General features: G+C 65.5%; 52 protein-coding genes (1 of these 52 cut by a window edge). 31 read left to right on the top strand and 21 right to left on the bottom strand.

The genetic code is table 11. The features are described 5' to 3' along the window. The 5 genes from Y706_RS0105785 to Y706_RS23850 all read right to left on the bottom strand — a co-directional run. Window positions 1-829, bottom strand: partial view of a glycosyltransferase gene (locus tag Y706_RS0105785; protein ID WP_028275842.1) — the 5' portion only. It extends 392 nt beyond the left edge of the window; the window shows 829 of its 1,221 coding nt (coding positions 1-829); its start codon is at window positions 827-829; its stop codon lies off the left edge, out of view. Further along, the gene (locus Y706_RS23855) at window positions 816-2,048 is read right to left on the bottom strand and encodes a glycosyltransferase family protein (protein WP_243180701.1); all 1,233 of its coding nucleotides are present in this window, start codon (window positions 2,046-2,048) and stop codon (window positions 816-818) included. The genes Y706_RS0105785 and Y706_RS23855 overlap by 14 nt, the downstream gene beginning before the upstream one ends. Window positions 2,049-2,352: 304 nt before the next feature. Continuing rightward, on the bottom strand, window positions 2,353-3,894 hold the full coding sequence (locus Y706_RS0105775) for a sensor histidine kinase (RefSeq protein WP_052355016.1): 1,542 nt from the start codon (window positions 3,892-3,894) through the stop codon (window positions 2,353-2,355). 35 nt (window positions 3,895-3,929) lie between these two features. Then, on the bottom strand, window positions 3,930-4,595 hold the full coding sequence (locus Y706_RS0105770; protein ID WP_028275840.1) for a response regulator transcription factor: 666 nt from the start codon (window positions 4,593-4,595) through the stop codon (window positions 3,930-3,932). A gap of 463 nt (window positions 4,596-5,058) precedes the next feature. Further along, window positions 5,059-5,994 carry a serine hydrolase gene (locus Y706_RS23850; RefSeq protein WP_043435005.1) on the bottom strand — a complete coding sequence of 312 codons (936 nt, stop codon included), beginning with the start codon at window positions 5,992-5,994 and terminating at the stop codon, window positions 5,059-5,061. 136 nt (window positions 5,995-6,130) lie between these two features. Between Y706_RS23850 and Y706_RS0105760 the strand changes: the two genes are divergently transcribed. Further along, window positions 6,131-7,051 carry a 2-hydroxyacid dehydrogenase gene (locus tag Y706_RS0105760; protein WP_028275839.1) on the top strand — a complete coding sequence of 307 codons (921 nt, stop codon included), beginning with the start codon at window positions 6,131-6,133 and terminating at the stop codon, window positions 7,049-7,051. A gap of 35 nt (window positions 7,052-7,086) precedes the next feature. Here the strand turns inward: Y706_RS0105760 and Y706_RS0105755 are convergent, their stop codons facing one another. Further along, window positions 7,087-7,710, bottom strand: a complete 624-nt coding sequence (locus Y706_RS0105755; protein ID WP_028275838.1) for a dihydrofolate reductase family protein — start codon at window positions 7,708-7,710, stop codon at window positions 7,087-7,089. Between the two features lie 88 nt (window positions 7,711-7,798). Further along, window positions 7,799-8,161, bottom strand: a complete 363-nt coding sequence (locus Y706_RS0105750; protein WP_028275837.1) for a VOC family protein — start codon at window positions 8,159-8,161, stop codon at window positions 7,799-7,801. 199 nt (window positions 8,162-8,360) lie between these two features. Between Y706_RS0105750 and Y706_RS0105745 the strand changes: the two genes are divergently transcribed. Both Y706_RS0105745 and Y706_RS0105740 read left to right on the top strand, forming a co-directional pair. After that, on the top strand, window positions 8,361-10,103 hold the full coding sequence (locus Y706_RS0105745; protein ID WP_028275836.1) for an ABC transporter ATP-binding protein: 1,743 nt from the start codon (window positions 8,361-8,363) through the stop codon (window positions 10,101-10,103). Beyond that, a complete protein-coding gene (locus Y706_RS0105740) occupies window positions 10,100-12,124 on the top strand; it encodes an ABC transporter ATP-binding protein (protein WP_028275835.1) in 2,025 nt (674 codons plus the stop codon). Before Y706_RS0105745 ends, Y706_RS0105740 begins: the two co-directional genes overlap by 4 nt. A 185-nt stretch (window positions 12,125-12,309) precedes the next feature. Here the strand turns inward: Y706_RS0105740 and Y706_RS23845 are convergent, their stop codons facing one another. The 3 genes from Y706_RS23845 to Y706_RS0105725 are packed head-to-tail and all read right to left on the bottom strand — an operon-like array spanning window position 12,310 to window position 14,198. Next, the gene (locus Y706_RS23845) at window positions 12,310-12,843 is read right to left on the bottom strand and encodes a gluconokinase (RefSeq protein ID WP_043435001.1); all 534 of its coding nucleotides are present in this window, start codon (window positions 12,841-12,843) and stop codon (window positions 12,310-12,312) included. Further along, window positions 12,843-13,154 carry a putative quinol monooxygenase gene (locus Y706_RS0105730; protein ID WP_028275834.1) on the bottom strand — a complete coding sequence of 104 codons (312 nt, stop codon included), beginning with the start codon at window positions 13,152-13,154 and terminating at the stop codon, window positions 12,843-12,845. Before Y706_RS0105730 ends, Y706_RS23845 begins: the two co-directional genes overlap by 1 nt. Window positions 13,155-13,163: 9 nt before the next feature. Beyond that, a complete protein-coding gene (locus Y706_RS0105725) occupies window positions 13,164-14,198 on the bottom strand; it encodes a LacI family DNA-binding transcriptional regulator (protein ID WP_043434998.1) in 1,035 nt (344 codons plus the stop codon). Window positions 14,199-14,444: 246 nt separating this feature from the next. Here Y706_RS0105725 and Y706_RS0105720 point away from each other — a divergent pair, with 246 nt between their 5' ends. The 9 genes from Y706_RS0105720 (at window position 14,445) to Y706_RS0105680 (ending at window position 26,251) form a co-directional block, all read left to right on the top strand. After that, complete coding sequence (locus tag Y706_RS0105720) at window positions 14,445-15,797, top strand: NAD(P)H-dependent oxidoreductase (RefSeq protein WP_028275832.1); 1,353 nt, start codon at window positions 14,445-14,447, stop codon at window positions 15,795-15,797. Between the two features lie 82 nt (window positions 15,798-15,879). Next, entirely contained in the window at window positions 15,880-16,911 is a 1,032-nt protein-coding gene (locus Y706_RS0105715; protein ID WP_028275831.1) for a DctP family TRAP transporter solute-binding subunit, read from the top strand. A gap of 80 nt (window positions 16,912-16,991) precedes the next feature. Next, window positions 16,992-18,911, top strand: coding sequence for a TRAP transporter large permease (locus Y706_RS0105710; protein ID WP_028275830.1), 1,920 nt, complete (start codon window positions 16,992-16,994; stop codon window positions 18,909-18,911). Window positions 18,912-18,915: 4 nt separating this feature from the next. Continuing rightward, window positions 18,916-19,824 (top strand): NAD(P)-dependent oxidoreductase, encoded by a 909-nt coding sequence (locus tag Y706_RS0105705; protein ID WP_043434995.1) that lies wholly within the window; start codon window positions 18,916-18,918, stop codon window positions 19,822-19,824. 59 nt (window positions 19,825-19,883) lie between these two features. Continuing rightward, a complete protein-coding gene (locus Y706_RS0105700; RefSeq protein ID WP_028275828.1) occupies window positions 19,884-20,192 on the top strand; it encodes a phosphotransferase in 309 nt (102 codons plus the stop codon). A 76-nt stretch (window positions 20,193-20,268) separates the two neighbouring features. Then, on the top strand, window positions 20,269-21,747 hold the full coding sequence (locus Y706_RS0105695) for an HNH endonuclease signature motif containing protein (protein ID WP_043435026.1): 1,479 nt from the start codon (window positions 20,269-20,271) through the stop codon (window positions 21,745-21,747). A gap of 829 nt (window positions 21,748-22,576) precedes the next feature. Continuing rightward, window positions 22,577-23,326, top strand: coding sequence for a hypothetical protein (locus Y706_RS0105690; RefSeq protein WP_253906700.1), 750 nt, complete (start codon window positions 22,577-22,579; stop codon window positions 23,324-23,326). Between the two features lie 123 nt (window positions 23,327-23,449). After that, entirely contained in the window at window positions 23,450-24,742 is a 1,293-nt protein-coding gene (locus Y706_RS0105685; RefSeq protein WP_043435023.1) for a C-glycoside deglycosidase beta subunit domain-containing protein, read from the top strand. Window positions 24,743-24,772: 30 nt separating this feature from the next. Next, window positions 24,773-26,251, top strand: coding sequence for a sugar phosphate isomerase/epimerase family protein (locus Y706_RS0105680; protein WP_028275824.1), 1,479 nt, complete (start codon window positions 24,773-24,775; stop codon window positions 26,249-26,251). A 64-nt stretch (window positions 26,252-26,315) separates the two neighbouring features. Here Y706_RS0105680 and Y706_RS0105675 read toward each other — a convergent pair whose 3' ends face one another. Beyond that, on the bottom strand, window positions 26,316-27,260 hold the full coding sequence (locus Y706_RS0105675) for a LysR family transcriptional regulator (RefSeq protein WP_028275823.1): 945 nt from the start codon (window positions 27,258-27,260) through the stop codon (window positions 26,316-26,318). A 228-nt stretch (window positions 27,261-27,488) separates the two neighbouring features. On the opposite strand from Y706_RS0105675, the gene Y706_RS0105670 reads away from it, so the two are divergent. The 12 genes from Y706_RS0105670 to Y706_RS0105615 all read left to right on the top strand — a co-directional run bounded on the left by Y706_RS0105670 (window position 27,489) and on the right by Y706_RS0105615 (window position 38,660). Continuing rightward, on the top strand, window positions 27,489-28,778 hold the full coding sequence (locus Y706_RS0105670; protein ID WP_028275822.1) for an ABC transporter substrate-binding protein: 1,290 nt from the start codon (window positions 27,489-27,491) through the stop codon (window positions 28,776-28,778). Window positions 28,779-28,934: 156 nt separating this feature from the next. After that, window positions 28,935-29,792 (top strand): carbohydrate ABC transporter permease, encoded by an 858-nt coding sequence (locus Y706_RS0105665; RefSeq protein ID WP_243180780.1) that lies wholly within the window; start codon window positions 28,935-28,937, stop codon window positions 29,790-29,792. 3 nt (window positions 29,793-29,795) lie between these two features. Then, complete coding sequence (locus Y706_RS0105660) at window positions 29,796-30,632, top strand: carbohydrate ABC transporter permease (protein ID WP_028275820.1); 837 nt, start codon at window positions 29,796-29,798, stop codon at window positions 30,630-30,632. A 6-nt stretch (window positions 30,633-30,638) separates the two neighbouring features. After that, window positions 30,639-31,010 carry a nuclear transport factor 2 family protein gene (locus Y706_RS23840; protein WP_043434991.1) on the top strand — a complete coding sequence of 124 codons (372 nt, stop codon included), beginning with the start codon at window positions 30,639-30,641 and terminating at the stop codon, window positions 31,008-31,010. A 30-nt stretch (window positions 31,011-31,040) separates the two neighbouring features. After that, a complete protein-coding gene (locus Y706_RS0105650) occupies window positions 31,041-31,817 on the top strand; it encodes a TIM barrel protein (RefSeq protein ID WP_028275819.1) in 777 nt (258 codons plus the stop codon). Continuing rightward, entirely contained in the window at window positions 31,811-33,373 is a 1,563-nt protein-coding gene (locus Y706_RS0105645; RefSeq protein WP_043434989.1) for a GMC oxidoreductase, read from the top strand. The genes Y706_RS0105650 and Y706_RS0105645 overlap by 7 nt, the downstream gene beginning before the upstream one ends. 73 nt (window positions 33,374-33,446) lie before the next feature. Then, window positions 33,447-33,842: a C-glycoside deglycosidase beta subunit domain-containing protein gene (locus Y706_RS0105640; RefSeq protein ID WP_028275817.1), complete on the top strand. Its 396-nt coding sequence runs from the start codon at window positions 33,447-33,449 to the stop codon at window positions 33,840-33,842. Next, on the top strand, window positions 33,839-34,942 hold the full coding sequence (locus tag Y706_RS0105635) for a sugar phosphate isomerase/epimerase family protein (protein WP_028275816.1): 1,104 nt from the start codon (window positions 33,839-33,841) through the stop codon (window positions 34,940-34,942). Before Y706_RS0105640 ends, Y706_RS0105635 begins: the two co-directional genes overlap by 4 nt. 20 nt (window positions 34,943-34,962) lie before the next feature. Beyond that, entirely contained in the window at window positions 34,963-36,027 is a 1,065-nt protein-coding gene (locus tag Y706_RS0105630; protein ID WP_028275815.1) for a sugar phosphate isomerase/epimerase family protein, read from the top strand. An 8-nt stretch (window positions 36,028-36,035) separates the two neighbouring features. Next, window positions 36,036-36,434: a C-glycoside deglycosidase beta subunit domain-containing protein gene (locus Y706_RS0105625; protein WP_028275814.1), complete on the top strand. Its 399-nt coding sequence runs from the start codon at window positions 36,036-36,038 to the stop codon at window positions 36,432-36,434. Further along, a complete protein-coding gene (locus tag Y706_RS0105620; protein WP_028275813.1) occupies window positions 36,431-37,642 on the top strand; it encodes a Gfo/Idh/MocA family protein in 1,212 nt (403 codons plus the stop codon). Before Y706_RS0105625 ends, Y706_RS0105620 begins: the two co-directional genes overlap by 4 nt. A 13-nt stretch (window positions 37,643-37,655) precedes the next feature. After that, window positions 37,656-38,660, top strand: a complete 1,005-nt coding sequence (locus tag Y706_RS0105615; protein ID WP_028275812.1) for a sugar phosphate isomerase/epimerase family protein — start codon at window positions 37,656-37,658, stop codon at window positions 38,658-38,660. A 73-nt stretch (window positions 38,661-38,733) separates the two neighbouring features. On the opposite strand, the gene Y706_RS0105610 is transcribed toward Y706_RS0105615, so the two are convergent. Then, a complete protein-coding gene (locus tag Y706_RS0105610) occupies window positions 38,734-39,762 on the bottom strand; it encodes a restriction endonuclease subunit R (protein ID WP_028275811.1) in 1,029 nt (342 codons plus the stop codon). A 68-nt stretch (window positions 39,763-39,830) separates the two neighbouring features. Here Y706_RS0105610 and Y706_RS0105605 point away from each other — a divergent pair, with 68 nt between their 5' ends. Further along, window positions 39,831-40,247 carry a C-glycoside deglycosidase beta subunit domain-containing protein gene (locus tag Y706_RS0105605; protein WP_028275810.1) on the top strand — a complete coding sequence of 139 codons (417 nt, stop codon included), beginning with the start codon at window positions 39,831-39,833 and terminating at the stop codon, window positions 40,245-40,247. 29 nt (window positions 40,248-40,276) lie between these two features. Here Y706_RS0105605 and Y706_RS0105600 read toward each other — a convergent pair whose 3' ends face one another. Then, complete coding sequence (locus Y706_RS0105600) at window positions 40,277-41,539, bottom strand: ROK family protein (protein ID WP_028275809.1); 1,263 nt, start codon at window positions 41,537-41,539, stop codon at window positions 40,277-40,279. Between the two features lie 105 nt (window positions 41,540-41,644). Here Y706_RS0105600 and Y706_RS0105595 point away from each other — a divergent pair, with 105 nt between their 5' ends. The 6 genes from Y706_RS0105595 (at window position 41,645) to Y706_RS0105570 (ending at window position 48,634) form a co-directional block, all read left to right on the top strand. Then, a complete protein-coding gene (locus Y706_RS0105595) occupies window positions 41,645-42,685 on the top strand; it encodes a Gfo/Idh/MocA family protein (RefSeq protein ID WP_028275808.1) in 1,041 nt (346 codons plus the stop codon). Beyond that, entirely contained in the window at window positions 42,682-43,479 is a 798-nt protein-coding gene (locus Y706_RS0105590; RefSeq protein WP_028275807.1) for a hypothetical protein, read from the top strand. The genes Y706_RS0105595 and Y706_RS0105590 overlap by 4 nt, the downstream gene beginning before the upstream one ends. Window positions 43,480-43,665: 186 nt before the next feature. Beyond that, complete coding sequence (locus tag Y706_RS0105585; RefSeq protein ID WP_253906699.1) at window positions 43,666-45,147, top strand: MFS transporter; 1,482 nt, start codon at window positions 43,666-43,668, stop codon at window positions 45,145-45,147. A gap of 16 nt (window positions 45,148-45,163) precedes the next feature. Then, entirely contained in the window at window positions 45,164-46,741 is a 1,578-nt protein-coding gene (locus Y706_RS0105580) for a GMC oxidoreductase (protein ID WP_028275805.1), read from the top strand. 75 nt (window positions 46,742-46,816) lie between these two features. Beyond that, window positions 46,817-47,779 (top strand): LysR family transcriptional regulator, encoded by a 963-nt coding sequence (locus Y706_RS0105575; RefSeq protein WP_052355014.1) that lies wholly within the window; start codon window positions 46,817-46,819, stop codon window positions 47,777-47,779. Between the two features lie 72 nt (window positions 47,780-47,851). After that, complete coding sequence (locus tag Y706_RS0105570) at window positions 47,852-48,634, top strand: SDR family NAD(P)-dependent oxidoreductase (RefSeq protein WP_028275803.1); 783 nt, start codon at window positions 47,852-47,854, stop codon at window positions 48,632-48,634. 18 nt (window positions 48,635-48,652) lie between these two features. On the opposite strand, the gene Y706_RS0105565 is transcribed toward Y706_RS0105570, so the two are convergent. From Y706_RS0105565 to Y706_RS0105530, 8 genes are all read right to left on the bottom strand, one after another. Further along, window positions 48,653-49,429, bottom strand: coding sequence for an SDR family NAD(P)-dependent oxidoreductase (locus tag Y706_RS0105565; protein WP_028275802.1), 777 nt, complete (start codon window positions 49,427-49,429; stop codon window positions 48,653-48,655). 1 nt (window position 49,430) lies between these two features. Then, entirely contained in the window at window positions 49,431-50,429 is a 999-nt protein-coding gene (locus Y706_RS0105560; RefSeq protein ID WP_028275801.1) for a fumarylacetoacetate hydrolase family protein, read from the bottom strand. A 12-nt stretch (window positions 50,430-50,441) separates the two neighbouring features. Beyond that, window positions 50,442-51,515, bottom strand: coding sequence for an amidohydrolase family protein (locus tag Y706_RS0105555; protein ID WP_028275800.1), 1,074 nt, complete (start codon window positions 51,513-51,515; stop codon window positions 50,442-50,444). Continuing rightward, a complete protein-coding gene (locus tag Y706_RS0105550) occupies window positions 51,512-52,636 on the bottom strand; it encodes an FAD-dependent monooxygenase (protein WP_028275799.1) in 1,125 nt (374 codons plus the stop codon). The genes Y706_RS0105555 and Y706_RS0105550 overlap by 4 nt, the downstream gene beginning before the upstream one ends. A 61-nt stretch (window positions 52,637-52,697) precedes the next feature. Beyond that, window positions 52,698-53,741 carry a cyclase family protein gene (locus Y706_RS0105545; protein WP_028275798.1) on the bottom strand — a complete coding sequence of 348 codons (1,044 nt, stop codon included), beginning with the start codon at window positions 53,739-53,741 and terminating at the stop codon, window positions 52,698-52,700. After that, a complete protein-coding gene (locus Y706_RS0105540) occupies window positions 53,738-54,700 on the bottom strand; it encodes a fumarylacetoacetate hydrolase family protein (protein WP_028275797.1) in 963 nt (320 codons plus the stop codon). Before Y706_RS0105540 ends, Y706_RS0105545 begins: the two co-directional genes overlap by 4 nt. A gap of 6 nt (window positions 54,701-54,706) precedes the next feature. Further along, on the bottom strand, window positions 54,707-55,726 hold the full coding sequence (locus Y706_RS0105535) for a VOC family protein (protein WP_028275796.1): 1,020 nt from the start codon (window positions 55,724-55,726) through the stop codon (window positions 54,707-54,709). A 326-nt stretch (window positions 55,727-56,052) separates the two neighbouring features. Further along, a complete protein-coding gene (locus tag Y706_RS0105530; RefSeq protein ID WP_156945071.1) occupies window positions 56,053-56,892 on the bottom strand; it encodes a hypothetical protein in 840 nt (279 codons plus the stop codon). Window positions 56,893-57,085: the final 193 nt, after the last annotated feature.

Here is a 57,085-nt window from a genome sequence, read left to right as displayed (position 1 = left end):
ACCCGCCGAGTCGGAGCTGGCCGATGCCGGCCTCCAGTTCCTCGGCCATGAGCCCGGTACCGGCGATCCGGAGGTCCAGTTTGACCCCCTGGTCCAGCAGTTCGGCGGCCGCGGGCAACAGATACTGGAAGCCTTTTTTCTCCACCAGGCGCCCGACGGCGGCGATCCGGAGGGTGGCTTCGAGCGGCCGGGGTTCCCGGTACGGGAAGCGCTCGAGCTCCAGGCCGTTCCGCACCAGATGGAGCCGGGCGGTCGAGGACGGGAAGCGGCGGCGCAGGTAGCGCATGTTGTACCGGCTGATGGTCACGGCGTGATGGGCCTGCTCGAGCTTGAGCCGCAGGTCCTCGTCCTGGACCGATTCATGGAAGATGTCCACCGCGTGCGCGGTGAACGAGAACGGGATGCCGGTGATGAGGGACGTCAGCCGGGCCACGGTGGTTGATCCCGAGGCGAAGTGGACGTGCATGTGCCGGATGTTGCGGTTCTGCAGCGCGGTGGCCAGGTTGATGGCCTGCACGGCGTCGTCTGCCGAGGCGGCGGCGAGTTCGCCCAAATTCCGGCCGACGGCGGCTGTGAGCCCGGCCGCGTCGGCCATCCGGAGGCTCTCCCACAGGGCCACAGTCTTGATGGGGCGGTCAATGTACGTCACCGGTGCCTGGACCCGGGCGAGCTCGGGGTGGAACCGGGGGTCGTCGGTGGGCCGGAGCGAGAAGATTTCGATCCGGTCCCCGGCGGCCTCGCGGGCCAGGATCTCCGAAACGATGAACGTTTCGGAGAACCGCGGGTACATCTTCAGGACGTACGCCGTCCCCGGTTCAAACGGCGACACGGCTGGCACCTTTCACGCTCACGGCGGCATCGCTTTCGTCCGCGTTGAATTGTTCGGCACTGGCCCGTTCGGCGGTGACCTGATCGGCACTGTCCCGCTCGGTATCGGCCAGCCCGGTGGTGGCCAGCGGCCGCAGCAGCTCGGCGGCCAGCTGCGGAACCCGGATCAGGCCGTCCAGCACCGCACGACGGCGGTCCACGGTGGTGCCGAACCGGGCGGCCAGCCAGGCCGCCAGGATCTCCGGCGTCAGCGTGCCAATCTCGTGTTGCTCCAGGTACCCGGCCGCGGCGAGGGAGGCGGCCCGGATCCGCTGCTCGGCGCGCGACTGCGTGCGGGGCACGATCAGGGCCGGGACAGGCGTGCTCATGATTTCGCACACCGTGTTGTAGCCGCCCATGGCCACGACTGCGCCGGCGTGCCGGATGTGGAACACGATGTCATCGACTGCGGCGACCACTTTGACGCCGGGGCGGGCCCGCTGCCGGAGGTCGTTGAGCTGCTCGGCGGGCATCTGCGGCCCGGCGACCACGAGGTGTCCCAGCCCGTCCGGGATCGGCGTGGCGACGGCGACGCGGGCCAGGGCATAGCCGTCCGAACCGCCGCCGACCGTCGTCATGCAGTACCGCCCGGGCATGCAGCTGGTGCCGGAGGCCGAAGGGCGCCCCTCGGCGAGGTAGCCCGTGTACCGGATGAGCTTTCGGAGGGCGAACGGTATTTCGCCGGCTGCTACGGGATCGTGGACCGCGGGATCGCCGTAGACCCAAATGGCGTCGAACAGGTCCTTCACCACGCGGGGACCGCCCACCCTGGCCCATTCGGCGAGGGCCGCGGCGGGCGAGTCAAGGACCTCTCGGAGGCCCAGCACCACGCGCACGGGCCCGGCGGTGCGGGCGTGGCGCAAGGCTGTTTCGAGTTCGCCATGAACGCCCGTGGCGTGCCGGTCCACCACCACGAGGTGGGGGGAGAAACCGGCCAGCGTTGCCTGCAGCAGCCTGGCCCGCAATGGCACGAGCTCCCCCATGGGCAACGTCAGATTCCGCGGCAGGTAGCCCGCGGAACCCTTCGCCACACCGGGAAGGAGTACCCAGTCCCAGCCCTCGGGCAGCCGGAACGCCGGTGCGAGGGCTGTGCCGGTGATGAGGATTCCGGTGACGGGGCGGCCGATCAGGCCGGGAAGCTGATTGTTCAGCGCGTGGGCCAGTGCTAGATTCCGACGCACATGTCCCAGGCCCACTGAATCATGCGAGTACAGCACTATCCGCAATGGCTCCACAACAATCCTCCCCCGCCCCCGGTGCCCCCGGACACGGTCGCGAACGCGACTGTGTACGGGCAGGTGCTGTCTGATGTTATGCACCAGCGTGCGCCCCGAGAGTGAGGATGGGATGAGGGGATGATTAAGGATTCCTCATCCAAGGGCCCGCGTTTGCGGCGCCGCGCTTAGGCACGTACACCGGTAGGTGCGGGCCAGGCCAGACGGCGGGCAAGGTAAGGCGGCGGGCAAGGTAAGACGGCGGGCCAGGTCAGACGCGGACGCCGGAGGACTGCAGGGGGATCCGGATCAGGAAAGTGGCCCCGTGGCCGAATTCGGATTCCACCGTGGCCACGCCCCCATGCGCCTGGGCGATGGCCGCGACAATGGCAAGGCCCAGTCCCGAGCCCTCCACGCCGCGGCCCGTGTGCGCCCGGCCGAACCGTTCGAAGATCCGCCTCTGGTCCTCGGTGGCGATGCCGATCCCGTCATCGCGCACCCACAGCACGAGGGTGTCCTGCGGGGGCAGCGAGGTGCCGTCGTTCGCCGTCGGGCGCTCAATCCGGGAGCCGAGCGCGATGGTGGAGGACGGACCGGTGTACTTGACGGCGTTCGCGGCGAGCTGGACCAGTGCCTGGGTGAGGCGCTGCGGATCCGCCTCCACCACGTAGTCGGCTCTTTCATCGATCTGCCAGTGCCGGTCGGCCAGGACGTGCACTTTCTCCATGACCTGATCCAGGAGTTCCGGGACCCGGACGGGTTCACGCTGGATGAAGCCGATCTCGCCGGAGTTGGCGAGCAGCAGGAGGTCGTCCACCAGGCGCTGCATCCGGTCCACCTCGTCCAGCAGCACGTCCCTGGTGGCAATGACATCGTCCGGATCATCGACCGTCACGAGCTCGAGGTGCCCGCGGAGAATGGTCAGCGGGGTCCGCAGTTCATGGCCGGCGTCGTCCAGGAACTGCTGCTGTTGCTGGGCGCCCTCATCGAGTCTTTCCAGCATGGTGTTGAAGGTCTTGGCAAGCAGGGTGACGTCGTCCTCGCCCTTGCGCACCTGGACCCGCTGCGTGAGGTCCTCCGGACCCACCGCCCGGGAAGTCTCGCGCATGCGGCGGAGCGGATCGAGCAGCCGGCCGGCAACCACGCTGCCAATCACCGCGGCAGCCAGGAGCATGCCGAGGGCCACCAGCGAATACGTCCGGACCGAGCTGGCGTTGTGCTCGCGCTGGTCGCCCGCGTCCCGGCCGACCAGGAAGAATGTCCCGGGGGCGCCTTTCATGGGCACCACCACTGTTCTGAGCGGACGGCCGTCCGAGTTCAGCTCGCCGAAGGACGCGCCGGCCTGGTTACTGAGCTGGGCGGCATCGGCCAACATGCTGTTGTTCAGGAGGTTGCTGTCCCCGTTGCCCTCAACGGTCCATGCCACATGCCCATCCACTATCCCTGCCATGACCTCGTTGCTGCGCGGCTCGATATCCTCCGCGGCCTCGTGAAGTGCGCTGATATACTTCCTGTTGGCGTAGTCTCCGGACGTTTTTTTGTTGGTCTGGACGAGCTTGACCACGGCGTTGGCCTTGTCCAGAACCGCCTGGTCTGTCCTGGCGTCAGCCTCCTGGAACTGCACCACGAACGTGACCATCCCGGCCGTGACCACTCCGGCGAGCATCATGCCCAGCATGGCGGCCACCACCCGGAAACGCACCGAGTGGAACTTTGCGCCCCAGCCGGACGGGTCCTGGGTTTCCGCCTCAGGGAAGGCAACCGCCGGCGCGGCCTGGCCGTCTTCACTGGGATGTTCATCCGAGGTGGCCACTCTGTTCCCTTCCTGCGCGGATCAGCTTGCTGTGCCTAGCTGAGGCGGTACCCGGCGCCGCGGGTGGTGAGGATTCGGTCCGCGCCGAGTTTCATCCGCAACTGACGCACGTAAACATCCACCACGTTGGACGTGCCGTCGAAGTCGTAGCCCCAGACATGGCTGAGCAGTTGCTGCCGGCTCAGAACCTGCCCGGGGTGGAGCAGGAACATTTCCACCAACGCGAATTCGCGGGCGGAGAGTTCCACCATCCTGCCGTCGACGCTGACCGAGTGGGTGAGCAGGTTCAGTTCCAGGGGCCCGTAGCGCATGACGCTTCCCGCCAGCACGTCGCCGGTGTCCGACTTGCGGATCCGGGCCTTGATGCGGGCCACGAGTTCCTCGAAGTGGAAAGGCTTGACGATGTAGTCGTCGGCGCCGCCCTCCAGCGCTGCGACGGTGTCGCTGGATGATCCGCGGGCCGTGAGGAAGATGACCGGGATGCCCACCTGGCCGCGGCGCAGTGCCGCGAGGACGGCGTACCCGTCCAGGCGGGGGAGCCCGATGTCCAAAAGCAGGAGATCGAATTCGCCGCTGGAGGCGTAGTCCACGGCCGTGACGCCGTCGGCGACCACTGTGGGCACGTAGCCAGCCGCGCGCAGGCCCTTTTCGATGAAGCGGGAGATGCGTTCTTCGTCTTCTGCAATAAGGATGCGGGTCAAGGTGACTCCCTGGAAAAGCCCGGATCCGGAAGGCCCCCCTAGCCGCGCATCTGCACGGTCCTCTTCGCGGGATCCTAGGCCTGCTCCAATACTGCGGCGTCTCCTACATGTGACTGGGAGGAATTCCGGGGCCCCAGCAGCCTCGATCAGCCCGGAGTGCGGGCCGGACCCGTGCCCCGCTGTGTGGGGCCGGCGGTTGAGCTGGTGCGGACCCGTCAGGGCGGCGCGGCAGGACGTGCTGGACCGCGCGCTGGACAAGAGGCCCCTGCGTCGGGGCGACTGAACGTTCTTGATTCAGAAGGAATGGACATCTGGTGCTCCTCCAGAGGACGGCCCCACGGCGTGGGGTTCCATCGGGCAGCTGCGGCTGAGACTATTCCCGCTTCTTTCATCCTGCCCCCGTAATGGAGCCTGCGCCACCTTTGATCGGTTGATTTTCAGGCTATTAACAGGGACCTCACCATCACCGCCCAAAAAGCGCACCGGTGAGCTGGCGGGTCAGGTCGTGGATGAGGTCCAGGCGGTCCGCACTGTCGGCGTCGTCCGGGCCCCACGTATAGATGACCACCGCGTAGGAGCGGTCCCCGGCGCTGAGCAGGGCGGCGTCGTGGACGTAGCCCTGCACCACGCCGTACTTGTGGTGGACCGTGATGCCGGGCGCAACGGCGGCCGGGACGAGGTCCTCGTCATTGGTGTGCTGCATGTAGCCGAGCAGCTCCGCGGTGTGATCGGCGTTGAGCAGCTTGCCCGTGGTGAGCTGCGCCAGGAGCCGCGCCATGTCCGTCGGGGCCACCAGGTTTTGCTCGGGATCGTAGGTGATGCCGAGGGTGGCGGCGTAGGCGGTGAGGTTGGGGTAGCCGATGTCCCGCATCAGCAGGAGCCATGAGTCGTCGCTGCTGGTGTTGATCATGGCTTTGAGCTGGAACGCGGCATTGAACGCGCCCAGGGGAGCATCGAGTGACTTATCGCCGGTTTCCACGAGGTGGTAGTAGGCGGCGGCCGTCAGGACCTTCGCGGTGCTCGCCGCGGTGTACGGTGCCACGTCGCCGTAGCTCTGCAGCTGGCCGTCGCGGGTGTCCAGCACGGCGACGCCGATCCGGTGATCGGGGTGCGCGCCGATAATCCGCTGCATCTCGGCGGGAAGGTCGACGGCGGCGGCCGCCGGGGCTGCCGGTGCGGACTCCGCCGGGCCCGGCTCCTGCTGCTGGGCGACGGTCAGGACGTCACCGGTCAGGAAGTCGCGGGTCAGGAAGTCACGGGTGTGGGAATCACTGCCGGGTGCGGTGCGGATCGCGCCGAGGACCACGACGGCGGCCAGCACCAGCACGGCGGCGGCCCAGACAAGCACCACGTTCCTGCGGTGGGTGGGAGCGGCCGGCCGGGGGCCCGGATTCGTCATGTGCGTGGGCCTTTCCGGACTCGACTGGGTGGTGCCTCCGACGTTAGGCCGGGCCGGGGGCGAAGTCCACGGAGCGCGCGGGGCACGGCCCAAGTGGGACAAAAATCCCAGATGCGGGTCCACTACGCTGGCATTCATGACCCGGAAAATTACTGTCAGCCTGCCGGACCCCACCTTGCGTGAGTACCTTCAGCCGCACCCGGACGTCACCGTCCTGGAGTGGGACCTCGCCAGTGAGCCGCCCCTGCCGCGGATCGACATCGTGGTCCCGCCGTACATGGGCGGCCCGGAGGTCCTGCGGAGCCTGGCAGCGGTGGACACGGCCCTGGTGCAGAGTCAATCGATCGGATACGACGGCGTGGCGGAGTTCCTGCCGGCCGGGCGGGTCTTCGCTAACGCGTCCGGCGTGCACGAGACCTCCACCGCGGAGCTGGCCCTCGCCCTGATCCTCGCCAGCCAGCGCGAACTGCCCCGCCTGATCCAGAACCAGCAGGACGGACGGTGGGATGCCCGGCCCACGGCCAGCCTGGCCGACCGCCGCGTCCTGATTGTTGGCTACGGCGGGGTGGGCAAGGCGATCGAGGACCGGCTCCTGCCGTTCGAGACCACTGTGACCCGGGTGGCCAGCACCGAACGGACCGATGACCGCGGCCGGATCCACGGCATCGCCGAGCTGCACACGCTCCTGCCGGAGCACGACATCGTGGTGGTGGGGGTTCCGCTCAGCGACTCCACCCGGCACCTGATAGATGACGCCTTCCTCGCGGCCATGCCGGACGGCGCCCTGGTGGTGAACGTGGCCCGCGGCCCGGTGGCGGACACGGAGGCACTGGTCCGGCACACCGCCTCCGGCCGGATCCGCGCCGCGCTGGACGTCACTGATCCCGAACCCCTGCCGCAGGACCACCCGCTCTGGCGGACCCCGGGCGTCATCATCAGCCCGCACGTGGGCGGCGCGAGCTCGGCGATGCGCCCGCGGATGGGCCGGCTGCTGCAGCGGCAGATCGAGATCATGCTGGCGGGCGAGCCGCCGGTGAATGTGGTGTTGAACGGCTAGTTGGGCGGCACGGGCCCCGGCCCGGGCGTGTCGCTTTAGCCCTCCTGGGTCACGGCCGACATATCGCCGACGCCAGGTGTGCCGTCGGCGAGCGCGTAGCGCTGCTGCACCGCGCCCTTCTGTGAGGCGACGACCGGCTCGATGAGCCTGAGGTTCGTCGGAACTACCCCGTCCGCGAAGACCTTCTTTCCACCGCCGAGGAGGATCGGATATACCCAGAGCGTAAGTCGGTCGAAGAGCCGCTCGGCAAACAGGGTCTGCACGAAGTCGAGGCTGCCGATCACGTGGATGTGCTCGTGCCGGTCGCGCAGTTCGCGTACGGCGGCGACGGTATCAGGACCGAGGAGCGTGGAGTCGGCCCATTCGAGGGCCGGCGACTGGCGCGAGGCCACATATTTCGGGATGCGGTTGAACAGCCGTGCGATGTCACCGTTGGCGTGCGGCCAGTAGGCGGCGAAAATGTCGTAGGTCCGGCGTCCGAGCAGAAGCGCGTCCATCCCTTCCATCCCGGAGACGACCTGCCCGCCGACGACCTCGTCGATGAGGGGTGCCTGCCAGCCGCCAAACGCGAAGCCGTCGGCAGGGTCCTCGTCGGGCCCGCCGGGCGCCTGCGCAACGCCGTCGAGAGTGGTGAACAGGTCGATATGGATGAGTCCCATGCCGTGCTCCTTCTCCGTCGCCCGTCGTCGCCGCGGCGACGGGATCACTTCGAGGCTGGCACACCGTTCCCCTGCGAAGCAACAGGTATCAGCGGCTCCCTGCAGTGTCCACCACGCAGAACCTGTTGCCCTCCGGATCGGCAAGGATCACGTAGTCGGCGTCCGCGGGCTGCTTGCTCCATTCGATCCGGGTGGCGCCCAGGGCCAGGAGGCGCTGCACCTCGGCGTCCTGGGTGTCCGTGTAGAGGTCCAGGTGCAGGCGCGGGGGAATCTGGACGGCCGCGGGGACGCGGTCCAGGGAGACGCAGGTGCCCACGCCGCCCGGCGGCTGCAGGATCACGAAGTCCCCGTCGGGCTCGTACCGGGGCTCGTAACCCAAGGCCGCCTGCCAGAAACCCATCTGGCGTTCGAGGTTGTCCACCCGGATGACGATTGAGCCGATGCGCAGCATCCGCATCAAGCTACACCCGGGCCGCAGGCCCGGCAAGCAGTCCAGCCCGGCAAGCAGTCCAGCCGGGCAAGCAAACCGCGCATTTGAACATCGCCGCAGGCCCGCCCCCGATTCGCCCTGAGAGGAACCCAGCTATCTCCCGGCGGCCGGACGTAGACTGACCCACATCAGTGCCTGTGACGCGTGAAGTGGAGACCGGATGCTCTGGAAACTGCTCGTCGAATACCTGAGGCCGCAGCGGCGGCTGTTGCTCGCCGTCGTCGTCTTCCAGCTGGCGGCGTCCATTGCCTCGCTGTACCTGCCCACCTTGAACGCGGACATCATCGATCAGGGCGTGGCGACGGGGGACACGGACTACATCCTGCGCGTCGGCGGCCTGATGCTGGCGGTCACGCTGCTGCAGGTCATCTGCACCGTCGTGGCCGTGTACTTCGGGGCGAAGGCCGCGATGGCGCTGGGCCGGGACGTCCGGGGTGCTATCTTCAGCCGGGTCGCCGCTTTCTCCGAGCAGGAAGTCACCCGGTTCGGCCCGCCCAGCCTCATCACCCGCTCCACCAACGACGTCCAGCAGATCCAGCAGCTGGTCCTGATGTCCGCCACGCTCATGGTTACGGCGCCCATGCTCTGCATCGGCGGGGTGATCATGGCCATCCGGCAGGACCTGCAGCTGTCCTGGCTGATCGCCGTCAGCGTCCCCGTGCTGCTGGCCGCGGTGGGTTCCATCATCTTGCGGATGGTGCCGCTGTTCCGGGTGATGCAGGCCCGGATCGACACCGTCAACCGGGTGCTGCGCGAACAGCTCACCGGCATCCGCGTGGTGCGGGCCTTCGTCCGGGAGGACGTGGAGACGGCCCGCTTTGCCCGCGCCAACGAGGACGTCACGGACACTGCGCTGCGCGCCGGCAGGCTCATGGCTCTCGCGTTCCCCACCGTGATGTTGGTCCTCAACGTCTCCAGCACAGCCGTGATCTGGTTCGGCGCGTTCCGGATCGAGGACGGCTCCATGCAGGTGGGCACCATGATCGCGTTCCTGAGCTACCTGATGCAGATCCTGATGTCCGTAATGATGGCCACGTTCATGGCGATCATGATCCCGCGCGCCGCCGTCTCGGGGGACCGGATCGGCGAGGTCCTCGGGACCGAATCCAGCGTCCGGCCGCCGCTGCGCCCGGTTTCGCGCGCGGCCGGGCGGGCAGCCCGTGGCGAGCTGGAGATGCGCGACGTCGGGTTCGCCTACCCGGGTGCCGAGCAGCCAGTGCTGTCGGACGTGAACTTCACCGCCCGCGCGGGGCAGACGACGGCGATCATCGGCAGCACCGGCTCCGGCAAGACCACCCTGGTGAACCTGATGCCGCGGCTCTTCGACGCGACCTCCGGCTCGGTCCGGATTGATGGCGTGGACGTCCGCGAGCTCCACCCGGACCTGCTGTGGGGGCACATCGGCCTGGTCCCGCAAAAGCCCTATCTGTTCTCCGGCACGGTGCGCAGCAACCTGCTCTACGGCAAACCCGACGCCACCGAGGACGAGCTCTGGCGGGCCCTGAGGATTGCGCAGGCGCAGGATTTTGTGGAGGAGCTGGAGGGCGGACTGGATGCACCGATCTCGCAGGGCGGCACCAACGTCTCCGGCGGCCAGCGGCAGCGGCTCGCGATCGCCCGGGCGCTGGTGAAACAGCCCGAGCTGTACATCTTTGACGACTCCTTCTCCTCGCTGGACACCGCCACGGACGCCCGGCTGCGGCAGGCACTCAAGCAGCACACCGCCGGGGCCACCATGGTGATCATCGCCCAGCGGGTCTCCAGCATTGTGGACGCGGACCAGATCCTGGTGCTCGAACGCGGCAGGATCGTCGCGCAGGGTACGCACGAGGAGCTGCTGGAGGCGTCGGAGACGTACCAGGAGATTGTGAACTCCCAGCTCGCAGCGGAGGAGGCAGCATGAGCCGCACCGACAAGGCGCCGACGCCGGCCACCGCCGCTCCTGCCGCCGGGGCCCCCGGGGCCCCCGCGGCTCCCGCGGCGAAAACCCCCATGCGGATTCCCCGTCCGGCGGGCGGTCCGTTTGCCGGGATGAACATCCCGGCCGAGAAGGCCATGAACTTCGGACCGTCTGCCCGGCGGCTGCTGGGGGAGCTGCGGCCCGAACGGCTGTGGCTGACGCTGGTCCTGGTGCTCGCCGTCGTCGGGGTGACGTTCTCGGTGATCGGGCCCCGGCTGCTGGGCGAAGGCACCAACCTGATCTTCGCCGGCGTCGTGTCCAAGCAGCTGCCGCCCGGGGAGACCCAGGACCAGGTGATCGCCCAAATGCGCGCCGCCGGGCAGACCCAGCAGGCGGACATGCTCAGCGCCATGACGCTGACCCCCGGCGCCGGGATCGACTTCACCGCGCTGGCCACCGTGCTGCTGTGGGCGCTGGTGCTGTACGTGCTGGCATCGGTGTTCGGCTGGATGCAGGCGTACATCCTCAACGGCGTCGTACAGCGCACGGTCTTCCGGCTACGGGAACGGATAGAGGCGAAGATCAACCTGCTGCCGCTGCGCTACTTCGACTCCGTGCAGCGCGGCGAGCTGCTCAGCCGGGTGACCAACGACGTCGACAACATCTCCCAGAGCCTGCAGCAGTCCATCAGCCAGGCCGTGACCTCGGTGCTGACCGTGGCCGGGGTTCTGGTGATGATGGTCCTGCTCTCGCCCACGCTGGCGCTGATTGCGCTGGTGACCATTCCGCTGACGCTGGTGACGACGGCGGTGATCGCCAAGCGCTCCCAGAAGCTGTTCGTGGCGCAGTGGAGGCATACCGGGGAGCTGAACGGGCAGATTGAGGAGACCTACACCGGGCACGCCCTGGTGAAGGTGTTCGGCCGGCAGCGCGAGGTGGAGGAGCGGTTCCGGCAGAAGAACGCGGAGCTGTACCAGGCGAGCTTCGGCGCGCAGTTCATTTCCGGCCTGATCATGCCGGCCATGACGTTCATCGGGAACCTGGTCTACGTGGGGATCGCCGTGGTGGGCGGCCTGCAGGTGGCCTCCGGGGCGATGCAGCTGGGCGATGTGCAGGCGTTCATCCAGTACTCACGGCAGTTCACCCAGCCGCTGGCCCAGTTGGGGTCCATGGCGAACCTGCTGCAGTCCGGCGTGGCCTCGGCCGAGCGGGTGTTCGAGCTGCTGGACACGGACGAGCAGTCGCCCGATCCTTCGCCGTCCGAGGCGCCTACTGGTGGCCGGGGGCGGCTGGTGTTCGAGGACGTGTCCTTCTCCTATTCGCCGGACAAGCCGCTGATTTCCTCCCTCAGCCTGGTGGCGGAGCCGGGGCAGACGGTGGCCATTGTGGGCCCGACGGGTGCGGGCAAGACCACCCTGGTGAACCTAATGATGCGCTTCTACGAGCTCGACGCCGGCCGGATCACGCTGGACGGCGTGGACGTCACCGCGATGACCCGGGATGAGCTGCGCTCGCGGATGGGCATGGTGCTGCAGGACACCTGGCTGTTCGGCGGGACCATCCTGGACAACATCGCCTACGGCCGGCCCGGCGCTTCGGAGGACGAAATCCTGGAGGCCGCGAAGGCGACGTACGTGGACCGGTTCGTCCGGTCCCTACCTGAGGGCTACGACACCGTGCTCGACGACGAAGGCGGCAATGTGTCCGCCGGCGAGAAGCAGCTGCTCACCATCGCCCGGGCGTTCCTGGCCCGGCCGTCCGTGCTGATCCTGGACGAGGCGACTTCGTCCGTGGATACGCGGACCGAGGTGCTGGTGCAGAAGGCCATGAGTGCGCTGAGGAGCGACCGGACTTCGTTTGTCATTGCCCACCGCCTCTCCACCATCCGCGACGCCGACCTCATCCTGGTGATGGAAGCCGGGCAGATCGTGGAGCAGGGGACGCACGCTCAATTGCTGTCTGCGGGCGGGGCATACGCGGCGCTGTACGCGGCGCAGTTCGCTGCTCCGGTGGCGGAGGTTTAGGGAAAACAACAATTCGCCTGTCGGCCTCGAGACGGAGACGTTAGTATCCTTGCGCGCAATCAACTTTACGTAATATCCGCTATCGGTGGCTGCCCCGTAGGAGCTCAGGAGACAGTAAGGTGGCCCGACCAGGTCATCGTCTTGACAATATGGGGATAGTCGGGCGGGACTCAGCGAGTCTTCATTTAGTCCGCAGGTGAGCCCTCCTTTGCGGAAGCCGCGGCGGTTGTTGGAAGTTGAGCGAGGATCCGGTTGGCCATTGCCTCGATGCCGTCTTGGGTGGGTACGGTGAGTCCGGCTTCGTCTGCTTGTAGGGGTTCCAGTGTTTCCAGCTGGGATTGGAGGAGGGAAGGCGGCATGAAGTGTCCGGGGCGTTGGGCCACTCGGTTCTGCAGGACGGGCAGCTCGACGCTGAGTTGAATGAACACGGTTCCGGGTGCTTTGGCCCTGATGGCGTCTCGGTAGGCTCGTTTTAGTGCCGAACACGCCACGATGATCCCCTCCGGGTGGATGGACGCCAGTTCGGCGCCTACAAGTCCAAGCCAAGGCCATCGGTCCTGGTCATCCAGGGGGTTGCCGGCGGCCATTTTCTGCACATTTTCCTGCGGGTGCAGGGAGTCGGAATCGACGAAAGTGGCGCCCGTGCGTTGGGCCAGCGCTGCCCCGACGGTGGATTTTCCTGCTCCTGACACGCCCATTACGACAAGGACGGGTTTCATTACAGCGTCCCTTGGTGCTCGGTCCCTGCGGGAATCGGTGAGAGCCGGGTAACTTCGACAGGTTCCTGAAGGAGGCCGTCGAGCGAGGCATTGAGGCGTTTGACGGCTTCTCCCTCACCGTGGGTGTCGAGCAGTTCTGCGGTTTCCCACTTTTCTATCATGACGATCTGGCCGTTAGGCGCTTCGTGGATGGAGTACAGCAGGCATCCAGGTTCCTGGTGCACTTCGGCGATTGCGGGGGAAAGGGCGGCAGCTACCGCGCTCAAGGCCCCTTCTTTGGGTGTGAAAACGGCGGTAACAATGACGGTCATGGGATTTCCTTAGCTGATGGGGGAGAGAGTGAGGGGTGAGCAGCTGCTGCGTGGGACGAAGTCGGCCTTGACTTCAATCGTTCGGGGGGCTGGAGGGAGCCGGCCCTGCATCCTTCCCAGGACCAGCTCCAGGGAGTGCACCGCGAGCATGTCGATCGGCTGACGGATTACGCTCAATGGCGGGCTGGTCAGTTCCGTCCAGGGATTGTCGTCAAAGACTATGACCGAGAGCTCTGCGGGTATCCGCACGCCGATCTGGACGAGGCGTCGAACGGAGCTCTGAACCTGGGCGGTGTTGGCCACAATGAGCCCGGTCGGACGGTCTGGCAGTGCGAGAAGAGACCCGGCTGCATCGCCCCCGCCGTCTCCCCGAAACGGTACATCCCGGATCAGCTGGGGGTCGACACTTATCGAAAAGTTGTTGTGCGCGCTCTTGTAGCCCTCGATCCTGGACCGACCCGTCGAGGTGCTGACGGGCCCAGAGATGAGGCCAATACGCGTGTGTCCGAGACCGAGCATGTGTTCGGTGGCGCGTCGGGCCGAATCTACGTTTTCGATGCTCACTAGGTCGACGTCCGCGAGTTCGGGAATGCTGCGGTCGACGAAGACTACATTCACACCCAGAGACTGGAGGCGCGCCCACTTTTCAATATTTGATCCGGTGGGCGTGGCAATGACGCCTCCCACGGAACGGTCGAGGAGTGTATCCAGGCTGTCGGCTTCGAGGTGAGGGTCTTCCTGGGTGGTCATCACCATCACTTGCACTCCGTGGCTACGGGCCTCCCAGACGACGCGGTCGGCTAGCTGCGCAAAAAAGGGGTTTGCCAGGTCTGCTACCACCAGGCCAATAGTGGGGGTATGGCCGATGCTGAGTTCACGGGCGGCGGCGCGGGGCCGGTACCCGAGTTCATCGATGACCCTCAACACGGTTTCGCGCTTGGCCGGCGCGACGGGGCCCGAGTCAGGGTTCAGGACCCGGGACACGACAGAGACTGAAACGCCGGCCGCGGACGCGACATCGCGAATAGTTGATGCCTTCTTCACTTCTCCTCCTCGTTGAGGGTCCTGTCTCGGCAGCTGATCACCGCGAGCTGTTCGTCTGCCCTGGGATGCGTGCCTGAGGAACCTTCGATTGTGTTCCGGTGTGACCGTTGACACAGCCTAACACTAAATGGTACAAAAGTGGAACCGGTTCCACTCCGGTCCCAAAAACTCCCGTTGTGACGAAGAAGTTGCTCGCCTCTAAGGTGGCGGCCTCTCCGACGCGATATGTCAACCAGAGAGATCCCCATGAACCTGCACAAACTTCTTAGCGACCGCGAGCAAGAAGGCCGCCCCATCCGCGTTGGCCTCATCGGCGCGGGCCGCTACGGCACCATGTACCTGGCCCAGGCCAACAACATCCCCGGCATCCACGTCGTCGCCATCGCGGACATCAACGTCAAACGCGCGGAAGGCGCCTTCGCACTCGTCGGCTGGCCCACGGACCAGATCGCTCCGGACATCGCCACCGCCCTCAGGGAACGCTCCACGACGATCGTGGCCAACGCGGACGAGCTCTTTGATGTCGACATCGACGTCATCGTGGAAGCCACCGGCAACCCCATCGTCGGTGTGAAACACGCGCTGCGTGCCATTGAAACTAAGAAGCACATTATTATGGTCACCGTCGAAGCCGACGCCCTGGCGGGCCCGGCCCTGTCCAGGCGTGCGGAAGCCGCCGGCGTTGTCTACTCGATGGCGTATGGCGACCAGCCTGCCCTCATCATGGAACTCGTCGACTGGGCCCGCACCAGCGGCTTCGACGTTGTCTGCGCCGGCAAAGGCGCAAAGTACCTTGAGCACTATCACGAAATGAACCCGGACAACGTCTGGGAGAACTGGGAGTTCTCCAAGGAACTCACCGATTCCGGCCAGCTGAACCCCAACATGCACACCTCCTTCCGCGACGGCACCAAGGCCGCCATCGAGATGGCCGCCGTCGCCAACAGCGCCGGGCTGGTGCCCTCTGACAACGGGCTGAGCTTCACACCCGGCGACGTTGAAGAAATCGCCACGATCTGCCGCCCCGCCGACGTCGGGGGAGCCCTCGCCCACGAAGGCAGCGTCGACGTCATGTCCAGCGTCAACCGCGACGGCACCTGGATCCCCCACAACACCCAGGAAGGCGTCTTCGTCGTCGTCAAAGCCACGAACGAATACGTTTCCGGCTGCTTCAACGAATACCCGTGGCACCCGGACCCCACCGGCCAGTACGCAGCCCTGTACCGCCCGTACCACTACGTGGGCCTGGAGCTGAACATGTCCATCGCCAACGCGGTCCTCCGCGGGATCTCCACAGGTTCGCCCGTCGGGTTCTTTGGAGATGTTGTCGCGACCGCGAAGAAGGACCTCAAAGCAGGTGAATTCCTCGACGGCGAAGGCGGGTACACGGTCTGGGGAAAGCTGGTTTCGGCCAGGCACTCCGTCGCAACCGGCGCCCTGCCGGTAGCGCTCGCCCACCACGTGGAACTGCGCAACGACGTCGCTAAGGGCGACATTGTTGGCTGGGACGATGTCATCATTGACGACTCCCTGTCCCAGGCCCTTGAGCTCCGCCGCGAAACCGAAGCGCTCGTCGCGGAATCCGTCTTCACTGCCTGACGCTCTTCGCACACTCATCCGGGCGCGGCAACGAACTTCACGCCTCCGGAACCAGACTCCTTCCAACGAAGAAAGGCATCACATGAATTCCAAGACCCGCGCCCTCACCGGAGTGCTGGCCTGCACCCTGGCCGCCTCGCTCCTCGCCGGCTGCGCCTCTGGAGCGCCCGGCGCGTCCGGCGGCGCACCGGCGAAAATCCAGCTGTCCATCCCGGATCCGCTCACCTCGTCCGTCGGCGTTTCCGCCCAGCACTTCGCCGACGAGGTCAAGAAGACGTCCAACGGATCGGTCATCGTCACGGTGGTTCCGAACGGCACGAGCTTTAGCGGGGACCAGAACGCCGCTGTCACGCGCCTGCAGGGCGGCTCACTCGACGCCCTCATACTCTCGACCTCGGTGTACGCCTCGGTGGTGCCGGAAATGAACGGCATCAGCATTCCCTACCTCTTCAAGGACACCACCGAGGAAGCGGCGTTCCTGGCTGGGAAGCCGGGCCAAGTGTTGAAGGATAAGCTCGCAGCCAAGGATACCGTGGCATTGTCCTTCCTCACCCGGACCGGCCGCGAGATCACCAACTCGGTGCGTCCCATTGAGAAGCCTGCGGATCTGAAGGGACTGAAGATCCGGGTTCCCGGCAATCCGCTCTGGACCGACTACTTCGGGAAGCTCGGTGCAAGCCCCACCACCATGGCCTTCTCCGAGGTCTTCACGGGCCTGCAGACGGGAACGATCAACGGTCAGGAAAACCCGATCGAGGTGCCTTGGACCAATAAGTTCTCCGAGGTGCAGAAGTACGTGTCGCTGACCAACCACATCAACGACGCCTGGGTCCTCGCCCTGTCGTCGAAGAAGTGGGGCGGTCTGTCGGACGCCCAGAAGAAGGCCCTCGCCGACGCCTCGACCGAGACGGCGACGTTCAAGACCGCCTACGACGAAGAGCAGTCCAAGAAGCAGCTGGACGAACTCGCGGGCAAGGGCATGAAGGTCAACGAGCTCAGCGCCACTGGCCTCGAAGAGTTCAAGGCCACCTCCAAGAGCCTTTACCCGCAGTTCTCCGAGCTGATCGGCAAGGAATTCTTCGACGAGGCCGTTGCTTTCACCGCCTCCAAGTAAACCCACCGGGGCCGGGGTGCCAGCGGCGCCCCGGCCCTCCCACCAACATCCCGCTCTCAACGTCGACAGTCTGGAAGAACATGAAACGCACCCTCGCTCCCGAGGATCTCGAGGAGGTCATTCCGTCCGACGCGGAAGAAATCCTGCACCACGGTCACGTCCCGCAAGGCTGGAGCGGCGCCGCGTGGCTCGACAAGGCCCTCGAATGGACCGTGGGCGCGGCGATCCTCGCCGAGCTCGTCGTCATCCTGCTGAACATCGCGGTCCGGGTCATCACCGGTGATTCAGTGCTCTGGACCCAGGAAGTGTCAGAAATTGCACTCCTGACCATTGCCTTCATCGGCGGAGCCATCGCGTACCCCAAGGGTGCCCACATGTCGGTGCAGGCCCTCATCATGCGCCTGCCCGCAACCTGGAAGCCCTACCTGGCCGCCCTGGTCGACTGGCTCGTCTTCGTCATGAGCGCAGGTGCGTTCGCCCTCTTCGTGCCCACCCTGGCCCAGCAGATCGAAGAAAAGACCCCGATCCTGCAGCTGCCCGTCTTCTGGGTTTCGATGCCCTTCTCTATCGGCATGGTGCTCATCGCGTGGTTCGCCCTCGTCAAGCTCCGGCGGCAGGACCGCCGGCCGGTCCTGGCCGCCGCCGGCATCGCCGCGGCGATGGTCGCCGTCGTCGTGCTGGCCCCGCCCCTGTTCTACTACGCATCGCCGAACGTCCTCCTGGGCGTGGTGCTCGCGGTGCTGTTCCTGCTGCTTTTCCTCGGCCTCCCCATCGCCTTTGTCCTGGCCTTGGCTTCGGGAATCTACCTGTACCTCGGCGGCATTTCCGATGTCAGCGCCATTCCGATCGGGATGGCCTCGGGCGCCAAGGGGTTCGTGCTGCTGGCCATCCCGTTCTTCATCCTGGCCGGCACGGTCATGAACTCCGCCGGACTCACCCTGCCGCTGGCCAAGCTCGTCGATGCCCTCATCGGCCACCTGCGCGGCGGTCTGCTGCAGGTGGTCGTGGTCACCATGTACATCTTCTCCGGCATCTCCGGGTCCAAGGTCGCTGACGTCGCGGCCGTCGGCACCACCATGCGCGGCATGCTCGAGGAGCGCAAATACCCGCGCGGCGAGGTGGTCGCGGTCCTGTCGGCATCGGCCATCATGGGCGAAACCATCCCGCCCAGCATTGTGCTGCTGATCCTTGGCTCCATCACGACGATCTCCACAACCACGCTGTTCCTGGCCGGATTAGTTCCCGCGGCGTTCCTTGCGCTGGTCGTCATGGCGCTCGTCTTCTTCCGGGCCCGCAAGCAGGGCGGCGTCGCCAGCCCTAAGGCGACCTGGCGTGCACGCGGTTCAGCATCATTCTTCGCCCTGCCCACCCTCCTCCTGCCCGTGGGCATGGTGGTAGGCATCATGAGCGGCTTCGCAACGCCGACGGAAGTCTCCTCGGTCGCCGTGGCCTACGCCTTCGTGCTGGCCGCCGCATACCGGCGGGGCAGCAAGAAACTCCTCGGCGACACCCTGCGCGAAACGACGACGACGGCGGGCATGGTGCTCTTCATCATCGCCGCGGCGTCGCCGCTGGCCCAGACCCTCGCCCTCGCCGGCGTCTCGCAGCAGATCCACGACCTCATGTCTGGACTCGGCGATTCTCCGCTCCTGTTCATGTTCTTCACGATCATCCTGCTCATCATCATGGGCCAGCTGCTGGAGGGCCTGCCGGCTGTCCTCATCTTTGCCCCGCTGCTGCTGCCGATCGCCACCGACTTCGGCGTCAATCCCGTGCAGTACGCCATGGTGCTCATCATCGCCATGGGCATCGGCTCCTTCGCGCCACCGGCAGGTGTCGGCTTCTACGTCGCCTGCGCAACCGCCCGCGAAACCGTCGAGAAGAGCCTCAAACACTTCTGGCCGTACCTCATCGCCGTGTTCCTCGGACTCCTCGTGCTGGCGGCGGTCCCCTGGTTCAGCACCTTCCTTCCCGCCCTCGCCGGACTGATCCCTTTCTAAGCACATGACAACACCGACAATAAGTGAGAACAAAACGCCTGGTTTCCACGCCTCCGTGGCCCTCATTGGCACGGGACCAATGGGAGCTCCGATCGCCCGAAATATCCTCTCCGGCCAGGTTCCCCTTACTCTCTGGAACCGCACACCAGAAAAAGCCCGTGGGATTGAGGGGGGCACCGTCGTAGCCGCCCCGGCCGCCGCCGCAAGTGAAGTCGTGCTGACTGTATTGCCCGATCTCCCCCAGGTTGCAGCTCTACTCCCCGGTGAAGACGGCCTATTGAAAGGATGGAAAACCGCAGGCATCGAACACCCCGTCCTCGTGATTCACGGAACAGTGTCACCGGTGGCAGTCGCAGAGTTCGCCGATGACTGCCTGCGCAACTGGGGGGTGACAATCGTGGACGCACCCCTTAGCGGCGGAACCATCGGTGCCGAAGAGGGGCGGCTGAGCATCATGGTTGGCGGGCCGCCCGAAGTCGTGGAGCGACTAACCCCTCTCTTCAGGCTATACAGCTCGACAGTCCTCCATTTTGGCAAAACTGGCGCGGGATCAACGGTGAAGGCGTGCAACCAGATCGTCGTCGCCGCCGCGGTAACCGCCCTGGCCGAAGCGATGGCCCTTGCAAGCATTGCCGGACTCGACCTTGAGAAAGTGCAAACTGTTCTGGCGGGCGGTCTTGCCAACTCAGAAGTCCTTCGCCAGAAGGGACGACGCTGGATCGACCAAGACTTCGAAGGTGGCGGGTCAGCGAAAAACCAGCTCAAAGACCTGAACTTCATAGACGAGATCGCCACGGCATGCGGGCTAAACCTGCCGCTCGCTAACACCCTCCGAGACGCCTTCGAACTCATGATCGAGGAGGGCTACGGCGACTTGGACCACACGGGGATATACCGGACCATCCTCCCTTAGTCTGCTACACGTTCCAGTGAAGATCGCTTACTTGGCCCCTTTTCGGACGCCAGCGCGTCATGGATCACCACCGGCTTCGAGGAAAGAACTCATGGACCGGCGTCATCGATTTCGGCGACGTCGGGGCAGGGGACCCGGCTGTCGATCTTGCGGTGGGGTGGCTGATGTTCGACGCCGGCACCCGCCACCGCTTCATGGGCGCCTTCGGCTCCGCAGTAGAAGGCGACACCTGGATGAGGGCGCGTGGTTGGGCCCTCATCCTGTCCACCGCCATGCTGAGCAACTCCGACGATAATCCGCGGATGTTCGCCGTAGGAAAGTTCGGGGTCAGGCAGATTCTGGATGACGGACTTCACCTGCAACTCTGACGCCGGCGTTATTGTCAGTGGCGCCTCATATGCTGTGAGTGTGGAAGGCAAAGCAGCTGCGGAGACGTTGGAGGCCATGGAGGCCTCCCTTGCCAAGTTGTCTGCATTTGCCGGTCGCGGAGCCGGGAACGCGGCCTCGACTGGCGCCGACCCTCTTCGGGACGAAGCGGACGCGTGCCTGGACGGTATGGCTGAGGTCGCCAGCATGGAAGCCAGGCTGGCCGCCCTGAAAGTGCACTTCGCCGCCGGATATGCCCGCGCTGCCGTTGCCATGGCGGCCCCAGCCATTTCCCCGGAGGAGCGCACCGCCCAGGAAATGGCGGTGACAGCAGAGGTGGCCTGTGTCCTGACCGTGAGTGAAAGATCGGCCGCGGCACTCCTGGCGGAGTCAGCCACCCTGACCACCGGTTTGCCCCTGACGCTGTCTGCGCTGCAAGCAGGGAGCATTTCATGGCAACACGCGCGGGTGATCTGTGATGAAACGTCCGGTCTGGACCTCGCCGCGGCGGCTGGTTTGGAGGCTCATTTCCTGGACCCCGAAGCTCCCTTTGCCTCGCGTGGCTGCCCCGCGGGGGAGCTGGTGCCGGGCAGGTTCCGGGCCAAAGCGCGCAAATGGCGTGAGCTGCACCATCCCGTAAGCATCGAAGCCCGCCACCGCAAGGGTGTGGAGGACCGTCGGCTGGAATATGTGCCGGACCGGGACGGCATGGCCTGGCTCTCGGCCTATCTGACTGCGGATGTGGCAGTGGCTGCATGGTCCCGTGCCACGGAAGCGGCCCGTGCCCTGCAGAAGCCGAATGAATCCCGGACCCTGACCCAGCTCCGTGCGGACGTCGCCGCCGACTGGCTGCTGGCGGGGGTGGCGGAAGGAACTCCGTCACCCAAGGCGCAGGTCCTGGTGACCGTGCCGGTGCTGTCTCTTTTGGGCGCCGAGTCGGAACCGGCCACGCTGGACGGGTATGGTCCCGTTCCGCCGAGCATGGCCCGCCGGCTTGTAGGGGATGGCGCCGGATCGTTCCTGCGTGTGCTGACCGATCCGCGCAATGGAGCGCCGCTGGAGATCGGACGGACCAGCTACCGGGTTCCGAAGGCGATGCGCCAATGGTTGCGGCTTCGGGACGGCCGGTGCCCTTTTCCGGGCTGTAACAACCATTCCCTGGATAACGAAGCGGATCATCTGTTGGCTTGGTCCGAGGGAGGCCGCACCGGCGTCACCAACCTGGGCCAGCCATGCCGGCGGCACCACCGGCTCAGACACACCACAGCGTGGAAGCCGGTTGACGCGACCCGGGACCAGCCACCCGGCTGGATCTCACCCGCGGGACGCTCCTATCCCAGCGAACAACAAGACTGGGAACCACCACACTGGCCGCAGCAACTCGGCCACGCGGGTGAAGGCCGGGAGTCGGAACCGCCCGGCTGGCCGGACGTACTTGCCGGACTCGACGTACTTGCCGGCGGCGTCGGACCCGGAGAGACCGTCGGACCCGGAGAGACCGGGCCGCCATTACCCGTGGATCCCTTTCCTGACTGGGCGCTGTTCATCGCGGCGTAGGATCGGCGCGCCACTTTCCCTCCCCGTCCAATTAAAGGTTCGAAGGATGTGCCGGCTATTGGCCTGCACCCCTGCCTCCGACGTGACCCTCCGCCGCGACCCTCCGCCGTGACCCTGAAAGGCCGGATCGGCCTGGACCAGCGCGATTCAGGCCACTGTCCCCACGCCCATCACGGTCCGGGTCAATCTCGACTCACCGGACGGATTCGTCGGGCCTGCCTGCTGCGGCGATCATGGCAGGTATGACGCCGAGAGGACGGGGAAGAAGGCCTTGATGAAAGTTTCTTCATGACCGTTTCATCCCTCCCTCATTGTTGAAGCTCACGCTGGACACACGAACGGCCTGCGCCGGAAGAGCCTGCGTATGGGGAAGAGGGGGCATGGTGGACGGAGCATGGCTGTCTACTGTTCGGGGGCACGGCACGCCTGGAACGCGTCAATCTGCTGCGTTGCACCACTCGCCGATATCTCCTCCGGTCCATGGAATTGATTCCATGGATTGGCCCTCCGCCGTTCCGGCGTCTGCCGACGACGCTACCGGCACGTCCTGGCTGGTTCAGCGGGCTTGGCCAGAGAAGACACCAGGAGAATTTGTACTGGAGGTCCGGACGCCGGGAGTGCCAGGCGTCCGGGGAGCTTACTTGCGTCACGGGCAGTTCGAACTTATCCCGTTGGACGATCCGGGACTTCCCGCCTTGCGGGGGGAAGCGCAGCAGGGGAATTGATTTCGTATTGGCCGTACCACCAGGCCGTCGTCCGGGCCGAGGGCCGCTATATAAAGATCTTCGGGCCCGGGGGCGCCGTCGTACCGGCCGAGCGCTGCGCACAAATGGACGTCCTGCTGGACGCCGGCAACTTCACAACGCCCAGAATCCTTCGTCAGAGTTCCCAGGCGGACGTCATCGCTTTCAGCGCCATTCCGGGACCGACTCTGAACGAGCTGGGCCGGGTGGAAGCGGCCGTCTGCGATGAAGCGTTCGCCAGGGCATGGGAGAAATGGTCGCGCGCCTGGGTCGCGGAACTGAACGGCTCCCATGGTCCAGCAGCACGAGGCGTTCTCGACAGCCTTCCGCTCCGTTCAGCAGAGTGGGAAGCCGCGAAGGTGTGTCGACGGGTGGACGACTGGTTGCAGCACAATGAAAACGTCCCCGAGTTGTCGTCTCAGCGCGCTGTCTTGCGCGCCGCTGTAGAGCAAGTGGCCATGAACCTGATACGGACGGCACCGGATCCGGTGGTATGGGCCCACGGAGACCTCTACGACAAGCAAATCATCGTTCCTGACGGCGACATCGCGCCCGGACTGCTGGACTTCGACAGTACGGCCCGACACGAGGCCGCCCGGGATCTGGCCGGCCTGGACGTCCATCTGGAGCTTCATCTACGAAATAACCGCATGACGCCTGCACGATATCTGACGGCTCACACGCAGGTGCTGGCCGTGGCCGAGGAACTGCGCGTCAGTCCAGCCCGGTTCGAGGCGTACTCGGACGCCATCTGGCTCCGTCTGGCACTTTCTCCGTTACCTGGCCGGTTCTCTCTGGCCATCGGCGTCCTCGCGGAACGGGCCGAAAGGAACTGAGGCCCTCGAAGCGGCCAGCCCGGCGAGCCCCTGGCAGGTTTTGCCGGTTAGGCGCTCACTTAAGTATAAAAGCGACAGAATGATTGCTACTCTGGACTCTGCACCTAGAGAGAGTGAGCAATGATGCTTCTCGAAAGAGACCTCATCCAGTCCGTCGGCTTCCGCAACGTAACGGACGGCGGACGTGTAACAGGCTTTCAGTTCCGGGTCCGGATGCCTTCCTACCGGGGCATGGCGGCGTCCCTCATCGATGGCATCGCCGTTCGCGTGGGCGGCATCGTCGACGTCGGACCTGACGTTCCGCTGTGGACCTTCGGCGGGCGGACCTACACCCTGCAGCAGCTCTGGGAAAGTGAAGGCGTGCGCTGGCCCCTTGAGGAAGCGGCAGTGGTCACCGTTCCCCTCGACGGCGGCCTGCCGCAGGGCGTTCACGAGCTCTCCATCGAGCTGCGGCTGCGGATGTCCTACATACCAGTCGAGCACCAGCCCACCACTCACCGGACCAGCCGCAAGGTGACGCTCGCGCCGGAAGGCGGCGAAGGTACCTTCCGCTACGGCGTTTCCCTCTACAGCTTTATGGGCGATTACGGCACGGTGATGGACCTTGAGACGGCGCTGGCCGCAGTCGCCGACGTGGGCGCCACCGGCGTCGAGATCCTCGGCGAGGGCCACGTTCCCAACTATCCGGAACCGTCCCCGGCCTGGATCGATAACTGGTTCGGCCTGCTGGAGAAGTATTCGCTGGAGCCGACGAACTACGGTTCCTGGATTGACACCCGTCTTTACCCGGGCCGCACCATGACTGTCGCCGAGGGTGCGGAGGCCCTGCAGCGGGACCTGCGGCTTGCCAGCCAATTGGGTTTCGGCTTCGTGCGCCCCAAGATCGGCGTGGTGTCCAGCGATCTGGTCCCAGACCCCATCTGGACCGAATCCGTGGAACGCTCCCTTGATCTGGCCCACGAGCTGGGGATCATCATCTGCCCGGAGATTCATTCGCCGACGCCCATCAGGCACCCCGTCGTCGAGGACTACATCGGCCTCATCGAACGGACCGGAACCAAGAACTTCGGCCTGCTCATCGACACCGGAATCTTCCAGGACCGGCCCATTCCGCTGCGCGCAGGTGAGACACGCGAGACCCGGCCCGCCTTCCTCGACGGCATCGGCGTCGACCCCGCCGACTTCGCCGATATCGCCCAGTATGTGGTGTTCGTCCAGGCGAAGTTCCACGACATCAACGAGCAGCTGGAAGACCAGCAGATTCCCTGGCTGCCCGTGCTCAAGGCCCTCAAGGACTCCGGCTACACCGGTTATCTCTCCAGTGAATACGAAGGCGAACGCACGCCATGGCGTGCCATTGAGCAAGTGCGGCGCCAACACGCCCTGATCCGCCGCATCACCGGCGAACTTACCTGACCCATCCCCTTTTCCCAGTAAAGAGAGACAATGCCAAACGGACTTCTTGACGATGCAAGCCTCCGCACCCATCCCGACGGTCTCGCGCTGGCCTTGACCCTGCCGTGGTACCGGAGTCTGTGGCTCTCCTCGGTCTCCAGCCTGCGGCTCACCGTCGACGGCCAGGATATCCCCGCCGGGAACCTGTCCCTGGAACTGGGTGGTGTCCGCTATGCGCTCCCGGACCTGCCCGCCCAAAGCGAAACTCTCTGGTACCTCCAGGAACATCCCTTGCTTATCGCCACAACGGAGAGCCCTGTTGCCGTGGGCGAGCAGCACACCGTCCGGCTCATCGGTGAGCTGCGCCTGCCGTACATGCAGATTGCTCCCGGCCAGGACGGCGGTCCCGGCATGTACGTTCCCAACTTCGTGGACCAGACGTTGGAGCTGACCGTCACGGACAGGGCTGCGGCGGCACCGGAACTGACGACGGCGGTCACGCCGCCCCCGCCGAAAGCGGAGGATGATCCGTTCTCGCTGGGGCTCACCCTGTACTCGGCAAGCGCCGAATTCCGGGCAGGCTGGTACGACTTCGACGGCCTGCTGAACCGCGTCGCCGAGCTCGGCATCGGCCCCGGGATCGAGATTGTGGCATCGCAGGTCCTGCCTACCTATCCCAACGTGACTGACGACTTCGTGCGCTCGTGGCAGCGCGCCTTCGACAAGCACGGCTTCACCGCCAGCTCCTTCGGCGCCAATCTGGACATGGGACGCCGCCGTGACCGCGACATGACCCCGGACGAGGAGTACGAGTTCACGCAGACACTCTTCCACGGCGCCAAGAAGCTCGGTTTCCCGCTCGTCCGCATCCAGAGCGCTAAGCCGGAGCTGCTTCGCCGGCTGCTGCCGCTCGCCGAGGACCTCGAACTCAAACTTGCCTACGAGATCCATGCACCGCTGGGACCCAACTCGCCCGAGATCATGAAGGTCCGCGACGTCTACGCCGAGCTTGATTCACCGCTGCTGGGCTTCGTGGCTGACTTCTCCTCAACCATGCACAGCATGTCTCCCACGCTCCTGCGCGCGGTTCGCCGTGCCGGGCTGGACGATGAAGCTGTGGAAAGGCTGCAGGCTATCTGGGGCACTGAGGCACCGATGCGGGTGCGGCAGGAGGAGTTCATTGCGTACCTGCGGGGACGCGACTTTGATCCTGCCCGGCTTGGGTCCTTCGCCCACCTTGCGTTCAACATGCACGGCCACGTCAGCCCCAAGGAGTGGGCTGACATCATGCCGCAAATCATGCACGTCCACGCGAAGTTCTACGACATTGATGAGCAGGGCAACGAGCCGGCCATCGACTATCCGGAACTGGTCCGCGTATTCGTCGAAGGCGGCTACCGCGGTTACTGGTCCAGCGAATGGGAAGGCCATGCCTTCGCTGAGCTCGGTGAGGTGGATCCGCTGCTGCTGGTGCGGAAGCAGCATGACCTTATCCGCAAGAGCATGCGGACGGCGCTGGCATCAGCCTGACCTGAAAGACCGACGTCCCATAGCCTCGATGCCCGTCCGTTTAGCCGGCCGGGCATCGAGGCATTTAAGGGGCTTCCTTGGTAGCGGCGGCTGCCACGATGTCGGCAGCCTCTTTGAAGAGGCCCCGCATCCACTCATGCTCGGAGTCGCGGTTGTGCACGGGGTGCCACCACAGGGCATTAACCAGCGGCGTGGCATCGAAGGGCAGCGGCAGGATCCGAATCCCGCCCACGCGCATGGCGAACGGCACCAGGGCCGCCTGGATGAGCGCGATCCGGTTGGTCCCAACCACAAAGTGCGGCAAGGACTGGAAACTTTCAACAACCACGTCCACGCGGGGCTCAACGCCCAGCTGCTGGATCTGCCGTTCCGCCGAGGTTGAGGCTGAGCGCGTCTGATAGGTCATCACCCAGGGAAGTTCAGCGATGTTTTCCATGGTGATTTGCTCGCCGACGGCTTCATTGGACGTGGAGACCACGGCCACCCACCCGTCCCTCCACAGGTCCAGGTAGGGCAGCCCGGTGAGGAATCCGTGGGGAATCACCATGCCGTCCACCGACCGAAGGCGATTGGCTGCATCCTCCACCACCATCGGATTGTGGAGCATAAACCGGAACCGGACACCTGGGGCGCGCTCGGCTGCAAGCTCGGAAACAACCCGGCCAATGGTCGTGAAGCCGTAATCCGAGCCGTAGATGGAGAACTCGCGCTCGGATTCTGTGGGCTCCCAGGTGGCCTGGCTTTCGAAGACGCGGCGTGCGGCCTCCAGTGCGGTGGTGGTGTGCTCCGCGAGCCGGAGGGCGAAGGGGGTGAGCTCGTAAGCATTGCCGCGGCGGGCCAGGATCGGGTCACCGAAGTGGGATCGGAGCCGGGCGAGCGAGGCGCTGAGCGCCGGCTGGCTGAGGTGGAGCCGCTCGGCCGCCCTGGTAACGCTTCGCTCAGTAATGAGGGCATCCAGCGAGATCAGCAGGTTGAGGTCGAGACGGGAAAGCAGGACATGTTTCGTCACGGCGCAGCGATCCTTTGGAAGTGGAACCGTTTCAAGGGAGTTTATCAGCGGGATCAATAACGGAGGCGAAGCCATCAGGGATCTGGATGGACCTTCCGCGGACCCCAGTAAAACTTATGTCCGTCATAGCAAAGACTTATGTGTCTTTTAGGCACATCTCCTGCATACTTGTGAGTGACCGGGGTCACGACACCCGGATTTTGGACAATGAAGTCAGAAAGGCTGGACATGACACAGCACCGTCGCTATTCAGGCCTGAAGGTCGGCGCCCTCGCCGTCCCCACCGTCGCAGCACTCATTCTTACCGGTTGCTCGGCCTCCACCGGCAGCAGCTCCTCTTCGGGTGGTTCCCAGGAATTTTCACTGTCCTTCGCGACATCCAACACCATCGAGAGCCCCTTCCAGGTGTTGGCAGAAAATTACATGAAGTCACACCCGAACGTGAAAATCACCTTCAATCCTCAGCCGAACGACTCCTACGACCAGACCCTGCGCACACAGCTCCAGGCCGGAAACGCCTCAGACGTCGTAGTGACCTCACCCGGCTCCGGCACCGGCCGCAGCATCCTGCCGCTCGTCCAGGCAGGTTTCCTTGAACCGCTTGACGATGCCGCGAAGCAACTGCTCCCCGAGGGAAGCGCCAGTACCTTTGGAACCGACGGCAAGGTGTACGGCCAGGCCACGGAAATTACGATCTCTGCCTTGGTGAGTAATGAGACGGCTGCAACTGCAGCCGGTGGCTTCCCTGCCGACTTTTCCTCCCTCCAGCAGCAGTGCAAGGCTCTGGAGTCCTCCGGTAAATCCCTCTTTGCCCTTGCCGGATCAGCCCCTCCCAACACAGGGCTGATGGCGATGTCCCTGGCAGCCTCGCGCGTCTACGCGGAAGACCCGAAATGGAACGATAAGCGCGCTGCCAAGGAAGCCACCTTCGCCGGCTCGGACGGTTGGAAGTCAGCCCTCGAAGCAGTTAATACCTTGAAGGACGCGGGCTGCTTCCAGAAGGGTGCTGCCGGCGGCGGCTTCGATGCCATCACCAAGGGGCTTGCCAGCGGAACGTCCGTGAGCGGCTTCATCCCGGCTCCAAGCTGGAAGCAGCTGCAGTCCGCCGCTGGGGGCTCCCAGTTCGCCGTACGGCCGTTCCCGGCGGAACAGGGCTCAGGTAATAGCTACGTATTTGCCAGCGCAAACTACGCCTTCTCCATCAACGCGGCCTCCAAGAACAAGGACGCTGCCAAGGCCTTCCTCGACTGGGCCGCCCAGCCTGAGCAGACCAAGGCATTCGCAGAAATCGACGGTGCCCTGCCGGTCAGCGGACTCGACAAGTACGATTTCGACGGCGGCGCCTATAAGAACGTCGGCGGCCTGATGAAGGACGGCAAATACGGCCCCCTGCCCAACATCCAGTGGCCGAATTCCGCCGTCTACGACGCACTGGCCACGGGGGTCCAGGGCATCATCACCGGCCAGAAGAGCCCTGACCAGGTCCTGCAGGCCATGGACGCGGCCTGGGATCAGTAGCAGTTCTTGACCATCAACGTTCCGACGACTCAAAGGGACAAGCAAGGAATACCAATGACTGCGACGATGCAACCGAAAAGCGAAGCAGCTGAAGCACCCCGGCGAGGCAAGCGGACGCCGGGGACGGGTGAGAACACCCGTCCCCGGCGGGGGCCCATGCAGTTCGGACACTGGTGGTGGGCGCTGCCCGGGATCGCCCTGGTGTTTGCCATCCACTACGTGGCAACCGGAATCGGCGGATTCTTCGCCTTTACCAACTGGACGGGCATCGGCTCGTTCAAAATCACGGGCTGGACAAACTTTGAGGCCATCTTCAAGGACCCCACGAAACTCGGAGCCCTCTCCAATACCCTCTTTCTGGCCTTTGGCTCGGTTCTCCTAGGCAACATCGCCGGGTTGGTTATTGCGCTGGGCCTGAACCGCGTCGTCAAGACGCGCTACATCCTCCGGACCCTCTTCTTCATGCCGGTGGTGCTCAGCCCGCTAGCCACGGCCTACATCTGGAAATACATCTTCGACTTCGACGGTCCGCTCAATGCCTTCCTTACGGCAATAGGCGCCGGCGACCAGGCAAAGCCGTGGCTGGCCGACCCGCAGTGGGCCATCTGGACCGTCCTGGTGGTGCTGGTCTGGTCTTCCACCGGCTTTGCCATGGTGATTTTTATGGCCGGCCTGGCCGGTGTCCCCGTGGAAGTGGAGGAGGCGGCGGCCATTGACGGCGCCAATCTGTGGCAGCGGTTCCGCAACGTTACGCTGCCCGCCATCCGCCCCGCCGTCGCCATCGCCACCACGCTGGGAATCGTCCAGGGGCTGCGCGTCTTCGATCCCATCATGGCGCTCACCGGCGGCGGACCGGCCGGAGCGACGGAAACGCTGGCCACGCTGGTCTACAAGCAGGCCTTTGCGCTCGGGAACTTCGGGGGCGGTGCCGCCCTGGCCCTGGTGCTCGCCGCCATCATCCTGATCTTCGCCGTTCTCCAGCAGCGGCTGACGCGTTCGAACCCTGAGGACTAAGCCATGTTCCGCTACACCAAACTCACCCTGCTCCGCGAAGTCGGCCTATGGGCGCTCGCCCTGGTGTTCCTCGCGCCGTTCTACTTCCTGGTGACAACTGCCCTGAAGCCGGACAGCGAGTTGTTCACCACCTCGGCCCTGGCTCCGCCAACAAACCCCGACTTCAGCAACTTTATCGACGTCCTCACCGCCACCGGAAACTCCAACGTGGTGATGGGCCTGGCCAACAGCGCCATCATCACCGCAGGCAGCATCGTGGGGCTGATCGCACTCGGTTCCATCACCGGATATGTCATCTCCCGCAGCACCCGACGCTGGAGCAAGGGCGCGTATTACCTCTTCCTGATCGCCATCATCCTCCCCGGCCAACTCGGCGCCGTCCCTCTCTACATGGGGGCACGGGCCCTTGGACTCACCGGATCCGCTTGGGGCCTGATCATCCTCTACACGGGCATGCTCCTGCCGTTGTCGATCTTCCTCTACGCAAACTTCTTCCGCGGCCTCGGCACGGACTACGAAGAAGCGGCCACCATCGACGGCGCGAGCAAATCCCAGATTTTCTCCAAGGTGGTGTTCCCCATGATGGCCCCAGCCACGGGAACGGTCACCATCTTCGCCGGGCTCATCGTGTGGAACGACTTCTTCACGTCGCTGATCTTCCTGGGCGGCTCCGCCAACCAGACGCTGCCGGTGGCCATGTACTACTACATCGGCTCCCTGGTCTCCCAGTGGAACTCGATCTTCGCGATAGTGATCGTCTCCATGATTCCCATCCTGGCGCTGTTCCTGTTCGCGCAGAAACGGTTCATCCAGGGCTTCTCCGGCGGCCTGAAGGGCTGACCCGCGATGGTTGACAACCGCGCAGCGTTCGAGCGCTTCGTGGAGATCTTCTACACCCAAAAACGGGTGCGTGAAGCCTTCGACTTCCTTGTGGCCGAGGACTACCGGCAGCACAACCCGACCATTCCTGACGGGCCTGAGGCGGCAGTAAGAATGCTGACGCCGAAGTTCGACGGATCGCCAGACTCCCGGTTCGAGGTTCAGCGCATCCTGGTGGACGGTGACCTGGCGTTGGTGCATGTACGCGCTTCAGGTCCCGGGCGTCCCGACGCCGCCGTCACAGACATTTACCGCTTCGAAAACGGCCGGATTGTTGAGCACTGGGACGTGCTTCAGCCGGTTCCCCAGGACCCGGTCCACGACCACCCCATGTTTTAGACCACCATCTCAATTCCCTAGGAGACATCCATGTTCCAACTTTCGCCCAATATCGACCTTTTGTTCGCCGAAGCAGGCGAAAGTGCTGCCGACCGGGTTCGCGCGGCGGCAGCAGCCGGCTTCGACGCCGTCGAAATGTGGGGCCCAACGGGCAAAGACATCCCGGCCCTGAAGCACGCACTCGAGGAAACCGGAGTCCAGCTCACCTCCCAACTGGCGGAACCGCGTATGCAGTTCATGATCCCGCCCCGCAACCACGATGCTTTCTACACCGGGCTGGACGCCGGCGTCGAAGTGGCACAACAGCTCGGCTGCCCCCGGATGGTAGTGGGCAGCGGTACCGGATTCGGCGGGCGCAAGCGGCAGGACCAGCTGGACGAACTGATCGAGATCTTCACCCGAGGCGTCGCGCACATCGAGGGTTCCGGCATCACCCTGGTCCTCGAACCGGTCAACGTCAGGGTTGACCACCCGGGAGCCCTGCTGGACCGGACCTCGGAAGCCGTCTATGTCGCCAAGGGCGTCAACTCGCCCAACTTCGGCGTTCTCTACGACCTCTACCACTCCACGGTCGAGGGCGAGGACGTGGCCGCCGAGCTCGCCAACGCCGGCGACCTCATCAAGTATGTTCAGATCGCCGATGCGCCGGGGCGCGGCGAACCCGGCTCGGGATCCATCGACTGGCACGCCCGGCTCACGGACCTGGGGAACAGCGGGTATGCCGGCCCCATCGGGCTCGAGTACTACCCCACGATCGACTCGGCGAAGTCCGTCCGGCGCATCCAGGAACTGGTGGCGGGATGGTGAGCGGTAACCGGTATCCCGCTGCGGTCGACGTCGCCATCGTCGGCAGCGGCCCCACGGCAGCGGCATACGCACGGATCCTCAGCGAGGAAGCCCCTGGTGCCACCATCGCCATGTTCGAGGTGGGCCCCACGGTCAGCAATCCACCCGGGGCGCACGTCAAGAACATTGAGGATCCTGAACGCCGCAGCCTCGCGCAGCGGGCATCGGAAGGCCCCGGCGCAGGTGCCGAAACCGTGAACTCACCCGGCGCGGTCAAAAGCGGGGAGCGACGGGCCAGGCCCGGAACCTACCTGCTGCAGGACGGCTACGCCTTCCCCGGCGAGGACGGGATGCCCGTCGCCGCCATGTCCAGCAACGTGGGCGGCATGGCCGCCCACTGGACCGCTGCCTGCCCCCGCCCCGGCGGCAAAGAGCGCATTCCGTTCCTGCCGGACCTTGAAGAGCTTCTTGACGACGCCGACCGACTGCTGGGGGTGACCACCCGCGCCTTCGACGGGGCTCCGTTCTCTGACCTCGTCCGGGAACGACTCGCCGCCGCCGTGGACGCGGGCCGTGGCACCGCCTACCGCGTCCAGCCCATGCCTCTTGCTGTACACCGGCGGGAGGACGGCGGCCTGGTCTGGTCAGGTTCCGACGTCGTGATGGGGGATGTGACCCGCGAAAATCCGCAGTTTGAACTCTTTGATGAGTCGCTGGTAACGCGTGTGCTCCTGGAGGATGGCGCTGCGGCCGGCATCGAAGTCCAGGACCGCCGCAGCGGCGACACCCATCAGGTGGCCGCCCGCTACGTTGTGGTGGGTGCGGATGCCCTGCGCACGCCGCAGCTGCTGTGGGCTTCCGGGATCCGGCCCGACGCCCTGGGCCGCTACCTCAACGACCAGGCGCAGGTAGTGTTCGCGAGCCGGCTGCGCGATGTCACCGCTCCGCAGGGCCGGGCAGCCGCCAACGGCGCGCTCAGTGAGCAGAGCGGAGTTGCCTGGGTTCCCTACACGGACGGGGCGCCCTTCCACGGCCAGATCATGCAACTGGATGCCTCACCGGTTCCCTTGGCCGACGATGACCCCGTTGTCCCGGGCTCTATCGTGGGGCTTGGCCTGTTCTGCGCCAAGGATCTGCAGCGCGAGGACCGGGTGGCGTTCGACGACGGTGTCCGCGACTCGTACGGGATGCCCGCCATGCGCATCCACTACCGCCTCACGCGGCGGGATCACGAGGTGCTGGACCGCGCCAAGCAGGAAATTGTCCGCCTGGGCAAGGCGGTGGGTGAGCCGCTCGACGAGCGTCCGTTCGTCATGCCGCCCGGCGCATCGCTTCACTACCAGGGCACAACCAGGATGGGTGCAAGGGACGACGGCCAGAGCGTGTGTTCGCCCGACAGCCAGGTGTGGCAGGTCCCCGGCCTCTTCGTGGCCGGCAACGGCGTCATTCCCACCGCCACGGCATGCAATCCCACGCTGACCGCTGTGGCGCTCGCAGTGCGCGGGGCCCGGATACTCACAGAAAAACTCAACAGCTCTTTACTTATGTCTGAATCAGACAATAGACTGACTAAATAATGAATAAGTGGTGCGATGTCGCTGCTATTTCGTTCAATCACAGGCAAGGCATGCCGCAGACAAGGAGGTCTCGATGATCGCCGACCGCATAATCGAGCAGGGAACACTGATCACCCAGGACGGCCGTACCGCCGTCGAAGTCCGCATCCCCTGGTACCGGGCCCTGCCGGGCTCCTGCATCGCTGGAGCTGCATTGACAGTGGACGGCGTCAGCGCCCCCGAGGGCTCACTGCGCTGGACCATGAACAACCGCACTTTCAGCTTCGAGGAACTCGTGGACGAGACCGGCGAATGGTGGTTCCCGCTGGACTCGGCAGTCCTTTCGGGCGACCTTCCCGTCCCTGACAGCCGGACCGAGCACGAGGTCAGGGTGGACCTGAAGCTCTACATCCCCTACATCATCACCGACCACGGCGTGCTGCACATCGAAGAGCACGACACCAAGACCATGAAGGTGGCACAGCGATGACCAGCCTCGGCACGCCGATCCAGGGCGTCACCCTTTACAGCTTCACCCGGGCCGTCCACGCCCGGCAGTACGACCTCGATGGCCTGATCCGCAAAGTGGCGGCCGAAGGCTTCGGCCCGGGGCTCGAAGTCATCGGATTCTCCAGCCTGCGCGGCTTCCCGGACCGGATCGATGACAACTTCGTTGGCCAGTTCCGTGATCTTGTGGCCGAGGTTGACCTGGTCCCCACCTCCCTCGCAGTCAACGTTGACACCGGTATCCGCCGCGACCGGCTCATGAACCATGACGAGCTTGTCGAATACATGCGCAAGCAGATCGAAGTAGCCGCCAGGCTCGGCTTCCCGATCGCCCGGGTGCAGATCTCACTGACTCCGGACGCCATGGAAAGCCTGCTGCCCGTGGCCGAGAAGTACGGCGTCACCCTGGCCCTCGAAGTCCACGCGGACCAGCACGGCGCCCACGAACGTGTCCTGGCCCTTCGCGACCGCTACGAGAAACTCAATTCCCCCTTGCTCGGCTTCACCGCCGACTGGGGTGCCACCGTTACCGGCTTTGCGCCCTCCCTGCTGGAGGCCTACCGCCGCCGTGGTGCTTCGGAGGAACTTCTCGGACAGGTGGTTGACCTGTGGAATGGGTTCTACGTCGACGGACCGCCAAACACGCAAAAGGTTCACGGTGAACGCTTCGGCGCCTTCATCGGTCTGGCGGCCCGCAATGGCCGGCCTGACCTTGGCATTGACTTCGCCATCAACGGAACAGGGCTTTTCGGTCCTGCACCGCTGGACACCTGGCTGGAGATCATGCCTTGGGTCCGCCACGTGCACGGCAAGTTCTTCGGCATCGACGAGACCGGCGAAGAGCCCTCGGTGCCGGTCCGGAGCCTTGTCCGGCAACTGGTTGAGAACGGCTACTCCGGCGCAATCTCCAGCGAATACGAAGGCTGGCACTGGAACAACTGGCAGGACCCGTTCGACATCATCCGCGGCGAGCAGGCCGTCCAGCGCTCAGCGGCCGCCAACGCCGGTTCGGCCATGATCACAGACGCTTCAGAAGCCCGCCGCATCCTCAACAGCCATCTCGCCCAGCCCGTCCGCGGCTGACAACGAAGGAACCAGAAATTATGTCAGAAGGCATCGCAGGCTCGGGCATCGAGCTTGGCATCACCCTCTATTCGCTCACCTCCGAGTTCGCCGCCGGGCTCTACACCCCTGAGACGCTGATCAAAGCTGTTGCAGATGAAGGCCTTGGCCCGGGGGTTGAGTTCAACATCGCCCAGATGCTGCGCACCTACCCGGACGTCGACGACGACTTCGTCCGCCTGTGGCGCGACAGCATGGACCGCTACGGCCTGACCCCCAGCGCTGTGGGCACCAACCTGGACATGGGCCGCCGCAAGGACCGGGATATGACACCCGATGAGGAGTACGACTTCTTCGCCGCGCAGCTGCACACGGCTAACAAGCTTGGTTTCCACCGCGTGGTGATCCGCTCCGCGGGCAAGGAATTGCTCCGCCGGCTGCTTCCCCTGGCCGAGAAGTACGACCAGAAGCTCGGCTACGAAATTCACGCGCCGCAGGGCCCGAACGATCCCAAGATCCTGCAGATCCGCGAGATGTACGAGGAACTGGGAAGCGACCGGCTCGGTTTCACCGCAGACTTCAGCTCGACGATGCACAGCCTTTCCCCGACCCTCTTCCGCACGTTGACGCAAATGGGGCTGCCCGAGGAGCACTTCGCCGTCATGCAGGAGATCTGGCGCAAACCGTCGCCCATGCATGAGCGCAACCAGGAGTTCGAGGACTACCTCAGTGCCAACAACTTCGATCCTTCCCGCCTGGGCCCGTTCACCCGGCTGGCATTCAACATGCATGGACTGGTTCCGCCCGAGGAATGGCTGGATATCATGCCGCAGATCTTCCATGTCCACGCGAAGTTCTACGACATCGACGAACACGGCAATGAACCCGCGATGGACATTCCCCGCATTGTGCGCCAGTTCGTCAAGGGCGGCTACCAGGGCTACCTGTCCAGCGAGTGGGAGGGCCATGCGTTCGCCGACCTGGGCGAATCCGATCCGATCGACCTCGTCAAGAAGCAGCACACGCTGATGCGGCATGCCATCGAAGAAGCCGTTGATCCAAATGCATCCGACTCCCACGCGACCCTGGTCGAGACTGTTAAGTAAGGAAAGCCATGGCAACTCACAATTCCCTGTTCCAGGACACCGACGTCCGCCGGCACCCCGAGGGGATTGCCGTATCGGTGCAGCTGCCCTGGTACCGCAGCCTCTGGCTGTCCGCCGTTGACGACGTCGTCGCAACCGTCAACGGCGTGGAGATTCCCAAGGAGTCTCTCCGCTTCGAATTGCAGGACAAGTCCTACTCCATAGCTGAACTCCCGGAGCAATGGGAAACCCTGTGGTTCGTCGCAGACAAGCCCGACGTGATCATCCCGCTGGACCGCGTCCCCGACGCCGGCGAGGAGATCGACGTCGAGGTCATCCTCACCCTGCGCCTGCTGTATATGCAGATCGCGCCGATGCGTTACGTGGGCAACCGCGTGGCGGTTGACCGGACGGTGGTGCTCGCATGAAAACCCTGCGCGTGGCCATGATCGGTTATGGCTTCATGGGTGCTGCCCACTCCCAAGGCTGGCGGACGGCGCCGCGGATATTCGACCTGCCCGCCGAGCCGGAAATGGCGGTTATTGTCGGCCGCAACGCTGAAGCGGTCGCCGCCGCTGCCAGCAAGTGGGGCTGGGCAGAGCCAGCAACCGACTGGCGGGACGTGATCGCCCGTGACGATATCGACGTCGTCGATATCGTCACGCCCGGCGACTCCCACGCCGAAATCGCGATCGCCGCGCTGGAGGCCGGGAAGCACGTTTTGTGCGAAAAACCACTCGCCAACACGGTGGCGGAAGCCGAAGCGATGGCCGAAGCTGCCGAACGGGCGGCTGCCCGGGGCATCCAGGCAATGGTCGGTTTCACCTACCGCCGCGTTCCGGCCGTCACCTTCCTCCGCAACCTCATCGCCGAAGGCGCCGTCGGCACGATCAACCAGGTGCGTGCCTCGTACCGGCAGGACTGGCTGGTGGACCCGGAGATGCCGCTGGCGTGGCGCCTGCAGAAGGAACACGCCGGCTCGGGGGCCCTGGGGGATATCGGCGCCCACGCCATCGACCTGGCCCAGTTCGTCACCGGCTTGAATCTGGAGAAAGTGTCCGGCGTTATCGACACCATCGTGAAGGAGCGGCCTCTTTTGAAGGGCTCCACTTCAGGCTCCGGACCTTCCGATACCGGGCTTTCCGGCGCTGCCGGTGTCGGCTCCGGCCAGGTGACGGTGGACGATATCGCCATCTTCACGGGCCGCTTCGAATCCGGCGCGCTGGCGTCGTTCGAGGCCACCCGGTTTGCCACCGGCCGGAAGAACGCGCTCCAGATTGAGGTTTCCGGGGACAAGGGCGCCCTGGCCTTCGACCTGGAGGACCTCAACAGCGTCCAGTTCTACGACCGTACGGCACCTGCGGACCGCCAGGGCTTCCGGAAGGTCCTGGTCACGGAAGCGGAGCATCCCTACGTTTCGGCGTGGTGGCCGGCAGGCCACATGCTCGGTTACGAGCACGGGTTCTCCCACCAGGTCAAGGACCTCGTGGAGGGCATCGTGGGCGGCGCCGTCCCGCATTCGTCGTTCGCTGACGGGCTGAGGGTGCAGCGGGTGCTCGACGCTGTCGAGCGCAGTTCCGAAAATGATTCCGCCTGGACACGGGTCGCTGCCGGCGTTCCCGTGCCGGCCAGTTGAGGAGGGGAAGCACGTGGCACGACCAATTACCTTGTTCACCGGCCAGTGGGCCGACCTGCCGTTCGAGGAGGTGGCCCGGCTCGCCGGCGAATGGGGCTACGACGGGCTGGAGATCGCCTGCTGGGGTGACCACCTGGATCCCTGGCGCTGGGACGACGACGCCTATGTGCAGGGCAAGCTGGACATTCTTGAACGCCACGGCCTCAAAGTGTGGACCATCTCCAACCACCTCAAGGGCCAGGCCGTCTGCGACGACCCGATCGACGAACGGCACCGCGGCATCCTGCCGGACGTCGTATGGGGCGACGGCGATCCTGAAGGGGTCCGCCGTCGTGCCGCCGAGGAACTGAAGAACACTGCACGGCTCGCCGCCAAGCTGGGCGTGAAAACGGTGACCGGCTTTACGGGATCGTCCATCTGGAAGTACGTGGCGATGTTCCCGCCCGCCTCCGAAAAGATGGTCGACGCTGGCTACCAGGATTTTGCCGACCGGTGGAACCCCATCCTCGATGTCTTTGACGAGGTGGGCGTCCGGTTCGCCCATGAGGTGCACCCATCAGAGATCGCGTACGACTACTGGACAACGCAGCGCGCCCTCGAGGCGATCGGGCACCGCGAGGCCTTTGGCCTGAACTGGGACCCGAGCCACATGGTGTGGCAGGACATCGACCCTGTGGGGTTCCTGTGGGACTTCAAGGACCGGATCTACCATGTGCACTGCAAGGACACGAAGAAACGCCTGTCCAACGGGCGCAACGGCCGGCTCTCCTCCCATTTGCCCTGGGCTGATCCGCGCCGCGGCTGGGACTTCATCTCCACCGGCCACGGCGACGTGCCGTGGGAGGATGCGTTCCGGATGCTGAACGCCATCGACTACCGCGGGCCGCTGTCCGTGGAGTGGGAGGACGCCGGAATGGACCGGCTGGATGGCGCCCCCGAGGCGCTGGCTTTCGTGCGCCGGCTCTCCGGCTATGAACCCTCCGCCGCAGCTTTCGACGCCGCATTCAGCACGAAGTAATTCGCAAACAAGTGAGGCCGGCCCCGCGGGGCCGGCCTCACTTGTTTGTATGCCATGGGCTTCTTGTATGCGGTCAGAGGGCCGCCCGGGCCGCTGGTGCCGGCTCCACCACTGCTGGCTCCGCGAGGGCTGCCCCCGCCAGGGCCAGGTGACTCCGCGTCATCTCCGTTGGGTCGTCCAGCAGCCACTCGTGGCCGCCCCATTCGCTGGTCAGCGTGCCCGTGAAGCCGGTCCCGCGCAGCAGGCTGCCAAGGTCATGCAGCGGCTGGGAAACCCGGCCGCCGTCGTCGTCCAGATCCCAGAACTTCAGATGGAAGGCGCCCACCAGGGGGAGGATGCCCTGCAGATCTGCGGCGTCACTGCGGCCGAAGCGGATGAGCAGGTTCATGAAGAGGGTGTGGATGCGCGGCGGAACCTTCCCTGCGCGGAGCATGGCGGTGACGGCATCGAGGGTGGCGGGATCGCGCCAGTCATTCTCCAGGCGCGCCAGAAGATCGGAAGGAACGCCGCCCTGACGCAACTCATGAAGGTAGGTGACGGGAAGGGCCGGCATGAGCATGCTGATGTCGACGAGTACCCGCACGTGCTCGTCTGCCAGCCCGGCTATCGCATCCAGTGCTGGTGCCACAGAAGGGTTGTTTGGAGTCTGCTGCCCTTGGATTTCTTCGTACAGCACCAGATCGAGTTCATGCAGCAGCGGCTGCAGCAGCGTGAGCAGTTCCGTGCCAGCCTGTCCGATCGGTAACCGGATCCCGCGGGCACCCACTCGGCTGGCGGCGCTGAGCTGGGGGACCAGGAAGTCCAAGCGCTCCTGCAACGAGCGGCGGTCGGTTGGGGACGTGAAGTCGTCGAGGCTGGCGCCAACGATGCTGACGCGGCCCCCTCTTGCCGCCAGCGAATCCCGCAGTTCGTCTACCTCGGCGTCCTGCGGAGCGGGGAAGGACCGCCACAGCAGCCCAGGTTCGAGTTCTATTGCCTTCGCCACGGAATCCGCGATGCCAATCACAACGTCAGTGGCTGTCCGCCGGGCTGCCGTGATCTCCGGAATCCAGTTGAACGAGCTGGCGCAGAGGGTCCAGTTGTGAAGAAGTGCGGGGGCCATATGATGCCTTCCCATTTATGCTTGTTAATGACAAACTTATGTCACTTTTAGGATAAAGGATGGAAGCCATGTTGCAAACCGCTTTGCGCGAAGATGCGCTGACGGCCACGCCGGAAGGCTTTGAACTCCGGCTCGGCCTTTCATGGATCCGCTCAATGCCCCTTTCCACCGTGGCTGAGCTCGCAGTTGAGGTCGACGGCATCCCGGTGGCACCAGGGGAGTTGACGGTGGTGCTGGGGGCCCGGCGCGTGCGTGCAGACGCATTGCAGGCGGAGTCCGGGTGGTGGTTCGTGCAGGACAGGGTGGTCCTGGCCGGCCGGCGCGAGCTTTCCCGCGGGGTGCACGCCATCGCCGTCGACTTCCAGCTGCTGGTGCCCTACCTTCAGGCGCGTCCCGGTTCTCCGCTGGTCCTGCCGTTCCATCTGGAGGCCCGGCTGGAGCTTGACCGGGAACCGGTGCCCAGCGTCTCCCGCGATGTGGCCTGAGCGGCTATGCCCAGGCCGCGCAGTGGACCCTATGCGGGGACAGCGTGCCGTTCCGGTGAGGGCCTGCCGTCAGCAAACCAGCGCGGGAAGGTGACATCGAACAGCTGCTCGCGCGCCAGCTCGGCTCCTCCGCGCAGGGGTTCGCGCTCATCGTTGACGGACAAGGTGATGGTGAGGTCGCGGGTGGCGAGCGGCAGGGACAGCTCGTAGACCCGCTGGCGCACTTCGGCCAGGAATACTTCGCCGGCCGATCCCATGGCCCCGCCGATGACGATGATTCCGGGGTTGAACATGTTCACCAGGGCTGCAATGGTCTCACCCGCTACCCGGGCCGACTTTTGAATCAGTGTGATGGCCAGCGGGTCCCCGGCCTGGGCCGCGAGGGTGATCTCCTCGAGGGTAAGTGTCCCCTTTTTTGCCAGCGGGGCCAGGGAGCTCCGGGTGCCTTCCTTGACAGCCTCTTCCGCGTCCCTGACCAGGGCCCAACCGCTGGCCACCGCTTCGAGACAGCCGATCTTGCCGCAGCGGCATTGGGCATGGGAGTCGGAAACCCGGACATGGCCGATGTCGCCGGCCGCGCCGTTGGCACCGCGGTGGATCCTGCCCTGGGACAGCAGGCCGGCACCGATTCCCGAACCGATCTTGCAGTAGATGAGGTTCGCAAGGGATTCGCGACGCCGGGCGCGCTCACCAAGGGCCAGCAGGTTGACGTCGTTATCCACCCACACCGGTGCGTTGAAGCGGTCCTCGAAGGGCGTGCGGACATCGAATCCATTCCACCCGGGCATGATCGGAGGTGCCACCGGTTGTCCCGTGGCGAAGTCAACCGGGCCGGGGAGGCCCACCACTACACCCCAGACGGGCACTTGATGATCCTTTTTCAGCACGTCGTCAACGAGGGCCATCACGGCGTCAATGGTCTTCTCGGGGCCCTGGGCGATATCCCAGGTGCGGTGCGAGTGTTCCAGGATGTCGCCGTCAAGGGCGGTGACGCCAACCCTTATATGAGCGGCTCCGAGGGCACATATGACGATCCTTCCCTGCTCCGCGCGGAAGCGAAGGGTCCGGGGCGCGCGGCCACCGGAGGAGGCGCCGAATTCTCCATCCCCGAGAAAGCCGATCTCAATGGCCTGGTCCACGCGCTGGCTGACAACGCCCCTGCCCAGCCCGGTGACCTTGCCGATTTCAGGGCGCGTTGTTGCCTCGCCCGTTCGCACCAGGTTGACGATCCTCAGCAGGCTCGTCACTTCATCCGTTTGTGCTCCAAAGCGGAGTGTGGACTCTGTCGTCATGATCACAATTCTCACACATAAGAGGGAACTAAGGTGGGGTTGAACGCGACTATAGCCGGATATTTCCGTACTTATGAATAATATGGACAAAAGAGGGAGGCGACGATGCCTTGGGATATAGGAGTTCTTGGGGCCGGGCCGGGCGTCGCGGCCCTGCATCTGCCGGTGCTGGGGCGCCTGGCGGAGCTGTTCAAGGTGGTGCACATTGCCGATGCGGGAAGTGGGCGCGCCCAGGGCCTGGCCGAAAGGCTTGGTGCCCGGTGGTCAGTGGGGGAGGCGGACCTGCTTGCGGACCCGGCAGTCCACCTGGTGGCCATCTGCAGCCCGCCCGCTGAACATGCCCGCCAAATCCTGGCGGCTGTAGCCGCGGGGAAGCCTGCCATCTTTTGCGAGAAGCCATTGGCCACCAGCAGGGAAGAAGCCGACGAAGTCATCTCTGCCTGCCGGCTCGCGGGAACGGTCCTTCTGGTGGGGACGAACCACCTGTTTGACGCCGCGTGGGGGCGGGCCAGGCATCATCTCGTTGCCCTCGCGGGCCGGGTGCAGGCGATCTCCGTGACGCTGGCGCTTCCGCCGAATGACAGGTACCACCGGCTGGTCGCCGAGGGCGCCCCTTTCCAGGCCGCCCGGCGGGAACGCCTGGACCTCGACAGTCCCGCGGTTGCGGCCGGCGTTCTGCGGCAGCTGCTGACCGGTCTCGCGATCCATGATCTTCCGGCCGTGAGGGACATCGCGCCAGGCATCGACGAGGTTGTTTACGCCAGGGTCGCCCCGCCAGTCGGCTACCTTGTGGGGTATCGGGCCGGCGGAATCCTGGTCCAGTTGGCGCTTACCATGCTTCCGGAAGGACCGGATGCCCTCTGGAGGATGAATATCGCCACCTCCCACGACCGCATCGAGGTGAATTTCCCGCCCGCCTTTGTCCATGCCGGAAGCGCGGCCACCCGAGTGCGAAGCGCGGACGGGCAGTGGACGGAGTACAGGCGGGATCCGGAAGACGGCTATATGGCGCAGTGGCGCCTGCTTGCCTCACTCCTTGAAGGCGGGGTCCCAGTCGAGTACGACGAACTGCTGGCTGACTCGCACTTTGCAATCGACCTGGCCGATGCTGCCGCAGCGAAGGTTCTGGAGGGGGTGCCGCAATGAGTTCAGCAAATCCAGGGCTCGGCATCTTCACCGTGTTGCCTTCCTATCTCGCGGCTGCCGCCGAGCTTGCCGTCAGTGCTGCACTCACCAGAGACGTCAGTGGGGCGGTGGCTGTGGTGCCTGGATCCGGCGATTGGTGGCAGGGCATGCTGGACGCCCGGGCCAGGGGAGCGGCAGCCGTGGTGATTGCGGACCCTGCTGCGCTCCCGCAGAAAGGACCCGGAGCATACCCATGGCCCGGTGACATCCCGGTCATCGTTGAGCGTCCCCGGCTGCGCCCGGATGTGGTTGCCGACGCGGTCCGGGCAGGACGAGGCAGGCCGGCCCGGATCGTCACCGTTGAGTGCGCCGCCCCCGCGGCAGGTCTTGAAGCGGTAATCCGCGACGGCTTGGGCTGGGCGCGGTCACTGGTCCGGGGCCCGTTGACGCTCCAGGTGTGCAGTGCCACGGCGCAAGCCAGGATTGCTCTGCTGGATTCAGGAGGATCCGCGGGCGGGGCAATGCCCGTCACCCTGGGGGCGACGGCGGCAGCGGGCCTTCACGCCGACGGCCTGCTCCAGGTGCTGGCCCTCGGCGAGGTGCGAACCGAAGTCACCGTGGACCAGCAGGCCGGGCTGACGCGGCTGGAGACGTCCACCGAGGACGGGACACTAAGGGCTCCGGAGCGCTATGAATCATCAGCCCGTCTGGCGCTGCGCCGGGCCATCGAGGCGCAGTCTTCGGGTCGGCCCGGAACGGACCTGGATGAGCTGCTCGAGGACATGTCCCTCACGCGCGCCGTGCTTGCTACATAAGGGATGCCCGCCACAGGTGTCTAATTCACGCATTCTTTTGTTGCTTTCAAACTAAAGTGGGGTAGCATGAGTAACGGCGCCGGGGTTCCTTCCAAACCCGTTCTCCGTCGTGATGGTGCGCCGGAGGCACAACACGTCGCGTCGACGGCCCGATCGTTCGGGTAGATCACTATGCCACTTTCACCTTTGAGACTCCGTCTCCTTGTTATCTCCCTGCTCACGGTTTCGTTCCTCGGGGCCCTGGACCACACCGTGGTGTCCACATCCCTGGCCACGGTTGCGGGTGAGCTGGGCGCGCTGAAGCTCATGAGCTGGGTTGTTGTGGGATACACCCTCGCGAGCACAGTGCTGCTGCCGGTGCTCGGCAAACTAGGTGATGTCCTGGGAGCCCGCCGGATCTTCCTCAGTTCGCTGGTAATGTTCCTGGCGGCCTCCCTGGCCTGCGGCTTTTCGCAGGACATGGCATGGCTTATCGCCGCGCGCGTCCTGCAGGGGATGAGCTCCGCGGGCCTGCAGCTGATGTCGCAGACCATCATCGCCAGGGTCACCTCGCAGCGGGAACGTCCGCGCTACATGGCCATCATTGGCGCAGCTTTCCCCATCGCGGTCCTGGTTGGCCCCGTTCTCGGCGGCGCCATCACCGATTACTGGGGCTGGCAGTGGGTTTTCTGGATCAACATCCCGGTGGGCGCTGCAGCCCTGGCCCTTGCCCTGGTTGCCGTTCCCCACCTGGAGCCCGGCCCCATGCCCCGCCACTTCGATGTTGCCGGGGCGGCTGTATTTACCGCTGCACTGGTGGCCCTTGTCCTCGCCGCCACCTGGGCCGCAGAACGCAGCGCGGGCCCCGCCACCGCTGCCGCGCTCGCGGTCAGCATGCTGGGCTTCGTTGCCTTCTACTTTGTTGAGCGCCGCGCACCCGAACCCATCGTCCCCCTGCATTTCTTCGCCAACCGGACCATCGCGGCAGGCACCGCACTCTCGGCGATTATCGGCGTCGGCCTCTTCTCCATCACCGCCTATTTGCCGACCTATGTCCAAATGGCGTACCAGACCACCGCCACCGTGTCCGGGCTCGTGCCCATCGCAACCGTGTTCGGCATGCTGACCAGCAACCTGCTCACCGGATGGCTGGCCAGCAGGACGGGGCGGTACCGGATCTTCCCCATCCTGGGAACATCATTGGGGGCCGCCGGGCTGTTTGTGATGGCGGTGCTGCCCGCCGGGCTTCCGCTGTGGGTTCCCATGATCGTTATGGCCGTTGTCGGGATGGGCACCGGCGCGTTCATGAGCCTGATCGTCACTGTGGTCCAGGGAGCTGCTCCGGCCAGCCAGACCGGCACCATCACCGCGACGATCAACCTGGTGCGGCAGGTGGGGTCAACAGTGGCGACGGCGATTATCGGCGGGGTGATCGGCTTCGGCGTGGCGGCCCTTTTGCCGGCGGGCCTGGACGCTTCCACCCTGACCCCGCAACTGGTCAAAGGGGCCGCCCCGGCAGTCCAGGCCAGCGTGGCTCAGATCTACGCCTCAGTCTTCACACCCATCTTTATTGCCTTGGCGGCCACGTACGCAGTGGGAATAGTCGCGGCGGTCCTGCTTCCGCACGGGCGCCTCTCCGACGAACCCGTTCCCGCCCCCCAAACAACTTCCGAATCCCTTTCGGCCTGATTTCAAAGGAGACATCATGTCCAACCCAACCATCGCCATCGTCGGCAGCGGGCCCATCGGCTCCACCTATGCGAGGGTGCTCCTCGAGCAGGTCCCGAACGCGAAGGTGGTGATGTTCGAAGCCGGCCCGCAGGTGACGGAGGTTCCCGGCGCAAGCGTCCGCAACATTGCCGACCCTGGCGAAAAGGCTCGTGCCCGCGAGATGTCGCAAGGGCCACAGGCCGGCGCCTACCGGGAGTCGCTCGGCATCCCGGCAGCCACAGTCACCGAGGGAATGTTCACCGCCCGCCAGGGCACCCACCTTCTCGACTTCGGCGGCGCGGGCTCCGCCCACGCCTCGAGTTTTCCCGCGGCGGCTGCGGCCACCAACGTCGGCGGCCAGGGTGCGCACTGGACCTGCGCGACGCCGTCGCCCGCCTTCAGTGAAAAAATCCCCTTCATAGCGGACGACGAATGGGACGGGCTGATTGAGGACGCGAAGCAGCTGCTGCACGTCCACAGCGCAGCGTTTGCCGACTCCGCCGTTGGTGAGGCCATTCGGACCCTCCTCGATGAAGAGTTCGGCGCGGAGCTGCCGGATGGGTACGGCGTGGGCACCCTTCCGGTTGCCGGGGACCCGCAGCCCGACGGCTCCGTGCGCTGGGCGGGGGCCGACGTCGTCCTCGGCCCGCTGATCGACAAGGACAGTCCGGTCTCGAAGCAGTTCGAACTCCGTGACCTCACCCTGGTCCGCCGCGTGGAACTGGACGGACACCGGGTCACCGGTGTCACCGTCGAGGACCTCCGCACCGGGGAGAAGTCATTCGTGGCAGCGGACATCGTGGTGGTGGCCGCCGATGCCTTCCGCTCCCCGCAGCTCCTCTGGGCATCCGGTGTGCGGCCGCAGGCCCTCGGCCACTACCTGACCGAGCATCCCGTGGTCATCTCCACGGTGGCGCTGGACGCCGAAAGGATGGGGCGGTACGCCACCGAAGAGGACCTTAAGGCCGAGCTGGCCCGGCGCGCACTGAACCCGGCAGACCCCGTCGCGGCTGTCAACCGCATCCCGTTCTCGGAGCCGGAACACCCCTTCTCCGTCCAGGTCATGTACACCGAGACCACGCCGTTCCCGATGGAGCCGGGAACCCCCTACTCCGAGAACCGCTGGGGCTACGTCAACATGGGCTACGGCATGCGCAAGCACCCGCGCTACGAGGATGCCGTCACGTTCGACGACAATGAGCCGGACTACCGGGGATTCCCCAACATGAGAATCGAGTACGCGCTCACAGAACGGGAAAACGCGGAAATCGCCGAAGCAACCGAGCGGCTGCGGCGTGCCGGTAAGGCCCTTGGCGCCTTCGTGGCCGAGCCCAGGCTCATGCCGAACGGCTCGAGCCTGCACTACCAGGGCACCATGCGCATGGGTGAAACCGACGACGGCACCTCGGTGGCGGATCCGTGGTCACGGGTGTGGGGCTACAACAACCTGGTGGTGGGAGGAAATGCGCTCATTCCGACGGCAACTGCCATGAATCCCACGCTGATGAGCGTGGCCATCGCTGTCCGCGGCGCCCGGAAGGTTGCTGAGGAGCTTAGTTCGCAGAGTGCCTAGGTCAACTGTTCGTAGGGGCGCAGACGCCCGCCAGCTGTGGCTGGGCTGACGCCGAGGCACGGATAACCTGTGGGTATGAAGAACCTGGACCTCAACCTGCTGCCCCAGCTGCAGGTCCTGCTGGAACTGCGGAACATCTCCCGGGCAGCCGAGAGGCTCCAGCTCAGCCAGCCGGCCACCAGCGCCGCAATGGCCAGGCTCCGGCGCCATTTCGACGACGAACTCCTGGTGCGGAACGGCCGCACCTATGACCTCACGCCCTTCGCACAGTCCCTGGTCCCGCTGGTTGATGAAGCCATGCTTCACATCCAGCGGGCCACGCGCGTGCGGTCCGGCTTCGACGCCGCCACGAGCGAGCGGGAGTTCATTATCGCCGCCTCGGACTACGCGGCGGCCCTGATCGTGGGGCCGCTGCGGGGGATCCTGCGCGAGGAGGCCCCCGGAGTGTCGGTGGATTTCGTTCCCACCGCCAAGTCCGGGATCCAGGGCCAGATGGCCGACTACTCAAAAATCGACCTGCTCGTCGGGCCCACGGGGTACCAGATGCAGGGAGCCAGCAAGCAGCTGTTCCGGGACAGCTTTGTTGCTGTGTCTGACACCGGAAATCCCCTGCTCCAGCAGCCCCGGCTCACTGTGGAGGACCTGGCCACCGTTCCCCACGCCGTCGGCTATTTCGGTGAGGGGATCAGCACCCCGGCGGACAAGCTGTTCGAATCGCGAGGTATTCAGCGCCGCGTGGCGGCTGTGGTGGCCGGGTTCCTGTCCCTGCCGCTCCTGGTGGAAGGGACAGACCTCGTGGCGCTCGTCCCCGGGATGCTGGCAGCACGGGCCCAGCGCGGCGCGGATATCGTTGTGCTGGCGTTCTCCGAAGACGCTGAAGCGTCCCTCGTGGAAGCGATGTACTGGCACCCGTCCCAGGCGGAGGACCCCGCCAGCGTCTGGCTGCGTTCCGTGGTCCAGCGGGCCTGTTCGCGGCTGCACGAACTTTTCCCCATCACCGCCCACCCGGTAACTATCCACGCGGCAGATACCACCTAGAACCAAAGCGCCGTTCCCCATCCGGACCATCCCTGCGAAAGTCGAAGAAACGCACTTCGAAAGGGATCCCCCATGCCTGTCTCCAGCCAGCGCCTGGCCGGCAAAACCGCCGTCATCACCGGAACGGCCAGCGGCCAAGGCAGGGCGGCGGCGCTCGCCTTCGCCGAGGCGGGCGCCGTGGTGGTGGGCTGTGACATGGACGACGACGGCGCCGCGGCCACCGTCCGCCAGGTCACCGCAGCCGGGGGGCGGATGAGCGGCAGCCGGGTCGACCTCACGGACGAGGCCGCTGTGGCGGCATGGGCGCAGGACGTAGCCGCAAACCACGGCCAGGTGCACATCCTGTATGCCAACGCGGCGGTCACCCGCTTCGCCCCGGTGGAGCAGCTCACGTTTGCCGACTGGAAGTGGAATGTCGAACACGAGATGGACGTGGTGTTCCTGCCGGTCAAATACTTCTGGCCACAACTGATCCAGGTGCGGGACGCCGCCATCGTGCTGGTGGGATCCACGGCAGGAGTTACCGGTTCCATGACCAACGGCCGGCTGGCCCACACCGCCACGAAAGGGGCCGTGGTGGCCATGACCAGGCAGCTCGCGGCCGAAGGGGCTCCGCATGGACTCCGCGTCAATACTGTCAGCCCCGGAATGATCCGCACCGCCGCCACCGAGGGCAACCTCCTGGCCGCCGACCACCCCATGCGGTCCATCGCCGGCAGCATCCCGCTGGGCCGGATCGGCACGCCGGAAGAAGTGGCCAAATGCGCGCTGTTCCTGGCCTCCGACGAAGCGTCATACGTGACGGGCGCCAACCTGATGGTCGACGGCGGCTGGTCGGCCGTGCTGCCGGGCTAGTTGAAATCGTGCACCGCGTCAGCGCATGGCGTCGGAGACAGACTTCGCTCCGCCGTGGCCCGACTGGCCGCCGTCCACCGGGATCTCGGCACCGGTCACGAAGGACGAGAGCGGGCTGAGGAGGAACAGCACGACGCCGGCCACTTCCTCCACGCTTCCAGTGCGCCCCAGCGGGGTCTCGGCCATGGTCGCCTGCCTGAATTCGGGCTTAGCGCTCGCCGTCATGGGCGTTTCGATGAAGCCCGGATGGACAGTATTAACCCTTATCCCCCGGGGGCCGAGTTCCATGGCGGCTACCTGGGAAAGGCCCCGCAGTGCCCACTTGCTGGCGGTGTAGGCCACGGGATAGTGCGCGGTCAGGCCCGCGACGGAACCGACATTGACGATGGATGCGGCACTGCCCATCAGCGGTGCGAGGGCCTGGATCCCCAGCAGGCTTCCGGCAACATTGACTTCATAGACGCGCTGCAGGTCAGCCACGGAGGCATCCAGCAACCGGCTCCGCTGGGTGATGCCTGCATTGTTGACCAACCCGTCCACCTGCCACCCCTTGGTCTGAATCCAGTGCGCGAGATCGGACCAGCCCGAGGCATCGCTGACGTCCAGTTGGCGGTACACCAGCGAACCGGCCGAAGACGATGACACGGCGGCCAGCCCGGCTGGCATGTCCACTGCGAGGTCTGTGGCAACGACGCGGGCCCCGGCCTCCACCAGCATGCGAGCCTCGGCAGCGCCCTGGCCCTGGCCAGCGCCGGTGACCACCACGGTCCGGCCATCGAGCTGAAGGGAGACCACCCTACGTCCCGGAAGGAACCGTAGAGGCCACCCGGTTGCGCGGACGCTGCCGGGCACGCACGCGGGTCCCGGCGTTGCGGCGTTCACCAACCGTATTCACGATTGTCCCGATGCCTTCCACCGTCATGCGGACCACGTCTCCCGTCTTCAGCGGCGGGGGAGTCTTCGCGCCGTTCCGTCCCCAGAGCTCCGCGAGGCAACCGCTGCCGCAGGTGCCGGAGCCCAGCACATCGCCGGGCCGGACCACGGAGTCCTGCGAGGCGTAGGCGACGAGCTCGGCGAACGGCCAGCCCATATTGGACAGCAGGTCCTGGCCGATGGCTTTCCCGTTGACTTCCACGGCCATGGAGATCGGCAGGAACCCCTCGGCGTCGTGCAGGTCCTCGAACTCATCCGCGGTGACAATCCAGGGCCCCAGGGTATTGGCGAAGTCTTTGCCCTTGCACGGCCCCAGGCTGACTCTCATCTCCCGGCGCTGCAGGTCCCGCGCCGACCAGTCGTTGAGGACGGTGTAGCCGAAAATGTGCCGGTGTGCCTCCGCTGCAGTCAGGTTCCGGCCGTCGCTTCCGGGGACGCGCCCGACGACGGCGGCTACCTCGGTCTCGAAGTCCAGGTCCTCGCAGCCCGCCGGAATAACAATCACCTCGCCGGTGCCGGTCACCGTATGCGGGTTGGTGAAGTAAAAGGTGGGCGCCTCGTACCATTCGGGCACCACGCCGGCCACGCCGTCGATGCTTTTCCGCACGCCTTCGACGTGTTCCTCGAACGCGACAAAATCCCGGATGGTGGCGGGCGCCAGTGGGGCGAGCAGCTGCACGTCCACCAACGGAACGGCCGGGCCAGACCCGATGATCCGCCGGGCCAAACCCAGCGTCTCTTCGAGCCCGGCATCCAAAAGGGTCTGGACACTCTGGCCTGCGGGCAGGGCGTAGCAGTTACCGCCGTCGACGAAGCCGGACTGCGTCCCGCCGTCGTGGTTCCAGCGAGCAATCTTGACCATGAAAATTCTTCCTTAGGCTGTGCGGCGGGCAGTGAGGATGGAGGCGGGCGTGATGCCCAGGGCGGCGGCGTTGCCGGCCAGCACCCTGGCTTCGTCCTCCACCGGAAGCCGCGCCTCGATGACCTCGGCCACGGGGCGGTCGGAGCCCATGTCGAACGGGTAGTCGGAACCGACCAGCACCTGCCCCGGGCCAGCGGCGGCCACGAGCGCCCGCAGTTCAGCCGGGTTGTGGACCAGGGAGTCGAAGAACAGCTTCTTCACATACGACGACGGCGGCTGGGCGCAGCCGTGTGCCTCCGGCCGGACCCGCCAGGCGTGATCGGAGCGGCCAAGGCTGGTGGGCAGGTAGCCGCCGCCGTGCGCGGCCAGAACCCTCAGGTCCGGGTGCCGGTCCAGGACACCGCTGAAGATCAGGTGGGACAGGGCCACCGCATTTTCCGCGGGCTGGGAGACGGTGTTGGCGAGGTAGAAGCGGTCCAGCCGCTCGTCCAGCGAGCATCCGAAGGGGTGCAGGAAGACCAGGGCACCAAGCTCCTCGGCCCGGCTCCAGAACGGTTCCAGCCTGGGGTCGGAGAGCTCAACGGTGCTGCGCTCCGGGTCGGTGGGGGTGGCGGCGAACGAGCCAATTTCCACGCCGAGCAACCCGCACTCCAGCATGGCGTGATCCAGGGCTTCGACCATCAAGGAAGGGTGCTGCAGCGGGACCAGGCCCAGGCCGTTCAGCCGTTCCGGGGCGCGGTCCACGAACTCCCGCACCGCCTGGTTGGCGGCCTTGGCAACCTGCAGGGCCAGTTCTTCCGCGGCGAAATAGTAGAAGTGCGACGGCGACGGCGAGACGAGCTGCACGTCCACGCCTTGGGCGTCCATGTCCGCAAGACGGCGGTCCAGGTCCGTCAGTTGCGGCCAGCGCTCCTTGATCATTTTTCCCGAAGCGGCCATCGACTCTGGTCCGTTGCGCCGGACTTCCAGGGCCTGTTGAGCGCCGAAGCCCTCGGGATCAGCTTCGGCCACTAATTGCTGCAGGGCCGGAAGCAGGATGTGGGCGTGGACGTCCACGGTGGGTTTTTCAGCAGGGCTGGTGCTCATGCGGGCTCACTGACCAAGCTGGAGACTGAATGCATGAGGCCCGGCACGTTGGCGTCCCGGACGCCGTCGAGCATCCACTGGCCCAGCTGGACGGAGGCGTCGACCACTGCTTTTGCCCGGTCCAGTCGGCGGTCGGTGAACTCTTTCCAGAGTGTCTCGGTGATGTCGTCGGCGCCGATCAGGAGATCGGCCAGCACGGCTGCGTCTTCCATTGCCATGGCAGCACCTTGCGCGATGGTTGGCGGGCAGCTGTGGGCGGCGTCGCCGATGATGACGGTGCGGCCGCGGTTCCACGGCCCGTCCACCAGGTGGGTAGTGAACCACGTGTAGTTGATGCGGGCGCTCTGGTCCAGGTTGGCGCGGATCTCGTTCCATGGGCCGCCGTAGGCAGCGGCGAGGTCGGCCATAATGCGGGGGCCGTCCTCGTGTTTGCGCTCCTGGGCCCTTTCCACAAGGTAGGCGTAGATGGTGTCAGGGCCGGTGGGGCAGTAGCCGGCGATAAAGCAAGGCCCGCCGTACGTCAGGTCGGTGCGGACCACGTCCTGCGGCCGTTCCACGAACGCGCGCCAGATGCCCATGCCCGTGGACCGGGGTTCACTATCGATGCCGATGGCCTTGCGGACAGCTGAGTGCAGGCCGTCGGCGCCGATCAGGAGGTCGTAGCGGGCGGTGCCGCCGTCGGCGGTGCTCACGGTGACGGAGCCGCCGTCGTCTGTTATTTCGGTGACCGTCTTGCCGTAGCTGATCCGTGCGCCTGCCTGCCCGGCACGCTCGCGGAGGATGGCGGTGAGGTCGGGGCGGTACATGCCCAGTGTGGCTGGGAGGTCGTCGCCGCCGGTCCGCATGTCATCCAGCACGGCGATGACGGTGCCGGCGGGGTCCGGGGCGCGCAGGCCGAGGGTGCTGAACGCGTAGCCCTTCGCCTCGATTTGCTCCCAGACGCCCAGCTGGCGGAGGACCCGCAGGGCGTTCCCCTGCAATGTGATTCCAGAGCCAAGGGTTTGCGGGGCATCGGCCTTCTCCAGGATTTCAACCTGGATTCCCGCGTCGGCCAGCAGGATGGCGGCGGTCAGTCCCGCGGCTCCCGCCCCGACGATTCCGACGTTCTGTACTGCTGCCATCGCTGACTCCTTTGTATTGACGGCGTGACTGATGATGGTTGTGGTGCTGTTGTACTGAAAGCTACCGGAGGGCGATCGGGTTGACGGGCGATCCGACGGCGCCGGTAATGGGCAGGGGCGCCGCGGTGAGCAGGAAGTCGTACCTGCCGTCTGCCGCGCAAGCCTCCGCGAGGCCGTCCGGATCCCACATTTCGCCGAGGAACAGCCCGAGGTTGGGGATGGCGATCTGGTGGAGGGGCTGGAAGGCGCCGTCGAACTCGTTGGGCCGGACCTCGAAACCCCAGGTGTCCGTGGCGATCCCCGCGATTTCACTGCGGTGAAGCCAGGGTGCGGTGCTGAAGGACAGCCCCGGGGCCGAGCCGCCGGCGTAGTCGCCCCAGCCGTCGCGGCGCACCCGGGTGTGCTGTCCGGTGCGGATCACCAGGATGTCGCCCCGGCCAACCTTTGAGCTGGGGCCCTGCAGGTCGATGGTCCGCTGGAGGTGTTCGGGGGTGATGGCGAAACCGTCCGGCAGCTCGCCGTCGTTCCTTCCCAGTTCGGGTCCGAGCGCGCGGCCGACGTCCAGCAGGACGCCGCGGGTGACGATCTTGGCCGCGGCGGTTTCGATGCCGGTGACCAGGTCGCCTTCGGAGGTGACCACGTCCCCTGCGGCGCGGCCGTTCCAGGCCTTGCCCTGGTCGAAGATGTGGCCGAGGCCGTCCCACTGGGTGGAGCACTGCAGCGGCATGGCAATGACGTCGTCCGCGCCGCCGAAGCCGTGCGGGAAGCCCTGGTTGCCGCGTTCGGCGTCCACGCCGGTGTCGGTCATGGTGTGGACAGGGTTGGTGCGTCGCCGCCAGCCTTTCTGCGGCCCGTTGGTGTCGAACGGCTGGGACAGCGAGAAGGCCTCGCCCGTCTTTACCAGGGCTGCTGCTTCAATGCGCTTGTCCGCGTCGATGAAGTTCAGGGTCCCAAGGACGTCGTCCTGGCCCCAGCGGCCCCAGTTGTTGTGGGATTCGGCCATGGCGCGGATGCTGCCGAGCGGATCGTCACGCCGGATGACCGGGGAATCGGTGGCTGATTCCCCGGTGCCGGTGGTGGTTGGTGCTGTGTCCTGGCTGGTCACTGCTGGCTGCCTTCAGTGACAACTTCGTCCTTGCAGTGGATGAGCTGGGTGCCCAGGCCCGTAATAGTGCCCTCCATGACGTCGCCGTCCCGGAGCAGCCTTCCCCAGTGCTGGCCGTTGCCGGCGGGGCTTCCGGTCAGCACCAGGTCTCCCGGGCGCAGGGGCATGATCTGGGAGGCCTCGCTGATCAGCTTGGCGACACCGAAGATCATGTCTGAGGTGGACTCGTCCTGCATGGCCTTGCCGTTGAGCTTCAGCGTGACCTGGACGTCCTGCGGGTCGCCGAAGAACTTGGCGGGTACCAGCAGCGGTCCGGTGGGCAGGAAGCCGGGGGCGTTCTTGGCGCGGTACCAGTCCGAGCCGATCGCCGGCATGTCCTTGCGGAACACGTACTCACGGGTTGTGATGTCGTTGACCATGGTGTAGCCGAAGACGTAGTCCAGGGCTTCCTCGGGGGTGACCCGGAACGCCGTCCTGCCGATCACCGCGGCCAGTTCAAGTTCCCAGTCGTGGGACTTGGAGTAGGCAGGCAGGGTGAGGTCGTCCGTGGCGGACGCGATCGCCGTCGGGAGCCCGATGAAGAAGTACGGCGTTCCCTGGCCCGCGCGCTTGTCCATCATCGCGGCGGTCCGGTCCCGGACTTCGTCCTCGTCCTCGCCGGGTTCGCGGTGGGCTGCGGCAAGGTCGATGACGTGCTTGCGGTAGTTGGCGCCGGTCTGAAGGACCTGGACAGGCTCTACCGGGGCGAGGACCTCGATGTCGGCCATCGCCAGGCCGGTGTCCTCGCCGGCCGATGCGGCGATGGCGTCCAGCTGGCTCTCGGTGGTGTCCCAGTGCTCGATCAGGGCGTTGATCTCCCCATCCAGCGGCAGGACGCGGTCGCCGACCAGCAGGCCCGCGCGGGCCTTGCTGTCACCGGTCTCCTGGAACCGGATGAGTGCATATTGTGTTTCGGCCATGGTGTCCTAGCCCCGTCCCTGCTTGGCGTAGGGGTTCAGGAGGGCTTCCTTCATTTCGGGGGAGGCGCCTTCTTCGGTGGCGGTGAAGCCTTCCGCGGGAGGGAAGGATTCGGTCATGGAATGCGGCATGGCGCCGTTTTTGTAGAAGTTGTTGGATCCTTCGGAGGGCTTCCAGGTGTTGGCTTCCCAGTCCGGGACGTAGTTGCGGTATCCGCCAGAGTTGAGCTCGACGCGCAGGCCTGACGGGTCGCGGAAGTAGAGGAAGTTTTGCTCGCCCACGCCGTGGATGGAGGGGCCGTATTCCATGGCGGTGCCGTTTTCCATCATGACATCCGCGGTGCGCAGCAGGTCTTCGGTGGCGTCCACCCAGAAGGCGATGTGGTTGACGCGTCCCGCGCGGCTGGAGGTGTCCAGGACCACGCCCAGGTCGTGGGACTTTTCGTTGGTCGTGAGAACGGAGAAGACGGTGATGGGTGCCTCGTCCAGGTCCACGAAGGCCATGACGCGGAAGCCCAGCGCCTCGTTGTACCACTTGGCAAAGCCTCGGACATCGGAGGAGGCCACGGTGACGTGGTCCAGGAAGCGGGGCGCTGCGGCGTGGCTGCTGCGGCGCTCCGGCCGGTCCGGGTAGGTGGATTCAAAACCGGGCTCAGCCACGAACTTCTCAACGTCGAAGAAGAGGCGCATGGGGTGGCCATAGGGGCCCGTGAATTCGTAGGCCTTGCCGTAGCCGTGGCCGCCGGCGGTCCAGCTGCCCTGGACGCCGGTTGCTTCGACGCGCTGGGCTGCGGCTTCCAGGGCGGCCTGGGAGTTGGCGCGCCAGGCCATCCGGCCCAGGGAAGCTTCCGGACCTTCGGTGAGGACCAGGCTGTAGCGGTAGTAGTCACCCCAGCAGCGCAGGTAGACGTTGCCGTCCACCCGGTCGACGATGCGCATGCCGAACTTTTCCTCGTAGAACCGTGCCGAGGCTTCGACGTCGGGGGTGGTGATCTCGAGGTGGGCAAGATGGGAGAGGGGAGTTTCCACGTTGAATTCCTTCTAAGTACTGATTGCCGTGAGTGGGGTCGCTGCAGGTCTAGTAACCAGACTGAGGCAAAAGAAGTATTCGGTGAAGGGGCGTTTTCTGATGCCACCTATTTGTATGGCAGATACCTGGCCTGAGTGCAGGCCCAACGTAACGAGCTGTCCGATCAGCGTCCGGCCACCGTGCAGCCGAAGGAAAGGAACGACGATGTTCACCCTGCAAATTAGCTATCCGGTCCGGATTCCGATGCCTTTAAGAACGTCTTTGACAGCGATCCCGCAGGCCGCGCTGACAGGTTCCTATCGGTCCTTGATCCCTATCATCGCCATTACGGTGCGGGCTGCTCGGCCGATCCCGAATCCGAGGACACCTCGGGCTGCGGGGTCGGTTCGGTTGCGGGGGCGGGCTCCGGGCCCTGGCCGGTTTCGGGGGCGACGTCCGCTGGCGTGCTGTCGCTTGGTGCGCCGGCTCCCGGCACTGCGGTTCCGGTCGAGCCGCTGTCCGCGCCACTGGGGCTACCGTCCGTGGTCAGGCCATCTACTTTGTTGGCGCCTTCCTCGACCTTCGCAGGCACTTGCTCAACTTGCCCAGGTCCTTCCTTCACGTCCTTGGTGGATGCGTCCGTTTTGTCCGGGGCGGTCGGAGTGCCGCTCAGTGCTGTGCCCAGCGTCGTCGTGGGTCCGGTCGCACCGCCCTCGATGCTCGACGCCGACGAGACAAGGCTGGAGATGGGCTTGTTGGTTCCGAATTCGACCGCAGTGACACCGACCATCGCGATAACGAATGCGGCAGCGCTGACCGCCCCGACTTTGATCCAGGTCTTCGGTGTGAACTGCCTCCTCAGCCGTTTGGCTCGAGGTTCGTCGCTCTCGGCCGGAGCGCTGGCGGCCAGTACTTCGCCGTCGTCAGCGGGCAGTCCGCCCCTGCGTCGCTTTGGGATTTTCGTCAATGCCACGTTGGCGGCCGAACTGAGTGTTCGGGCATAGAGGGCGGCGCCCACCGTGGCAACGATAGAACCGAGTGCGGCGCCGATAAGGGTCCCGGCTACGCCTAGAAAGGACCCCACCAAAGCAGAGGTCACCGCGGCCAACGCCGAGCCAATAGTCTGGGCGCCACTTAGCCCGAGGAGCTGTTTCGGCTTGTCTTCGATAGCGGAGTCTGCAGGCATCTTCAAACACATTTCAGTCAGATAATGTTACGAACAGATAACTTTACCTGCCCGCGACTGGCTCCCGGCTGTCGCCGTAATAATTTGAGACGCTTCTCACGGTAGTTTTTCGGCGCCATCCATGCCTCCGACGGCGGCTGGCCCGCGCTGTCCAGCACCTCACCAAAACGGAAGCGGACGACGGCGGGAGGCC

This window comes from Arthrobacter sp. I3 (assembly GCF_000520575.1).
GTDB lineage: Bacteria > Actinomycetota > Actinomycetes > Actinomycetales > Micrococcaceae > Arthrobacter > Arthrobacter humicola_A.
The sequence above is the reverse complement of the archived record's forward strand: the minus strand, read 5'-3'. Positions and strand labels throughout refer to the sequence as shown.

What these genes read in the sequence shown, in the direction of transcription:
- Y706_RS0105755 (WP_028275838.1), bottom strand. Translation starts at nt 7,710, where the DNA reads ATGGGACTCATCCATATCGACCTGTTCACCACTCTCGACGGCGTTGCG.
- Y706_RS0105600 (WP_028275809.1), bottom strand. Translation starts at nt 41,539, where the DNA reads ATGACGACAGAGTCCACACTCCGCTTTGGAGCACAAACGGATGAAGTG.
- Y706_RS0105700 (WP_028275828.1), top strand. Translation starts at nt 19,884, where the DNA reads ATGGATCACCACCGGCTTCGAGGAAAGAACTCATGGACCGGCGTCATC.
- Y706_RS0105715 (WP_028275831.1), top strand. Translation starts at nt 15,880, where the DNA reads ATGAATTCCAAGACCCGCGCCCTCACCGGAGTGCTGGCCTGCACCCTG.
- Y706_RS0105690 (WP_253906700.1), top strand. Translation starts at nt 22,577, where the DNA reads ATGGACGTCCTGCTGGACGCCGGCAACTTCACAACGCCCAGAATCCTT.
- Y706_RS0105605 (WP_028275810.1), top strand. Translation starts at nt 39,831, where the DNA reads ATGTTGCAAACCGCTTTGCGCGAAGATGCGCTGACGGCCACGCCGGAA.
- Y706_RS0105730 (WP_028275834.1), bottom strand. Translation starts at nt 13,154, where the DNA reads ATGACCGTCATTGTTACCGCCGTTTTCACACCCAAAGAAGGGGCCTTG.
- Y706_RS0105560 (WP_028275801.1), bottom strand. Translation starts at nt 50,429, where the DNA reads ATGGTCAAGATTGCTCGCTGGAACCACGACGGCGGGACGCAGTCCGGC.
- Y706_RS0105550 (WP_028275799.1), bottom strand. Translation starts at nt 52,636, where the DNA reads ATGGCAGCAGTACAGAACGTCGGAATCGTCGGGGCGGGAGCCGCGGGA.
- Y706_RS0105740 (WP_028275835.1), top strand. Translation starts at nt 10,100, where the DNA reads ATGAGCCGCACCGACAAGGCGCCGACGCCGGCCACCGCCGCTCCTGCC.
- Y706_RS0105685 (WP_043435023.1), top strand. Translation starts at nt 23,450, where the DNA reads ATGCTTCTCGAAAGAGACCTCATCCAGTCCGTCGGCTTCCGCAACGTA.
- Y706_RS0105650 (WP_028275819.1), top strand. Translation starts at nt 31,041, where the DNA reads ATGTTCCAACTTTCGCCCAATATCGACCTTTTGTTCGCCGAAGCAGGC.
- Y706_RS0105640 (WP_028275817.1), top strand. Translation starts at nt 33,447, where the DNA reads ATGATCGCCGACCGCATAATCGAGCAGGGAACACTGATCACCCAGGAC.
- Y706_RS23840 (WP_043434991.1), top strand. Translation starts at nt 30,639, where the DNA reads ATGGTTGACAACCGCGCAGCGTTCGAGCGCTTCGTGGAGATCTTCTAC.
- Y706_RS23845 (WP_043435001.1), bottom strand. Translation starts at nt 12,843, where the DNA reads ATGAAACCCGTCCTTGTCGTAATGGGCGTGTCAGGAGCAGGAAAATCC.
- Y706_RS0105575 (WP_052355014.1), top strand. Translation starts at nt 46,817, where the DNA reads ATGAAGAACCTGGACCTCAACCTGCTGCCCCAGCTGCAGGTCCTGCTG.
- Y706_RS0105590 (WP_028275807.1), top strand. Translation starts at nt 42,682, where the DNA reads ATGAGTTCAGCAAATCCAGGGCTCGGCATCTTCACCGTGTTGCCTTCC.
- Y706_RS0105720 (WP_028275832.1), top strand. Translation starts at nt 14,445, where the DNA reads ATGAACCTGCACAAACTTCTTAGCGACCGCGAGCAAGAAGGCCGCCCC.
- Y706_RS0105530 (WP_156945071.1), bottom strand. Translation starts at nt 56,892, where the DNA reads ATGCCTGCAGACTCCGCTATCGAAGACAAGCCGAAACAGCTCCTCGGG.
- Y706_RS0105710 (WP_028275830.1), top strand. Translation starts at nt 16,992, where the DNA reads ATGAAACGCACCCTCGCTCCCGAGGATCTCGAGGAGGTCATTCCGTCC.
- Y706_RS0105750 (WP_028275837.1), bottom strand. Translation starts at nt 8,161, where the DNA reads ATGCTGCGCATCGGCTCAATCGTCATCCGGGTGGACAACCTCGAACGC.
- Y706_RS0105610 (WP_028275811.1), bottom strand. Translation starts at nt 39,762, where the DNA reads ATGGCCCCCGCACTTCTTCACAACTGGACCCTCTGCGCCAGCTCGTTC.
- Y706_RS0105645 (WP_043434989.1), top strand. Translation starts at nt 31,811, where the DNA reads ATGGTGAGCGGTAACCGGTATCCCGCTGCGGTCGACGTCGCCATCGTC.
- Y706_RS0105595 (WP_028275808.1), top strand. Translation starts at nt 41,645, where the DNA reads ATGCCTTGGGATATAGGAGTTCTTGGGGCCGGGCCGGGCGTCGCGGCC.
- Y706_RS0105760 (WP_028275839.1), top strand. Translation starts at nt 6,131, where the DNA reads ATGACCCGGAAAATTACTGTCAGCCTGCCGGACCCCACCTTGCGTGAG.
- Y706_RS0105705 (WP_043434995.1), top strand. Translation starts at nt 18,916, where the DNA reads ATGACAACACCGACAATAAGTGAGAACAAAACGCCTGGTTTCCACGCC.
- Y706_RS0105745 (WP_028275836.1), top strand. Translation starts at nt 8,361, where the DNA reads ATGCTCTGGAAACTGCTCGTCGAATACCTGAGGCCGCAGCGGCGGCTG.
- Y706_RS0105665 (WP_243180780.1), top strand. Translation starts at nt 28,935, where the DNA reads ATGCAGTTCGGACACTGGTGGTGGGCGCTGCCCGGGATCGCCCTGGTG.
- Y706_RS23850 (WP_043435005.1), bottom strand. Translation starts at nt 5,994, where the DNA reads ATGACGAATCCGGGCCCCCGGCCGGCCGCTCCCACCCACCGCAGGAAC.
- Y706_RS0105580 (WP_028275805.1), top strand. Translation starts at nt 45,164, where the DNA reads ATGTCCAACCCAACCATCGCCATCGTCGGCAGCGGGCCCATCGGCTCC.
- Y706_RS0105570 (WP_028275803.1), top strand. Translation starts at nt 47,852, where the DNA reads ATGCCTGTCTCCAGCCAGCGCCTGGCCGGCAAAACCGCCGTCATCACC.
- Y706_RS0105620 (WP_028275813.1), top strand. Translation starts at nt 36,431, where the DNA reads ATGAAAACCCTGCGCGTGGCCATGATCGGTTATGGCTTCATGGGTGCT.
- Y706_RS0105625 (WP_028275814.1), top strand. Translation starts at nt 36,036, where the DNA reads ATGGCAACTCACAATTCCCTGTTCCAGGACACCGACGTCCGCCGGCAC.
- Y706_RS0105680 (WP_028275824.1), top strand. Translation starts at nt 24,773, where the DNA reads ATGCCAAACGGACTTCTTGACGATGCAAGCCTCCGCACCCATCCCGAC.
- Y706_RS0105695 (WP_043435026.1), top strand. Translation starts at nt 20,269, where the DNA reads ATGGAGGCCTCCCTTGCCAAGTTGTCTGCATTTGCCGGTCGCGGAGCC.
- Y706_RS0105630 (WP_028275815.1), top strand. Translation starts at nt 34,963, where the DNA reads ATGTCAGAAGGCATCGCAGGCTCGGGCATCGAGCTTGGCATCACCCTC.
- Y706_RS0105540 (WP_028275797.1), bottom strand. Translation starts at nt 54,700, where the DNA reads ATGGCCGAAACACAATATGCACTCATCCGGTTCCAGGAGACCGGTGAC.
- Y706_RS0105555 (WP_028275800.1), bottom strand. Translation starts at nt 51,515, where the DNA reads ATGAGCACCAGCCCTGCTGAAAAACCCACCGTGGACGTCCACGCCCAC.
- Y706_RS0105660 (WP_028275820.1), top strand. Translation starts at nt 29,796, where the DNA reads ATGTTCCGCTACACCAAACTCACCCTGCTCCGCGAAGTCGGCCTATGG.
- Y706_RS0105670 (WP_028275822.1), top strand. Translation starts at nt 27,489, where the DNA reads ATGACACAGCACCGTCGCTATTCAGGCCTGAAGGTCGGCGCCCTCGCC.
- Y706_RS0105635 (WP_028275816.1), top strand. Translation starts at nt 33,839, where the DNA reads ATGACCAGCCTCGGCACGCCGATCCAGGGCGTCACCCTTTACAGCTTC.